This is a genomic window from Rhodococcus rhodnii NBRC 100604 (genome assembly GCF_001894925.1).
In the GTDB taxonomy this organism is placed as follows: domain Bacteria; phylum Actinomycetota; class Actinomycetes; order Mycobacteriales; family Mycobacteriaceae; genus Rhodococcus_F; species Rhodococcus_F rhodnii.
This window is the reverse complement of the sequence record NZ_BCXD01000012.1, coordinates 1-55,631: the sequence shown is the minus strand read 5'-3', so window position 1 is coordinate 55,631 and position 55,631 is coordinate 1. Positions and strand designations below refer to the sequence as shown.

The 55,631-nt window shown below is 69.8% G+C and carries 59 protein-coding genes (1 of these 59 running past the window's edge); 22 read left to right on the top strand and 37 right to left on the bottom strand.

Going from position 1 to position 55,631, the window contains the following annotated elements; all coding sequences use genetic code 11:
- Positions 1–1,333: the 3' portion of a threonine/serine exporter family protein gene (locus tag RR1_RS10750; protein WP_010840281.1), read on the top strand. The gene continues 188 nt to the left of window position 1, outside the view; the window shows 1,333 of its 1,521 coding nt (coding positions 189–1,521); its start codon lies off the left edge, out of view; it ends in the stop codon at positions 1,331–1,333.
- A gap of 65 nt (positions 1,334–1,398) precedes the next feature.
- Here the strand turns inward: RR1_RS10750 and RR1_RS10745 are convergent, their stop codons facing one another.
- The 3 genes from RR1_RS10745 to RR1_RS10735 form a co-directional block, all read right to left on the bottom strand.
- Positions 1,399–1,644, bottom strand: coding sequence for an MbtH family protein (locus tag RR1_RS10745; protein ID WP_010840282.1), 246 nt, complete (start codon positions 1,642–1,644; stop codon positions 1,399–1,401).
- Positions 1,641–3,008, bottom strand: a complete 1,368-nt coding sequence (locus RR1_RS10740) for a lysine N(6)-hydroxylase/L-ornithine N(5)-oxygenase family protein (protein ID WP_010840283.1) — start codon at positions 3,006–3,008, stop codon at positions 1,641–1,643. The genes RR1_RS10745 and RR1_RS10740 overlap by 4 nt, the downstream gene beginning before the upstream one ends.
- Positions 3,009–3,190: 182 nt before the next feature.
- Positions 3,191–3,994: an alpha/beta fold hydrolase gene (locus RR1_RS10735; protein ID WP_010840284.1), complete on the bottom strand. Its 804-nt coding sequence runs from the start codon at positions 3,992–3,994 to the stop codon at positions 3,191–3,193.
- Between the two features lie 193 nt (positions 3,995–4,187).
- On the opposite strand from RR1_RS10735, the gene RR1_RS22305 reads away from it, so the two are divergent.
- The 6 genes from RR1_RS22305 to RR1_RS10710 all read left to right on the top strand — a co-directional run bounded on the left by RR1_RS22305 (position 4,188) and on the right by RR1_RS10710 (position 9,667).
- A complete protein-coding gene (locus RR1_RS22305) occupies positions 4,188–4,352 on the top strand; it encodes a hypothetical protein (RefSeq protein WP_010840285.1) in 165 nt (54 codons plus the stop codon).
- 169 nt (positions 4,353–4,521) lie between these two features.
- Positions 4,522–6,003 carry an alpha,alpha-trehalose-phosphate synthase (UDP-forming) gene (locus RR1_RS10730; protein ID WP_040775552.1) on the top strand — a complete coding sequence of 494 codons (1,482 nt, stop codon included), beginning with the start codon at positions 4,522–4,524 and terminating at the stop codon, positions 6,001–6,003.
- 103 nt (positions 6,004–6,106) lie between these two features.
- Positions 6,107–7,063, top strand: a complete 957-nt coding sequence (locus RR1_RS10725; RefSeq protein ID WP_040775460.1) for an ABC transporter ATP-binding protein — start codon at positions 6,107–6,109, stop codon at positions 7,061–7,063.
- On the top strand, positions 7,060–7,872 hold the full coding sequence (locus RR1_RS10720; RefSeq protein WP_010840288.1) for an ABC transporter permease: 813 nt from the start codon (positions 7,060–7,062) through the stop codon (positions 7,870–7,872). Before RR1_RS10725 ends, RR1_RS10720 begins: the two co-directional genes overlap by 4 nt.
- Complete coding sequence (locus tag RR1_RS10715; protein ID WP_051111338.1) at positions 7,869–9,050, top strand: sensor histidine kinase; 1,182 nt, start codon at positions 7,869–7,871, stop codon at positions 9,048–9,050. The genes RR1_RS10720 and RR1_RS10715 overlap by 4 nt, the downstream gene beginning before the upstream one ends.
- Positions 9,047–9,667: a response regulator transcription factor gene (locus RR1_RS10710; RefSeq protein ID WP_174555421.1), complete on the top strand. Its 621-nt coding sequence runs from the start codon at positions 9,047–9,049 to the stop codon at positions 9,665–9,667. Before RR1_RS10715 ends, RR1_RS10710 begins: the two co-directional genes overlap by 4 nt.
- 23 nt (positions 9,668–9,690) lie before the next feature.
- On the opposite strand, the gene RR1_RS10705 is transcribed toward RR1_RS10710, so the two are convergent.
- The 24 genes from RR1_RS10705 to RR1_RS10590 form a co-directional block, all read right to left on the bottom strand.
- Positions 9,691–11,292: an alkaline phosphatase D family protein gene (locus RR1_RS10705; RefSeq protein WP_040775462.1), complete on the bottom strand. Its 1,602-nt coding sequence runs from the start codon at positions 11,290–11,292 to the stop codon at positions 9,691–9,693.
- 13 nt (positions 11,293–11,305) lie between these two features.
- Positions 11,306–11,755: a RidA family protein gene (locus RR1_RS10700; RefSeq protein WP_010840292.1), complete on the bottom strand. Its 450-nt coding sequence runs from the start codon at positions 11,753–11,755 to the stop codon at positions 11,306–11,308.
- Positions 11,752–12,069: a hypothetical protein gene (locus RR1_RS10695; RefSeq protein ID WP_040775464.1), complete on the bottom strand. Its 318-nt coding sequence runs from the start codon at positions 12,067–12,069 to the stop codon at positions 11,752–11,754. The genes RR1_RS10700 and RR1_RS10695 overlap by 4 nt, the downstream gene beginning before the upstream one ends.
- Positions 12,070–12,101: 32 nt before the next feature.
- Positions 12,102–13,196, bottom strand: coding sequence for a Rieske 2Fe-2S domain-containing protein (locus RR1_RS10690; RefSeq protein WP_010840294.1), 1,095 nt, complete (start codon positions 13,194–13,196; stop codon positions 12,102–12,104).
- A 1-nt stretch (position 13,197) separates the two neighbouring features.
- The gene (locus RR1_RS10685; protein ID WP_010840295.1) at positions 13,198–13,419 is read right to left on the bottom strand and encodes a recombinase-like helix-turn-helix domain-containing protein; all 222 of its coding nucleotides are present in this window, start codon (positions 13,417–13,419) and stop codon (positions 13,198–13,200) included.
- Positions 13,412–13,999: a hypothetical protein gene (locus tag RR1_RS10680; protein ID WP_010840296.1), complete on the bottom strand. Its 588-nt coding sequence runs from the start codon at positions 13,997–13,999 to the stop codon at positions 13,412–13,414. The genes RR1_RS10685 and RR1_RS10680 overlap by 8 nt, the downstream gene beginning before the upstream one ends.
- A gap of 4 nt (positions 14,000–14,003) precedes the next feature.
- Positions 14,004–15,680, bottom strand: a complete 1,677-nt coding sequence (locus RR1_RS10675; protein ID WP_010840297.1) for a thiamine pyrophosphate-binding protein — start codon at positions 15,678–15,680, stop codon at positions 14,004–14,006.
- A gap of 66 nt (positions 15,681–15,746) precedes the next feature.
- Entirely contained in the window at positions 15,747–16,529 is a 783-nt protein-coding gene (locus RR1_RS10670; RefSeq protein WP_010840298.1) for an SDR family oxidoreductase, read from the bottom strand.
- A 13-nt stretch (positions 16,530–16,542) separates the two neighbouring features.
- Positions 16,543–17,283 (bottom strand): SDR family oxidoreductase, encoded by a 741-nt coding sequence (locus tag RR1_RS10665; RefSeq protein ID WP_010840299.1) that lies wholly within the window; start codon positions 17,281–17,283, stop codon positions 16,543–16,545.
- Positions 17,280–18,083 (bottom strand): alpha/beta fold hydrolase, encoded by an 804-nt coding sequence (locus tag RR1_RS10660; protein ID WP_010840300.1) that lies wholly within the window; start codon positions 18,081–18,083, stop codon positions 17,280–17,282. Before RR1_RS10660 ends, RR1_RS10665 begins: the two co-directional genes overlap by 4 nt.
- A complete protein-coding gene (locus RR1_RS10655; RefSeq protein WP_010840301.1) occupies positions 18,080–19,045 on the bottom strand; it encodes a VOC family protein in 966 nt (321 codons plus the stop codon). The genes RR1_RS10660 and RR1_RS10655 overlap by 4 nt, the downstream gene beginning before the upstream one ends.
- A 20-nt stretch (positions 19,046–19,065) precedes the next feature.
- The gene (locus tag RR1_RS10650; RefSeq protein WP_010840302.1) at positions 19,066–20,019 is read right to left on the bottom strand and encodes a PDR/VanB family oxidoreductase; all 954 of its coding nucleotides are present in this window, start codon (positions 20,017–20,019) and stop codon (positions 19,066–19,068) included.
- A gap of 72 nt (positions 20,020–20,091) precedes the next feature.
- Positions 20,092–20,628 (bottom strand): cupin domain-containing protein, encoded by a 537-nt coding sequence (locus RR1_RS10645; RefSeq protein WP_010840303.1) that lies wholly within the window; start codon positions 20,626–20,628, stop codon positions 20,092–20,094.
- Between the two features lie 5 nt (positions 20,629–20,633).
- Entirely contained in the window at positions 20,634–21,023 is a 390-nt protein-coding gene (locus RR1_RS10640; protein WP_040775467.1) for a RidA family protein, read from the bottom strand.
- Positions 21,023–22,555, bottom strand: a complete 1,533-nt coding sequence (locus tag RR1_RS10635; protein ID WP_051111340.1) for an aldehyde dehydrogenase — start codon at positions 22,553–22,555, stop codon at positions 21,023–21,025. Before RR1_RS10635 ends, RR1_RS10640 begins: the two co-directional genes overlap by 1 nt.
- A 140-nt stretch (positions 22,556–22,695) precedes the next feature.
- The gene (locus tag RR1_RS10630; RefSeq protein WP_051111341.1) at positions 22,696–23,562 is read right to left on the bottom strand and encodes an aspartate dehydrogenase domain-containing protein; all 867 of its coding nucleotides are present in this window, start codon (positions 23,560–23,562) and stop codon (positions 22,696–22,698) included.
- Positions 23,563–23,570: 8 nt separating this feature from the next.
- On the bottom strand, positions 23,571–25,955 hold the full coding sequence (locus RR1_RS10625) for a xanthine dehydrogenase family protein molybdopterin-binding subunit (protein ID WP_010840307.1): 2,385 nt from the start codon (positions 25,953–25,955) through the stop codon (positions 23,571–23,573).
- Positions 25,952–26,497, bottom strand: coding sequence for a (2Fe-2S)-binding protein (locus RR1_RS10620; protein ID WP_010840308.1), 546 nt, complete (start codon positions 26,495–26,497; stop codon positions 25,952–25,954). Before RR1_RS10620 ends, RR1_RS10625 begins: the two co-directional genes overlap by 4 nt.
- Positions 26,484–27,287 carry an FAD binding domain-containing protein gene (locus RR1_RS10615; protein ID WP_010840309.1) on the bottom strand — a complete coding sequence of 268 codons (804 nt, stop codon included), beginning with the start codon at positions 27,285–27,287 and terminating at the stop codon, positions 26,484–26,486. Before RR1_RS10615 ends, RR1_RS10620 begins: the two co-directional genes overlap by 14 nt.
- On the bottom strand, positions 27,287–28,072 hold the full coding sequence (locus tag RR1_RS10610) for an ABC transporter ATP-binding protein (protein WP_051111336.1): 786 nt from the start codon (positions 28,070–28,072) through the stop codon (positions 27,287–27,289). Before RR1_RS10610 ends, RR1_RS10615 begins: the two co-directional genes overlap by 1 nt.
- Positions 28,065–28,979 carry an ABC transporter permease gene (locus RR1_RS10605; RefSeq protein ID WP_143153794.1) on the bottom strand — a complete coding sequence of 305 codons (915 nt, stop codon included), beginning with the start codon at positions 28,977–28,979 and terminating at the stop codon, positions 28,065–28,067. Before RR1_RS10605 ends, RR1_RS10610 begins: the two co-directional genes overlap by 8 nt.
- Positions 28,955–29,746: an ABC transporter permease gene (locus RR1_RS10600; protein ID WP_010840312.1), complete on the bottom strand. Its 792-nt coding sequence runs from the start codon at positions 29,744–29,746 to the stop codon at positions 28,955–28,957. The genes RR1_RS10605 and RR1_RS10600 overlap by 25 nt, the downstream gene beginning before the upstream one ends.
- A gap of 4 nt (positions 29,747–29,750) precedes the next feature.
- The gene (locus RR1_RS10595) at positions 29,751–30,722 is read right to left on the bottom strand and encodes an ABC transporter substrate-binding protein (protein WP_010840313.1); all 972 of its coding nucleotides are present in this window, start codon (positions 30,720–30,722) and stop codon (positions 29,751–29,753) included.
- Positions 30,723–31,084: 362 nt separating this feature from the next.
- A complete protein-coding gene (locus tag RR1_RS10590) occupies positions 31,085–31,633 on the bottom strand; it encodes a MarR family winged helix-turn-helix transcriptional regulator (protein ID WP_010840314.1) in 549 nt (182 codons plus the stop codon).
- Positions 31,634–31,804: 171 nt separating this feature from the next.
- Here RR1_RS10590 and RR1_RS10585 point away from each other — a divergent pair, with 171 nt between their 5' ends.
- Both RR1_RS10585 and RR1_RS10580 read left to right on the top strand, forming a co-directional pair.
- A complete protein-coding gene (locus RR1_RS10585) occupies positions 31,805–32,806 on the top strand; it encodes an XdhC family protein (protein WP_010840315.1) in 1,002 nt (333 codons plus the stop codon).
- A gap of 39 nt (positions 32,807–32,845) precedes the next feature.
- Entirely contained in the window at positions 32,846–33,556 is a 711-nt protein-coding gene (locus tag RR1_RS10580) for a GNAT family N-acetyltransferase (RefSeq protein WP_051111342.1), read from the top strand.
- A gap of 25 nt (positions 33,557–33,581) precedes the next feature.
- Here RR1_RS10580 and RR1_RS10575 read toward each other — a convergent pair whose 3' ends face one another.
- From RR1_RS10575 to RR1_RS10565, 3 genes are all read right to left on the bottom strand, one after another.
- Positions 33,582–33,857 carry a DUF2277 domain-containing protein gene (locus RR1_RS10575; RefSeq protein WP_010840317.1) on the bottom strand — a complete coding sequence of 92 codons (276 nt, stop codon included), beginning with the start codon at positions 33,855–33,857 and terminating at the stop codon, positions 33,582–33,584.
- 89 nt (positions 33,858–33,946) lie between these two features.
- Positions 33,947–34,861: an SDR family oxidoreductase gene (locus RR1_RS10570; RefSeq protein WP_010840318.1), complete on the bottom strand. Its 915-nt coding sequence runs from the start codon at positions 34,859–34,861 to the stop codon at positions 33,947–33,949.
- A gap of 19 nt (positions 34,862–34,880) precedes the next feature.
- On the bottom strand, positions 34,881–35,684 hold the full coding sequence (locus RR1_RS10565; protein WP_040775578.1) for an SDR family oxidoreductase: 804 nt from the start codon (positions 35,682–35,684) through the stop codon (positions 34,881–34,883).
- Positions 35,685–35,821: 137 nt separating this feature from the next.
- Here RR1_RS10565 and echA20 point away from each other — a divergent pair, with 137 nt between their 5' ends.
- Genes echA20 through RR1_RS10545 form a run of 4 tightly spaced genes read left to right on the top strand, consistent with a single transcriptional unit; the run spans position 35,822 to position 39,366 of the window.
- Positions 35,822–36,622: a (7aS)-7a-methyl-1,5-dioxo-2,3,5,6,7,7a-hexahydro-1H-indene-carboxyl-CoA hydrolase gene (echA20, locus tag RR1_RS10560; protein WP_010840320.1), complete on the top strand. Its 801-nt coding sequence runs from the start codon at positions 35,822–35,824 to the stop codon at positions 36,620–36,622.
- A gap of 13 nt (positions 36,623–36,635) precedes the next feature.
- On the top strand, positions 36,636–37,502 hold the full coding sequence (locus RR1_RS10555) for a CoA transferase subunit A (RefSeq protein ID WP_010840321.1): 867 nt from the start codon (positions 36,636–36,638) through the stop codon (positions 37,500–37,502).
- Complete coding sequence (locus RR1_RS10550; RefSeq protein WP_010840322.1) at positions 37,499–38,272, top strand: CoA-transferase subunit beta; 774 nt, start codon at positions 37,499–37,501, stop codon at positions 38,270–38,272. Before RR1_RS10555 ends, RR1_RS10550 begins: the two co-directional genes overlap by 4 nt.
- The gene (locus RR1_RS10545; RefSeq protein ID WP_010840323.1) at positions 38,269–39,366 is read left to right on the top strand and encodes an NAD(P)H-dependent flavin oxidoreductase; all 1,098 of its coding nucleotides are present in this window, start codon (positions 38,269–38,271) and stop codon (positions 39,364–39,366) included. The genes RR1_RS10550 and RR1_RS10545 overlap by 4 nt, the downstream gene beginning before the upstream one ends.
- A gap of 43 nt (positions 39,367–39,409) precedes the next feature.
- Here RR1_RS10545 and RR1_RS10540 read toward each other — a convergent pair whose 3' ends face one another.
- From RR1_RS10540 to RR1_RS10520, 5 genes are read right to left on the bottom strand one after another with little or no spacing between them, the layout of a single operon-like run.
- The gene (locus RR1_RS10540) at positions 39,410–40,120 is read right to left on the bottom strand and encodes a VIT1/CCC1 transporter family protein (protein ID WP_010840324.1); all 711 of its coding nucleotides are present in this window, start codon (positions 40,118–40,120) and stop codon (positions 39,410–39,412) included.
- A 57-nt stretch (positions 40,121–40,177) separates the two neighbouring features.
- Positions 40,178–41,338: an acetyl-CoA C-acetyltransferase gene (locus tag RR1_RS10535; RefSeq protein ID WP_010840325.1), complete on the bottom strand. Its 1,161-nt coding sequence runs from the start codon at positions 41,336–41,338 to the stop codon at positions 40,178–40,180.
- A 1-nt stretch (position 41,339) separates the two neighbouring features.
- The gene (locus tag RR1_RS10530) at positions 41,340–41,993 is read right to left on the bottom strand and encodes a TetR/AcrR family transcriptional regulator (RefSeq protein WP_010840326.1); all 654 of its coding nucleotides are present in this window, start codon (positions 41,991–41,993) and stop codon (positions 41,340–41,342) included.
- Positions 41,994–42,027: 34 nt separating this feature from the next.
- Positions 42,028–42,846, bottom strand: coding sequence for an SDR family oxidoreductase (locus tag RR1_RS10525; protein WP_010840327.1), 819 nt, complete (start codon positions 42,844–42,846; stop codon positions 42,028–42,030).
- Complete coding sequence (locus RR1_RS10520; RefSeq protein ID WP_010840328.1) at positions 42,843–44,066, bottom strand: acyl-CoA dehydrogenase family protein; 1,224 nt, start codon at positions 44,064–44,066, stop codon at positions 42,843–42,845. Before RR1_RS10520 ends, RR1_RS10525 begins: the two co-directional genes overlap by 4 nt.
- Positions 44,067–44,114: 48 nt before the next feature.
- Here RR1_RS10520 and RR1_RS10515 point away from each other — a divergent pair, with 48 nt between their 5' ends.
- The 5 genes from RR1_RS10515 to RR1_RS10495 are packed head-to-tail and all read left to right on the top strand — an operon-like array spanning position 44,115 to position 49,699.
- Positions 44,115–45,662, top strand: coding sequence for a FadD3 family acyl-CoA ligase (locus RR1_RS10515; protein WP_010840329.1), 1,548 nt, complete (start codon positions 44,115–44,117; stop codon positions 45,660–45,662).
- The gene (locus RR1_RS10510; RefSeq protein WP_010840330.1) at positions 45,659–46,543 is read left to right on the top strand and encodes an enoyl-CoA hydratase; all 885 of its coding nucleotides are present in this window, start codon (positions 45,659–45,661) and stop codon (positions 46,541–46,543) included. Before RR1_RS10515 ends, RR1_RS10510 begins: the two co-directional genes overlap by 4 nt.
- Positions 46,534–47,694 carry an acyl-CoA dehydrogenase family protein gene (locus RR1_RS10505; RefSeq protein WP_010840331.1) on the top strand — a complete coding sequence of 387 codons (1,161 nt, stop codon included), beginning with the start codon at positions 46,534–46,536 and terminating at the stop codon, positions 47,692–47,694. The genes RR1_RS10510 and RR1_RS10505 overlap by 10 nt, the downstream gene beginning before the upstream one ends.
- Positions 47,691–48,650, top strand: coding sequence for an acyl-CoA dehydrogenase family protein (locus RR1_RS10500; protein WP_010840332.1), 960 nt, complete (start codon positions 47,691–47,693; stop codon positions 48,648–48,650). Before RR1_RS10505 ends, RR1_RS10500 begins: the two co-directional genes overlap by 4 nt.
- A gap of 5 nt (positions 48,651–48,655) precedes the next feature.
- Positions 48,656–49,699: an acyl-CoA dehydrogenase family protein gene (locus RR1_RS10495; RefSeq protein WP_010840333.1), complete on the top strand. Its 1,044-nt coding sequence runs from the start codon at positions 48,656–48,658 to the stop codon at positions 49,697–49,699.
- 54 nt (positions 49,700–49,753) lie between these two features.
- On the opposite strand, the gene RR1_RS10490 is transcribed toward RR1_RS10495, so the two are convergent.
- Positions 49,754–50,683 (bottom strand): hypothetical protein, encoded by a 930-nt coding sequence (locus RR1_RS10490; protein ID WP_010840334.1) that lies wholly within the window; start codon positions 50,681–50,683, stop codon positions 49,754–49,756.
- Positions 50,684–50,767: 84 nt separating this feature from the next.
- Positions 50,768–51,583 (bottom strand): HAD-IIB family hydrolase, encoded by an 816-nt coding sequence (locus RR1_RS10485; RefSeq protein ID WP_010840335.1) that lies wholly within the window; start codon positions 51,581–51,583, stop codon positions 50,768–50,770.
- A 61-nt stretch (positions 51,584–51,644) separates the two neighbouring features.
- Here RR1_RS10485 and RR1_RS10480 point away from each other — a divergent pair, with 61 nt between their 5' ends.
- From RR1_RS10480 to RR1_RS10465, 4 genes are all read left to right on the top strand, one after another.
- Positions 51,645–52,520 (top strand): aldo/keto reductase, encoded by an 876-nt coding sequence (locus RR1_RS10480; protein ID WP_010840336.1) that lies wholly within the window; start codon positions 51,645–51,647, stop codon positions 52,518–52,520.
- A 238-nt stretch (positions 52,521–52,758) separates the two neighbouring features.
- Positions 52,759–54,147 (top strand): MFS transporter, encoded by a 1,389-nt coding sequence (locus tag RR1_RS10475; RefSeq protein ID WP_051111337.1) that lies wholly within the window; start codon positions 52,759–52,761, stop codon positions 54,145–54,147.
- A complete protein-coding gene (locus RR1_RS10470; RefSeq protein WP_040775592.1) occupies positions 54,144–55,208 on the top strand; it encodes a phenylacetaldoxime dehydratase family protein in 1,065 nt (354 codons plus the stop codon). The genes RR1_RS10475 and RR1_RS10470 overlap by 4 nt, the downstream gene beginning before the upstream one ends.
- Positions 55,208–55,631, top strand: a 424-nt coding sequence (locus RR1_RS10465; RefSeq protein ID WP_010840339.1) for a LysR family transcriptional regulator, incomplete at its 3' end; no start/stop codon positions are given. The genes RR1_RS10470 and RR1_RS10465, both read left to right, overlap by 1 nt.

The window sequence follows — 55,631 nt, the reverse complement described above, 5'->3', positions numbered from 1 at the left end:
CACCGCCGAACAGGTGTCGTTCGTCGCCGCGACGTACGGTCTCGCGCAGACCGACGTCGACGTCACGTACAACTCGATCCGGCTGTCGGCCTATCGCGGCCCGACGCTGCCGCCCGCGTCGACGATGCGCACCGTCCACTACCGCTCGATGGACTTCACGCGACTGTCGGCCGTGGACAGGCTCACCCGGCGGATCCGTCGCGAGATGATCACGCCGAAGGAAGCGCACGAAGCGCTCACCGAGATCACGACGGCCCCGCACCCCTATCACCGGTGGATCGCGACGTTCGCGTGGTCGGCGATGGCGGCGTCGGTGTCGATCCTGCTCGGCGGCGATCTCCTCGTCGCCTCGGTCGCCTTCCTCACGACGGCGGTCATCGACCGGACGAACCGTGTCCTCAACCGCTGGGGTCTGCCCTTCTTCTTCCAGCAGGTGATGGGCGGCATCATCGCCGCGGCTCCCGCGGCGACCCTCTACACCTTCCAGGACCAGCTCGGCATCGAGATCAGACCGTCGCAGATCATCGCGGCGGGCGTCATCGTGCTGTTGTCGGGGCTGTCGCTCGTGGGTTCCGTCGAGGACGCGATCACGGGGGCCCCGGTGACGGCCGCCGCGAGATTCTTCGAGCTCGTCATGATGACGGGCGGCATCATCGCGGGTGTCGCGATCTCGCTGCGGATCATGGGGATGTTCGGTTCGACGCTGCCGCCGACGAACGTCGAGGTCGTCGGCCTGGCCCGGCTGCCGATCATGGTCGCCGCCGGTGCGTTCACCGCGCTCTTCTACGCCCTGGCGTGTTACGTCGAACGCCGCGCCCTGAGCGTGGCGTGGCTGGGCGGCGCACTCGGCGCACTCGTCTACTCCGTCGCCATCACGCTCGCCGCGGGTCCGGTGTTCGCGTCGGCGATGGCGGCGACGGTCGTCGGCCTCGTCGGCGGTCTGCTCGCGCGCCGCGCGCTGACCCCGCCGCTCATCGTCGCGGTCGCCGGCATCACGCCGCTGCTCCCGGGCCTGTCGCTGTATCGCGGGCTCTACGCGCTGCTGGACGACGAAGTCGTGGTGGGCCTGACCTCGATGCTCGCGGCGTTCGGTATGGGCTGCGCGCTCGCGGCCGGTGTCACCTTCGGCGAGTGGATCGCCCGCACGCTGCGTCGGCCGCGGATTCTGCGCCGCGTCGACGATCTGCGCCGACCCGTCCTCATCCGCCGCCGCAAGCCCACCGTCGTGCGCGAACCACGCTCGCGGCGCACCCGCGGCTCCGGTGCGACGCCGAAGGGCGAGGGCGATTCCTCGGCTGCCGCGCTCGATGCCGCACCCGATCCCGGCCCCTGAACGGGGCACGAACGAACGCGAACGGCCGGACCCCGTGTAGGGGTCCGGCCGTTCGGTGTGGTCGGTCAGGAGGCGTCGGCAGCGCGTCGCGCCGCTTCGTCCGCCTCCATCGCGTCACGCAGGCTCTTGGGCCGCATGTCGGTCCAGTTCTTCTCGACGTACTCGAGGCACGCGGCCCGGCTGTCCTCGCCGAACACGACTCGCCACCCCGTGGGGACCTCGGAGAACGTCGGCCACAGCGAATACTGCTCCTCGTCGTTGACCAGGACGTAGAAACGGCCGTCCTCGTCGTCGAACGGATTCGTGCTCATTTGGCCTCACTTGTCGCATACGTGTCGGACGAATTCACACTATCAAGTGTCGTTCCGGAGTCCCGGTTCGTTTCGCGAGCCCGGTCCGCCAGCAGGGATTCGAGGATATCTCCCGACCGCATCGCCACGTTCGACAGCAGCGACGAGGTCAGGCCGTGCGTCCGTTCGGTGCCGCCCTGCAGGTAGACGCCCGCATCGGTCGCCGGCCGCAGGTCGAGGCGGTAGTCGCGGCCGATGACGCCGCTGTGATCGGCGGGAACGAGATCGCCGAAGAGCGGGGCGAGCGGCGCGGGCGTGAATCCCGTGGCCAGGACCAGCGCGTCGCAGGTCAGCGAGTCGACGAGGCCGTCGACGGTGCTGCGGACCTCGACGTCGATCGCGGTGTCCGTCTCCCGCACTCCGACGATCTCGGACGCACGATGCATGAAGAGCCGCCGCTGCCCACGGACCCGTTCCTGGTACTCGGCGCGGTACAGCTCGTTGATGAGGTCGATGTCGACGCACGAGTAGTTGGTGAGCTTGTGGAGATCGAGGAGTCTGCGGCGCTCCGGATCGGGCGCGCCGTAGAAGTCGTCGACCGCCTCGGGATCGAAGATCCGGTTCGCGTACGGGCTGTCGTCGGCGGGGCTGTAGCCGTACCGCGCGAAGACGCTGTGGACCTCGGCCTCCGGGTACCGCGTGTGCAGGTACTGGACGATCTCCGCCGCACTCTGGCCGGCGCCGAGGACGGCGAACCTGCCGTGGACGGGCTCGGGCATCGATTCGACGTGGAACAGGAAGCGGTGGTTGTGGAAACAGCGACTGCTCGCCGTCGCCCACTCCGGAATGCGTTCGCGCAGCCCCGCTCCCACCGCGACGTTGCGGGCGAGCAACCGCTCGCCGTCGGCCGTCGTCACGGCGAAGGCGTCGCGACCCCCGATCCGGACGGGCGAGACCGCGACGACCTCGCGATTCCACCGCACGTCGGCACGGACGCGGCCCGCCGCCCACTGCAGGTAGTCGTTGAACTCGTGACGGCTCGGAAAGAACGTCTGATGGTTGACGAAGTCGACGAGCCGGCCGCGGTCGTGCAGGTACGAGAAGAAAGTGAACGCCGAACGCGGGTTCCGGAGTGTCACGAGGTCCTTGGGGAAGGCGATCTGCATCGTCGCGCCGTCGAGCAGCATGCCCGGGTGCCATTCGAACGACGGCTGACGCTCGAGGAACACCGCGGAGAGCCGTTCCGCCGGGTTCGCGTCGCCGTGCTCCTCGATCGCGATGGCGAGTGCGAGGTTCGCGGGACCGAATCCGATCCCGACGACATCCACGACGTGCGCGGTGTCGTCGTCGGTGAAATGCTCCGTCGTCGCGGGCGTTGCGGTCATGGAAGTTCCTGCCCCTCGCGGTCGTGTGGTCCCTCGACCGGCGACGCTGACGACCGAGGAGTGCCAAAGATAGCTCAGGCTATCCTTACTCATCGCGCACGATAGCAAGGGGCACCCCGTCGCACACGACCCTCGTCCTCTGCGCGCGTCGGGGCCACAACGTCATTCGCGAAGAAGAGGTGTCATTCGCGAAGAAAGTCCAGAATGATGCGGTTCACGACCTCGGGCCGCTCGAGATAGCCGTAGTGCCCGGCGTCGGGCACCTCGACGTAACGCCCGCCCGGCACCGCGTCGGCGACCTCGCGTGCCAGATACGGCGGAATCATGCGGTCGTCGGCGAACCCGACGGACAGGCACGGCGCCGTGATCCCGCGATACGCCTCGCGGCGGTCGTAGGTCCGGTCCATCTCGAGCTGGGCGCGCACCCCGGGCGAGGTCTTTCCGCCACCGAACTCGAACAGATCCAGCCAGTCCTGGGCGGCACGGTCGTCGCGCAACGACGCAGGCGAGAGGTTGAGTGCCGCCGTGACGGCGGCCTGATACTTCGGCGGCAGTGCCACGCCGCTGTCCGCGAGCTGCCGCTCCCCCTCGCTCAGCACGAGCTGGAACCGGTCCATGCGCGCGTGCGACGCGAGCAGCACGACCTTCGCGACGAGATCGGGCCAGGCGAGCGCGAGTTCCTGCGCCACGCGGGCACCCATCGACGTCCCGACGACGTGCGCGCGGCCGCCACCGAGGTGTTCGATCAACGCCGCGGTGTCGGCGACCATGTCCTCGATCGTGATGCCGCCCGCACCCTCGTCGGACGGAGCGATCCCCCGATTGTCGAACGTGCAGACGCGATACCCGGCGGCGGTCAGCGCCGGAGTCTGGTGCAGATCCCAGACACGCCCGGGACTCCCGGTGCCCATCACGAGCACCACCAGATCGCCGGTCCCCGACTCCTGATGGTTCAGGGAGATTCCGTTGATCGTCGAAATGGGCATCGGAAGGTCGTCCTTTCGGTGGATGCTGCAACGGGACGAAGCGTATGTCAGCTCGGGCATGGCGGCGGCGCCACCACGCTGACCTGCGCCGACCGCGAGTGGCGCGCCCCCCGCCGAGTCTCATAGAGTCGTGCAAGGGCTCGGATCCGACGAGACCCGTGAACAACCCGTTCGCCGGGGTGAGAGGAAGACCATGGCCGCCCAGACCGCCGACAACGAGATCTCCGACGTCGAACCCGTCACCGACGAGACCGCGACCCGCGCGCAGCGCGTCGTCGCGGCGTACGCCTCCGACGCGGACGACTGCAGGATGCTGCTGTCGATGCTCGGCATCGGTCCCGCCGCGAAGGCCGAATGATCGCCGCCGGCCCGGACACGCGTCCGGGCCGGTCTGCGCCGCGCTGCAGCGGCGCTCCCACGAACGAAGGAAAGCTGTGACGAAGAGCCGGGGCGACGAAGTGATCAGCGACGCAGGATCCGATTCACCGGACACCGGGACCGATTCGCGAGACGACGGGACCGCGGCGGTGACGGCGAACGCGCACTTCGTCGTCGTCGCCAATCGGCTTCCCGTCGATCTCGAACGGCTCCCGGACGGGTCGACGCGCTGGAAGCGCAGCCCGGGCGGCCTCGTCACCGCGCTGGAACCGTTGCTGCGCAACAACAAGGGCGCGTGGGTCGGCTGGGCGGGCGTCCCGGACGCCGATCTCGCACCCGAGGTCGACGACGGCCTCGAACTGTTTCCCGTCCCGCTCAGCGCCGACGAGGTCGAGCGCTACTACGAGGGCTTCTCCAACGCGACGCTGTGGCCGCTGTACCACGACGTCATCGTGCGCCCCGAGTACCACCGCGACTGGTGGAACGCGTACGTCGAGGTGAACCGGCGCTTCGCGGAGGCCACCGCCGCCGCGGCCGCCGAGGGCGCGACGGTCTGGGTGCAGGACTATCAGCTCCAGCTCGTCCCCAAGATGCTCCGGATGCTGCGTCCCGACCTCACGATCGGGTTCTTCCTGCACATTCCCTTCCCGCCGGTCGAGCTGTTCATGCAGTTGCCGTGGCGGACCGAGATCGTCGAGGGGCTGCTCGGCGCCGATCTCATCGGCTTCCATCTGCCCGGCGGCGCACAGAACTTCCTCTATCTCGCACGGCGGCTCGCGGGCCAGCAGACCTCTCGCGGCACCGTCGGCGTGCGATCGAAGCTCGGCGTCGTGCAGGTCGGCTTCCGCACCGTCCGGGTCGGCGCGTTCCCCATCTCGATCGCCTCGGGAGAACTCGACGAGCAGGCACGGAGCCGCAAGATCCGCGATCGCGCGAAGGCGATCCGCAAGGAACTCGGCAATCCGAAGCACATCCTGCTCGGCGTCGACCGGCTCGACTACACGAAGGGCATCGACGTCCGGCTCGAAGCGCTGTACGAGCTGCTGCAGGACGATCGCGTCGACCCGAGCGACACCGTCCTCGTCCAGCTCGCGACGCCGAGCCGCGAGCGCGTCGAAAGCTATGTGCGGCTTCGTGGTTCGATCGAGCAGACGGTCTCGCGCATCAACGGCGAGTACGGCGAGGTCGGTCACCCCGTCGTCCATTATCTCCATCGGCCGATCCCCCGCGACGAACTCATCGCGTTCTTCGTCGCCGCCGACGTCATGCTCGTGACGCCACTGCGCGACGGGATGAACCTCGTCGCGAAGGAGTACGTGGCCTGCCGCAGCGATCTGGGCGGGTCACTCGTGCTCAGCGAGTTCACCGGTGCCGCAGCGGAATTGCGTCAGGCCTACCTGTGCAATCCGCACGACCTCGACAACGTCAAGGACGCGATGACCTCGGCGATGGACCAGACGCGCGAGGACGGCCGCCGCCGGATGCGGGCGATGCGTCGCCAGGTGCTCACGCACGACGTCGACCGCTGGGCTCGCTCGTTCCTCGACGCGCTCGCGGACAAGGGTGCAGCCGGACGCGCTCTCGTCGCGCCGGACGAGACCGACGACCCGGAGCACGACTCGCGCGACTGAGCGATTCGGCCGGGCCCTCACGGCCCGGCCCATGACACATGTCAGTCGATCCGCTGACGCGGCACACTACTGCGGCGCCGCGAAAGCGACCAGAGTCGACGGCATGAACATTTCAGGCACGACATCCGACACCGTGATCTCCGCGCGGGATCTGCGCCGGGTCTACGGCAGCGGTTCGTCCGCGTTCGAGGCCGTGCGCGGAGTGGACTTCGACGTCGCCGAGGGCGAGGTCTTCGCGCTGCTCGGCACCAACGGCGCGGGCAAGACGTCGACCTTCGACATGCTCGAGGGTCTCGTCGCCCCCACCTCCGGCGAGGTGAGCGTCTTCGGCCGCGATCCGCTGCGCGACCGCAAGGAGGTGCGCCCCGACATCGGCATCGTCCTGCAGTCGGGTGGTCTCCCCGCCGAACTGACGGTCGAGGAGACCCTCGAGATGTGGCGCGGCACCTGCACGCACCCCACCACGACGGCGGACGTCCTCGACAAGGTCGCGATGACCGAGCGAGCCCACGTGCGCGTGGGGTCGCTCTCGGGCGGTGAGAAGCGGCGCGTCGACCTCGCGTGCGCGCTCGTCGGGCAGCCGCGGCTGCTGTTCCTCGACGAGCCGACGACCGGCCTGGACCCCGAGAATCGCCGTGGCACATGGCAACTGCTCGACGAGCTCAAGGCCGGCGGCGTCACCATGATCCTCACGACGCACTACCTGGACGAGGCCGAGACGCTCGCGGACCGCATCGCGATCATGCATCGCGGCGAGATCGCCCGCCGCGGCACCCTGACCGAGATCGTCGGAGATCATCCCGCGCGCATCGCGTTCGAGCATCCCGGCATCGCGCTCCCCCGTTTCGACGGCGCCGACGTCGACCCCGGCGCCCGCGTCGTCATCACGACACACGAACTGCGGAAGCACCTCTCGATCCTCCTCGACTGGGCCGATCACCACCGGGTCGCCCTGCCCGGTCTCGAAGCACGCTCGGCGACGCTCGAATCGGTGTTCCTCGACATCGCCGACAACTCCACGCCCGCATCCGTTCTCGAACCGATCGGAGACCCCCGATGACCCTCACCGACCAGACTCCCGCCACGCGCCGCCGTCCGCTGGCTTCGCTCGCGAAGGCCGAATACCTCCAGTTCCGGCGCAATTCGACGCTCATGGTCATGGGAACGACGTTCCCGATCGGCCTGCCGCTCATCATGCTGTTCATCGGCGGACGAGACGGCTCCCCGACAGCACAGCTCGCGATGACGACGATCGAGATGCTCGCCCTCATGGCACTGCTGTTCGTGCAGTACTACTCGATGCTGTCGATGATCACGACACGGCGCGGTGAAGGCGTCCTCAAGCGATTGCGCACCGGCGAGGCCACCGACTGGCAGATCCAGGCGGCGCCCGCCGTCCCCGGTGCGCTCCTCACGGCAGTGAGCACGGTTGTCGTCGTCGGCGTCGTCTACGCCCTCGGCGCACCCGCCCCCGTCAACCCGGTCCTGCCGATCCTCGCGATCGTCGGCGGCATCGTCGTCTTCTCGCTGCTCGCACTCGCGACGTCGGGATTCACCAAGAACGCCGAATCCGCACAGATCACGTCGCTGCCGATCATGGCCGTCTCGATGGTCGGACTGTCGTCGATCGTCGCGGTCCTGCCCGACCGGTTCGCGCAGATCGCCGAGTGGACGCCGTTCGCTGCGGTGTCGGAGCTGATCTCGCTCGGCGTCACCGGACGCTCGGCGGGCGTCGCGGAAACCGAGGCCGCACTCGACTTCGCGGCCACCTTCACCCACAGCCTGCAGCCGCTTGCGACACTGGGCGTATGGGCAGCCCTCGCTCTGGCAGCGACCACGACGCGGTTCCGGTGGGACGATCGCGGTTGAGTTCGCCCCTGACCTGGTGGGCCCGGCAATCCGGGCCCACCAGGTATCGCCTGTACAGCCTGTGGACGCTGCAGGTTTCGCTCATCGCCGTCGAGATCGTCCTGCTCGTGCAGGCCGACAGCTGGTGGGCGCGGGCAGGGATCGTCGTCGCCGGGCTGGCCGCGGCGCTCTCGTTGCACGTCCGTCCGGTACTCAGGGGACACCCGCCGACCCATCGCGCGCGCGTGATCACCACAGGCGCCGCCGTGGTCCTCGTCTCCGTCACCGCCGTCGCTGCGATCGTGTCGCGCATCGGCGAGGCTCCCGCTGCCGTCGGGACCTCGGACGCCGCCGTCACCGGGCGGGTCGCACTGATGCTCTTCGCGCTCGCGGTCGGCGCGTTCGCCGCGCACCCGTGGTGGTTGCTGGCGGCCGTCGCGGCGGCCTACGGGCTCGCCTTCGGTCGCGATCTGCCGACGATCCTGGCACTCGGTGTGAGCCAGCTCCTCGCGGGAGCCTTCATGACTGCGCTCATGCTGCTGACACTGTGGGGCCTGCGGATCCTCGACGAGCTCGAGCGGCGCGGCGACATCGAGGCGCGGCTGCGCGTCGCCGAGGAGCGGCTGCGGTTCTCACGCGATCTGCACGACGTCGTCGGCCGTAGTTTCTCCGCGATCTCGGTCAAGAGCGAGCTCGCACGTTCGTTGCTCTCACGCGGCGCGACCGAGCGCGCGGGTGCCGAACTCGACGAGATCGCCGCGCTCGCGGCCGAATCGATGGACCAGATGCGGACGCTCGTCCGCGGGTACCGCGACATCGACCTCGCGAACGAGGTGCGCGGCGCGCGATCGCTGCTCTCGTCGGCCGGGTGCACTCTCACCGTCGTGGGCGACGTGTCGGACGTTCCCGCCCACGCGCACGAGCCCGCGGCCTGGCTCGTGCGCGAAGGTACGACCAACATCGTCAAGCACTCGTCGGCGACCGCCGCCGTCCTCGAACTGCGGAACGACGGTATCCGGCTGAGCAACAACGGGGTTCACCGTCTCGGCGCACGTACCGGCGGCACGACGCCGTCGGGACTCGTCGGACTTGCGGAACGCCTCCAGGCGGTGGGCGCTACCGTGACGACCGAGGCCGACGGCGACGAGTTCGTCGTCACGGTGGAATGGCCGACCCCGGTCGATCGGAGGCAAGAGTGATTCCGGTGCTCCTCGCCGACGACGAGACGCTCGTCCGGGCCGCGCTGGCGACGATGCTCGACCTCGAGGACGACATCGAGGTCGTCGCGCACGTCGACAGCGGCGCCGAACTCACTCGGCTGTGGCAGCGGCGCATCGACGGCGGCGAGCCGCCCGCGGTGGCGCTCGTCGACCTGCAGATGCCCGGCCGCGACGGCATCGAGACCGCCACCGATCTGCTGGAGATCGACCGCGACGCCGCGATCCTCGTCGTCACGAGCCACGGTCGTCCCGGCTACCTCAAGCGCGCGCTCGAGGCGGGGGTACGCGGGTTCCTGCCGAAGACGACGCCGGCGACCACCCTCGCCGACGCGATTCGTACCGCCCACGACGGCGGGCGGTACGTCGACCCGCAGCTCGCGGCGGAGGCGATCAGTGCCGGCGATTCGCTCCTCACGCCTCGGGAGGCGGACGTCCTCGAGTACGCGCTCGATGGCGCGGGGATCGAGCAGATCGCGCGTCGTGCCCACCTGTCGCCGGGCACGACCCGCAACTACCTCTCGTCCGCGATGGCGAAGCTGGGTGCATCCAACCGCTACGAAGCAGCCCTCAAGGCCCGCAACCTCGGGTGGGTGTAGGGGTAGGCGCTCCGCGGAGCCGCCTACACCTGGATCTCGGGGCGTCCCGCCGGAACGGTGACCATCGCGCGCGTCGTCGTCGGATGCCCGGGCTCGGTGACGCGGTCGGTCACCCGCATCGTCGACTGCCACTGCTCCCGGGTGACGACGGTGTGCACGTACCCGCGCTGCTTGTTGCCGAACTTGATGCTCGGGTTGGCGGCCGCGAACTCACGGTGCGCGTCGTCGACGTCCTCGCCGTCCTTCGCCGACGCGATGGACGTTCCCGCGATCTCCACGCCGACGACCGGGCTCTGTGTCCGGTAGTCCTCCCGCAGCTCGGCGACGACCGTCCGGTGGATGTCGCCGACGATCGACATCAGGTTCGACACACCACGCTCGCGCGCACCGCCGAGCACACGGTGCCGCGAGGCCTCGTACCCGCTCCAGCCGTCCATGCCGACGGTGCGAACACCACCGTTCTCGCGCGCGAGATCGGTCATCACCGTCTGGTGGGCGAGCACGTTCCACGTCGCGCGCGACGCCGCGAGCCCGTCGAGAATCCACGATTCCTGCGCCTGCCCCGTGATCGTGCGCGCGGGATCGGCCGTCTGCTCGTTCTGCTCGTGCTCGCCGTCCCCGTTCGCCTGATCGCTGCGATACTGCCGCGTGTCGAGCACCGAGAACTCGGCGAGATCACCGAACCCGATACGCCGGTAGATCGTCATGTCCGGCCCGGTCGGTGCGGTGATGCGCGTCGGTGTGTGCTCCCACCACGCCCGGAACGCCTGTGCCCGACGCTGGAGGAACTGCACCGGATCATCGTCGTCCTGCGAGACGGACGCTGCCCAGTTGTTGTCGACCTCGTGGTCGTCCATCGTCACGACCCACGGCGCGACGGCGTGGGCAGCCTGCAGCGACGGATCGCTCTTGTACAGCGAGTAGCGGAGCCGATAGTCGTCGAGCGCCTCTGTCTCCTTGCGCACCTGGGGGCTCAACCTCGACACGTCGCGCACGCTCGTGTTCTTCAACTCGCCCTCGTAGATGTAGTCGCCGAGATGGAACACGACGTCGAGATCCTGTGCGGCCATGTCGTCGTACACCGTGTAGTAGCCGTCGTGCCACGCCTGGCAGGACGCCCAGGCGAAGGCGAGGTGTGCCATCGCGGGCAGCGTCGTGGTGCGCGCGACGGCGCTGGTGTGGCCGAGGGCATGGAAGCGGTAGAAGTAGGTGCGGCGCGGCGCGAGGCCTCGGACGTCGACGTGGACCGAGTGCGCGGATTCGGGGTGCGCCCATGCCTTTCCGCCGGCGACGACGACGGCGAACCGCTCGTCCTCGGCGACCTCCCACCGAACCGAGATCGGCAGTGCAGGCATGCCGCCACCGGGTTCGAGCGGATCCGGAGCGAGTCTGGTCCAGATCACCACGGCGTCGGGCAGGGGATCACCCGACGCCACGCCGAGGGTGAAGGGATAGGCGGAACCTCCGAGCGAACCGAAGCCCTGCGCGGACGCGACCGGTGCGCCCAGCAGGCTCGGAGTCGCGGCGGCGGCACCGACGAGCGCCGACCAGGTGAGGAATTGCCGACGCGTCGTTCCGAGTCGGATCGATCGGTCGGGTGCGATCACGGGCTGGGAAGCAGGCATGCACGTGAGCCGATCATCCCGAGGTGACATCGCTTCCCACACCGACCGACCTGTGCATGAACGGTAGGCGGCGAGCCGAAGCGCCTACGATTCCTTCGGCTTCGATCTCGACGGTGAGGCCGGGGTCGACCAGGGCACTCACCTCGACCAACGTCGAGCACGGGAAGTCGCCAGTGAACACCTCGCCGCGCGCCCGGCCGACGTCGCCCTTGTCGGCGATGTCGGTGAGGTAGAGCCGCAGCACGACGATGTCGTCGACGTGCGCACCGCACGCCTCGGTCAGCTCCCGCACGCGCCGAAACGCCTCCACCGCTTGCAGATACGTGTCGTCGCCACCCACGACGCCGTCGGGCGAACCGGCGTGCATCCCCGACAGGAAGAACCGATCGCCGACGACGCGCGCGTTGCTGAACATCCCGGGACGCGGCGGCTCCGGCACCGTCTCCGCACCGACCCGCGTCACGACGACACCGCCGCCCGCCGTGCGTCCGACTCGCGCGTGAGCCGCTCGCGCACCGGGACGAAGTCGTACGTCGGATAGAACTCCGTCGTGAAGACGCCCCACGCACGACGCTCGAGTTCGACGTTCACGGCGGCGAGCCGAGCGACGGGCAGCCGCAGCGTGACGATCTGCCCGACGCCCATCGCGACGACCCACGACACGACCTCGCACCCCTCCGGCGGGAAGCCGTGCCACCAGTCGGCGTCGTCGAGCCTGCCCTGGAGTTGCTCCATGTTCTGCGACTGGTCGTGCCGCAGAAACACCGTGAGCAACATGGTGTCCCGCTGTGTCCCGGTATCCGGTTCGCTCACACCATCTCTCCCGCGAGGACGGCGGCCTGCCGCCCGGCGTCGGCGCGGTAGATGCGGCGGATCCGCGTGACGCCGAGATCGTGCTGGTACAGATGCTCTTCGAGGTCGGCATCGGCGGCGAGCGCCTCGAGTACCTCGCGGTCCTGTTCGAGCACCTCCCAGTGCTTCGCTTCGAGCCGCGTGCGGTACAGGAACCGCCACACCTCGCGCTCCCATCCCTGGACGCGGCGGGTGCGCCAGTGGAAGATCGCCGAGTTGTTCTCGTCGATCGGCGTCGCCATGCCGACGATGCCGAAAACACCTCCGGGGCCGGCATTGTCGGCGTACGGGATCTCGAGATCGACGTAGTCCATCGAGCCGCGCACGTACTCGACCCAGTCGAAGTTGACGCCGCGCTGGTCGGTCTTCTCGAAGAAGAAGCCCCGATCGGTCTCACGGATCCGGAACCGTGCCGACGTGTCGCCGCCGAACATCGAATGCGAATTGCGGTGCAGGAACGCACCGTGCATCGGGTCGAGGACGTTGTCCATGTAGAACCGCCACGGCCCTGCCCACTCGGCGAAGTTCGGGAACCACGACACCTCGGGGTCCGCGAGCCGGTCGGGCAGAACGAACGGGGTCGGCTCCGAGTCCGCCGTGAGCGGGACGAACGCGAAGATCGTGTCCGCGGCCTCGACGACCTGCAGCGACACCGTCGCCTGCTTGCCTTCGAGCGCGCAGCCCGGCATGCCGGGCACGGACACGACGGTGCCGGTGCCGTCGACCTGCACACCGTGGTACTTGCACGCGAGCCGGTCGCCGAGGTGCTGGCCGACCGACAGCGGCGCGCTCCGGTGCGGGCAGCGATCCTCGAGCATCCGCAGCGTTCCCTGCGCGTCGCGGAACAGCACCCAGTCGATGTTCAGGCGCCGGACCTTCTTCAGCTCGCCGCGGCCGATCATGTGGGACGGCAGGATCGGGTACCAGCGGTCGCGCAGCCCGTTGGCGGCGAGGTCCTCTGCCGTCATGTCCTTGCGGACGCCGACGGCGCGCTTGCGCGAGCCGCCCGTCGCGGTGGGGCGGCCGGTGGTGGGGGGTGTCGTCGTGGTCATGTCAGTCTCCCAGTCGGCGCAGTTCGGCACGGAGGTTCTCCTCGGTCCAGTCGCCGCCGTCGGGCGCGTGGAGGCCGAGATCGCGCAGTCCGGCGACGAGGCCGGGCAGATCGTGGACGCCGGTCGCGAAGACCTCCATGATCGCCCCGGACAGATTCTCCTCGTACGGGCTGATCGGGTCCGGGTGGGTCTGGTTGGCGTCGAGGTACTGGACGTCAGGCATCCGCTTTCTCCTGTCGACGGGGTTCGAGTGCGCCGAGACCTTCGGCGATGACGGTGAACGACGTGGCCCATTCGTCGAAGGAACTTCCGCGTTCGCGGTGGGCCGGGACCGCGACGCCGTCGATGACGACGAAGACGCCGTTGTCGATTCCGCCCGCGATGCTCTGCGGGACTGCGAGTTCCCTGTCGGACGCCCCCTCGATGGCGGACGCGATCACGAGCGTGGGAGTCCGCACCGAGGCCAGCAGGTCGCGGTACTCCTCGGTGTCACCCGGAATCCGGGGGTCACCGAGCAGCAGGCTCCGTACGAGGTCGGGGTAGCGGGCGGCGAGCACGACGGCCGCGTAGGCAGCCGGCCCCGTCGCGAGGACGTGAACCGGTGCGTCCGAGCCGATCTCACCGACCACGTGGCGCAACCACCGCGCGAGCGAGGCGTCGTCGTCGATGTCGAGGACGTCCTCGACTTCGACGGGACGGGCCCCGAGCGTGTCGATCTGCTCGGCGAACCAGTGTGCGCCGCCGGGACGATCGTGCACGCACACGATGGGTTCGCTTCCCCGATCGGGGATCTCCCGCATCATCCGATCACCCCTTCCGCGTCGGGATGTGGACGGGCGGAGTGAACGGGCCGGGGGCGGGCGAGAGCGCGGTGACGTCGACCTCGATCAGGGCGGGTCCACGCCGCTCGACGGCCTCGCGCAACTGCTCCTCGAATCCGCCCGCGCCCTGCACGAGCGTGTACGGCATACCGAACGACGCCGCGAGCAGATCGAAGCGGGGCGTGAACAGATCGACGCCGGCGCGGTCGAAGCCGTTGGCCTCCTGCATGTTCCGGAGGACGCCGTAGCCGCCGTCGTTGAAGACGATCACGACGCACCACGCGCCGCTGCCGCCGAGCGAGGCGAGTTCGCCGAGATGCACCGCGAGCCCGCCGTCACCGGCGAGGACGACGGTCGGGACGTCGGGGCGCGCGAGCGAGGCTCCGATGCCCATCGCGAGTCCCTGGCCGATGCCACCGCCGAGCGGGAAGATGTTGGTCTCGCGCTCGTAGAACGGCAGCAGGCGGTTTCCCCACTGGCTCGACGGAATCGTGACGTCGCGGGCGACGACCGACTCGCGGGGCAGGACGGACCGGATGCCCTCGCAGATCTCGGCGTAGCCGCCGATGAACTCCGTCAGTTCGCCGCGGACCGCATGCCGCGTCTCGGTGACGCGCGCGCTCCAGCCTCCCTCCGTCGACACGCTCGTGACCGCCGCGGCGAGCGCACCGAGGGTGGCCGCGGCGTCGCCGATGAGGCCGACCGTCGCGGGGTACACACGGCCGACCGCAGCAGGGTCGACGTCGATCTGGATCTGCGTCTCGGGCAGCGTCAGGTGGTAGCTCTTGGTCTCGTTGGAGCGGAAGTGCGTGCCGACGGCGAGCAGCAGGTCGGCGTCCTCGAGCAGCGGCGCGACACCGGGATTCGCACCGAAGTTGCCGAGCACGAGGTCGTCGTCCTCGGGGACGATCGCGCGTCCCGAGTTGCTCGTGAGCAGCCCGGCGCCGAGCCTGTGCAGCAGGGAGGTGAGTTCGCTCCGCGCACCGGCGGCGCCGCCGCCGACCCAGATCAACGGGCGCTTCGCCGCCGCGAGCAGCGCCGCGGCCTCGGCGATCGCACCGGGATCCGCGACGGGCGCTGCGCTGGCCGCGAACTCGTACGGCCGCTGATCCTGCGGACGTGCGAGGTACTGGAGATCCGACGGCCACTCGACGCTCGCCGGGCCGCTCGGCGCGGTGAGGATGTGCGCGATCGCCTCTTCGAGATCGGCCTCGACGTCCTTCGCGTCGGTGATGGTCTTCGCGAAGGTCGAGACGGCGTCGAGCATCTGCAGCTGCTTGGGCACCTCGTGGATCACGCCGCGGCACGAACCGAGGTACTCGCTCTCGATCTGGCCCGTCACGTGCAGCACGCGGCTGCCCGCCGTGAGGGCCTCGACCATCGAGCCGGCAGCGTTGCCGGCGCCCGTCCCGGTGCTCGTGATGGCGACGCCGATCTTGCCCGACGCCCGGGCGTACCCGTCGGCGGCGTTGACGACGGCGGCCTCGTGCCGCATCTCGACGAAGTTCAGCTCGCGCGCCACGGCCTCCACGAGTGGAAGGTTGTGGATGCTGATGACGCCGAAGGCCGTGTCGATGCCGTGCCGGCGCATGACCTCGACCAGCACGTCGCCGCCGGTCGGCTCCTTCGCCGCGCCGGCCTTCGTGGTGTCGCTGGATGTCATGGTCGTCCTCCGTGGTGCTGATGCGTCATGCCTGATGCCTGATGCCTGATGCCTGATGCCCGGTTGTCAGATGTATCTGCCGACGCCGCCGCCGACGTCGATCGAGCTGCCGGTGGTGTAGCCCGCGAGCGGTGAGAGTAGCGTGAGGATGGGGAACGCGACCTCCTCGGCGGTTCCGAAGCGTCCCAGTGCGATTCCGCGATCGGCCGCGATCTCGGCGCTCCAGTCGTCGTAGTCGAGATCGGTTCCGGAACTCTCGAACCGGCGCCGCCACTGGCCGGTGTCGACGAGGCCGAGCAGCACCGAATTGACGCGGGTCCCGTCGGCCGCGAGTTCCTCGGCCATCGAGTGCGTGAGGTTGAGCAGCGCTGCCCTTGCCGCGGACGTCACCGCGAGCTTCGTCTCGGGCTGGCGCGAGAGGATCGCGTTCACGTTGACGACCGATCCCGACTCCGATTCGGCCAGTGCGGCTCTCGTCGCCCGGACGAGGTTCCACGAGCCGAAGATCTTGAGCTCGAACTCCTCCCGGATCTGGTCGTCCGTGGTGCCGGGGAGCGTCGCCATGAGCGACCGGCCCGCGTTGCACACGAGTCCGTCGACGCCGCCGAAACGCTCGACCACACCCGCGACGAACTGCTCGACCGACTCGCGGTCGGTCACGTCGCAGGTCGCGAGATGCAGCGCCGCGGGATCGCCGATTCCCTCGAACGCCGCGCGCAGCCGCCCGATCTCGCGCGCACACCCCGCGACGTGCGCGCCCTCCGCGAGGAGCATGCGCGCCGTCGCGAGGCCCACTCCCGAGCTCGCGCCCGTGACGATCACGGTGCGCCCGGCCAGCCTCAGATCCATGTCGGTCCCTTCCTCAGTTCATCACGAAGCCACCGTCGACCACGAGGGTCTGGCCGGTGATGTAGTCGGCGGCGCCGGACAGCAGGAACTGCACGACACCCGAGACGTCGTCCGGGGTCTGCTCCCGCCCCAGCACCTGATTGTCGGCGTAGAGCGCATACCTCGACGCGGGAACGGATTCGGTGGCCTCGACCCGCGTGAGGCCCGGCGCGACGGCGTTGACGCGGACACCGTGCGGTCCCGCGTCACGTGCCATCGACCGCGTCATCGCGACGACGGCGCCCTTCGACCCGACGTAGTGCACGAGCCGCGGCGAGCCGTACAGCGCGGCGTCCGAGGCGATGTTGACGATCGCCCCGCGCGAACGCTGCGCGAGCTGACCGAAGAGGTGCTTGCTCACGAGCCACGTGCCGTAGGTGTTCACCCGCATCACGCGCTCGAATCCCGCCTCGTCGAGCTCCCAGAAGGTGTCGCCGCCGACGCCGTCCGCGAGCGCGGCGTTGTTGACGAGAGCGTCGGCGCCGCCGAGTTCGGCGACGCGCTCCGCGAGCGCGACGACCGAGTCGCGATCGGCGATGTCGGTGACGACGGCGGTGACGTCGTGGCCCTCCGCGCGCAGCCGCTCCTCGGCCGCAGCGGCGTTCTCCGCTCGCAGTTCGGCGATCACGACGCGGTCCCCCGCCTCGGCGAGCCGCTGCGCGATCCCGTATCCCAGGCCACGGCCCGCGCCGGTGACGACGACGAGCCTGCTCACGACTCCACCCCCGCCAGCAGCGGCAGCACGTGCGCCGCCATCGCCTCGGGCCGCTCCTGCACCGCCGCGTGTCCCGCGGCGAGGATCGTCGCGAAACGCGCACCGGGAATCGTGTCCGCGAGCAGCCGCGATTCGGCGACGCCCGTGACGATGTCGTCCTCCCCCACGACGACCAGCGTCGGGGCGGTGATGCGGTGCAGCGCCGGCCCGAGATCCGTACGCGCCATGTATCCGGCGGCAGCGGCGTACCCGGGGATCCGGACACGCGCCATGTCGGTCTCGACCGCCGCTGCGACGACGCTGTCGCAGCGGGGCGAGACCAGCCGTGACGCCCGTGCCGCGGCGAACGCGGGTGCGCCGAGCCGGCCGAGTTCCTCGACACGGGAGAGCATCCCGGACGCCTTGTCGTCCGAGACGCCCGAGCCACGCGTGCTGTCGGCGAGGACGAGCGAACGGAGCCGTTCGGGTGCCGTGATCGCGGCCGCGGCCCCGATCACCCCGCCCCACGATGTCCCGACGACGTGCGCGCTGACGATGCCGAGTTCGTCGAACAGACCCAGCAGCGCGTCGGCGTGGTCGAGACCCGGTTCGGGGTCCAGAGAGTCGCCGTAGCCCGGCGCGTCCCAGCAGTACGTACGAAAGCCGTCGGCGGTGACCAGTTCCGCGAGCGCGGCGCACGAGCGCGCGCTCCCGCCGATCCCGTGCAGCAGCACGACGGGCACACCGTCGCCGCGCACGTCGACGGCGATCCCGTCGCGCGAGACCCACCGGGTCGCGGTCTCCGAGGCCGGGTCCGTCACGGCGCCGACCCGACGAAGTAGTCGTCGATGCCCGCGACCACCTCGCCGCGACGGCCGAGGTCGGCGACGCCGGCCATCGCGCCGCGCACCGCCGTGGTGGGCGGGCCCGCGGTCCCCCACTGGTCCGACAGTTCGGGGGTGCGCTTCCACGTCCGGCACAGCCACGCGTCCTCGTCGATCTGCGCGACCTCGGACGTGTACTCGCACACGAGCCCGGCGGGATCGGTGAAGTACGAGAAGGTGTTGTCGCCCGGACCGTGACGGCCGGGCCCCCACTGCGGGTCGATCCCGTGCCGCTTGAGGCTGCCGACGCCGCGCATGAAGTGGTCGAGGCTCTGCATCTCGTACGCGACGTGGTTGATCGACGGCCACTCCGCGCGGTTGAGCGCGATCACGTGATGATCGGAGTTGCAGCGCAGGAAGGCCATCTGATGCTCGGACCAGTCGGAGATCCGCATGCCGAGCACCTCGACGTAGAAGTCGGCGATCCGGTCGATTTCGGTGGTGTTGAGGACGACGTGTGCGATCTTGCGCGGAATCGCCCGTCGCCCTGCGGGTTCGGACTGCACGACGGCGTGCGTGTCCGCGGAGAGCTCGATGCAGCGGCCCTCCGGGTCGATCAGCTGAAGGCCGTAGCCACCGCCGGCGTCGTCGATCGGGCCGGGCGGGGTGAGCAGCGGGATGCCGAGCTTCTCGAGCCGCCTCGCGGCCTCGTCGACCTCGCGGGGCGTCGCGACGGCGAACGCGATGCGGTCGAGCGCATTGCTGTCGCGCGCGACGAGTCGCAGGACGTGATGCTCGGATCCGGTCGCCCGCAACCAGAATCGGTCGGTGTCCTCGTCGATCGTGGAGAGTCCCCACACCTCGTGGTAGAAGTCGCGGGACGCAGCGGGATCGGGGACGCCGAGCGACACCGACCGCAGCGAACGCAGGCGGACGACGGGTTCTTCGGAGTAACGCATTGTTCGTCTTCCGTTTCTGGTCAGAGGTCGAGCACGAGTTCGGCGGAACGGCACCGCGACACACACGGCATCATCGTCGCGCCGGCCTCGTGTTCGTCGTCGCTGAGCACGAAGTCGCGGTGGTCGACGTCGCCTTTGACGACTCCCACCTCGCAGGTGCCGCAGATGCCCTCGGTGCACGACGACGCCGTCGCGACGCCCGCAGCGGTGAGGGCGTCGAGGATCGAGACGTCGGCGGCGACCGGGACTCGCTGCCCGGTGGAGGACAGCACGACGTCGAATGCCGTGTCGCCGGCGTCGGACACGATCGGCTCGGGGGCCTTGAACCGCTCCACTCGCAACCGGCTCGGGTCCGCCAGGGCGTCGCCGCACGCCGTCATGAGCGACTCGGGGCCGCAGCAGTAGACGAGCGACTCCGGCCCGAGCCCGCCCAGCAGGGCGGTGAGGTCGGGCCGCGCGCCGTTCGCTTCGTCGTCGGCGTGGATGGTGACCCGATCTCCCTGCACCGCAGCGAGTTCGGGAAGGAACGCCATCGTCGCCCGCGAGCGCCCGGTGTAGAGCAGCCGCCAGTTCGCGCCCGCCGCGTCGAGCCTGCGGGCCATCGCGACGATCGGGGTGATTCCGATGCCGCCGGCGACGAGGACGTGCTCGGGTGCCGACTCGTCGAGCGAGAACGCATTGCGCGGCCCGTCGACCTCGACGAGCGCGCCGATCGGCAGGGCGTCGTGGATGTGACGCGACCCGCCCCGGGAGTCCGGCGTGCGCAGTACCGCGACCGTCCAGGCACTACGATTCGCCGGATCCGAGCACAGCGAGTACTCGCGCACCAGCCCGTTCGGAAGGTGCAGTGCGAGATGGGCACCGGGCTCCCATGCGGGGAGATCGGTCCCCGCCGGGTCGGCCAGCGTGACGCTCGTGACGCCCTCGGCCTCCCAGGTCTTCTGTACGACACGCAGTGTGCGACGGTCGTCCATGTCGTCACTCCCTCCAGTCGGGTGGTCTCGCAAGTCGGGTGGGTCTCGCCGAGGTCGGCTGCTCGCCGAGTGTCAGCGAGTGACGCCGTGCATCTCCGAGCTGGGCGGGTAGGTCGGGAGCTGCGGCTTGGGGGTTCCGATGATCACGCAGAACAGCGCGTCGGAGTCGCCGACGTTCTTCAGGCTGCGCGGCACACCGGCGGGGACACGGATCAGGTCGCGGTAGCCGAGCACGCGCGTCGCCTTCTTGTGACCGTCCTCGACGTCGTGGACGGCGACCTCGAGCTCGCCTTCGAGGACGTAGAAGACCTCTTCGACGTCGTGGTGGGTGTGCTCGGGGCCGACGGCTCCGACGGGAAGCCGCATGTTGGAGAACGTGAAGTGATCCGCCTGCAGCGTCCGCGAGTCGCCCTCGTGGTTACCGGTGGCGCCCGAGCCGATGTAGCGAATCTGGGCGCGCTTGAACCGATCTCCGCCCTTGGCGGCCTGGAAACCGAGCGTGTCCCAGTCCTCGTAGCGGGTCTCGGCGCTCGCGATGCACGAGTCGATCAGGGCGTCGAGGTCGACGCCCGCGTTGCTGTCGGCCGCGTTCTGTTCGGTGCTGGTCATGTGACTCACCTTTCTCGTGGAGCCGTGTGGGTGGTGCCGGCGGTCTCGTTCTCCCGCGCCTTGTGCGCGATCGCTTCGATCTCGACGGTCGCGCCGTAGGGCAACGCCGCGACCTGAACGAAGGACCGAGCCGGTCTCGGCTCGGCGAAGACCGTCTCGTAGTGCCGGTTCGCTTCATCGCGCAACGACACGTCGGTGACGAAGTACGTCGTCTTCACGACGTCCTCGAGTTTCATGTCGACGGTCGCGAGCCGCTCGCTCAGCCGCGACATCGCGGCCTCGAGTGCCTCCGTGCGACCGGCGACGGCATCGCCGTTCTCGTCGACGGACAGTGCGCCCGAGACGAATCCGAATCCGGCGATGTCGAAGGCCGGACTGTAGGGGTGCGGGTTCATCACGGCTGTCCTTCCTGTGTCGCGTCGCCGCCGGCCCACGGAAGGGGGTCGCCCGCGAGGTCGACGTAGATGCTCTTCTGGTTCATGTACGAGCGGATTCCGTCGCGACCCTTCTCGGTCCCGAGTCCGCTCTCCTCGAGCCCGCTGAAGGGCGTCGAGATCGAGAACTGCTTGTAGGTGTTGATCCAGACCGTTCCGGCGCGTACCGCTTTCGCGATCCGCCACGCGCGGCGGTAGTCGGAGGTCCAGATGCCGCATGCGAGTCCGAACACGCTGTGGTTGGCCTGCGCGACGAGGTCGTCCTCGTCGTCGAAGGGCAGGACGACCGCGACCGGCCCGAAGACCTCCTGCTGGCAGATGTCGGCGGAGTTGTCGACGCCCGCGAGGATCGTGGGCTCGTAGTACGCACCCGCCTCGAACTGCTCGCCCTCCGGAATCCTGCCGCCGCACAGGACCGTTGCTCCCGCGGCGCGGGCGTCCTCGACCATCGCGGCGACGCCGTCGCGGTGGGCACGGGCGACCATCGGCGCGACCTGCGTGCGGGGATCGGTACCGGGACCGACGCGCAGCGAGCGGGCACGGCTCACGAGTTCTTCCACGAAAGCCCCGTACACGTCGCGCTGGACGAACACCCGTGAGCCCGCGATGCAGCTCTGTCCCGACGACGAGAAGATCCCGTACAGGACACCGGCGAGAGCCTGCTCGACGTCGGCGTCGTCGAACACGATCGTCGGGGACTTGCCACCGAGTTCGAGGGTGATCGGCATGATCTTGTCGGCGGCGGCGTGCGCGAGGGCGCGGCCCGTCGTGGTTCCGCCCGTGAACGAGATCTTCGCGACGTCGGGGTGACGGACGAGGGCGTCGCCCACCGTGCGGCCCGGCCCCGGCAGCACCGAGAGCAGTCCTGCGGGCAGGCCAGCCTCCTCGCACAGCCGCGCGAGCAGCAGCGTCACCCACGGCGCCCACACCGGCGGCTTCGCGACGACGGCGTTGCCGGCCGCGAGCGCGGGAGCGATCTTCTGCGCGTCCGACGCGATGGGCGAGTTCCAGGGCGTGATCGCGCCGACGACACCCATCGGCTCGTGGGTCGCGAGGGTGAGGTAGGGCCCGCGCGAGGGAGTGACGGCGTCCTCCATCGTCTCCGCGGCGGCGGCCATGTAGCGAAACGTCCCGGCGGCGCTGCGCGCGAGCGCCCGCGTCTCCGAGAGGGTCTTGCCGGTGTCGGTGGTCTGCAGGATCGCGATCCGCTCGGCGTTGGCATCCACGAGATCACCGATCCGGTGCAGGACCGCGGCGCGCTCGTGCGGCATCCGGGCGGCCCAGCCGCCCTCGTGCACCGCGCGGAGGCCCGCCTGCACCGCGACGTCGACGTCGGCGGGGGTCGCGGCATGGAGCGTCGCGAAGACCCTGCCCGTCGCGGGATCGACCGACTCGATGACGTCGCCGCCACCCGTACGCCACGTGCCGCCGACGAAGATCCTGTCGGTCGTGTCACCACAGAGGATCGCGGGGACGGCATCGAGTTCGGTCATGTCGCCTCCGATCTCGAATGGTCGGCCGTGGTGGGCGCGGATGGTGTGGTTCATCGAATCTCCGTTTGTTTCGATACAAGAGTCTGAGTGATAAGATATTTACCGTCAAGAGGACAGGGTTAAATTGCGGTAACAGACCGCTACGCGATCAGATTCGGCCGTGGGGTCAGCCCCGCGAGCGTCCGCAGGATCGAGTACGGAACCACGGCACTCGTCCGCGGATTCGCCGCGCTCGGCAGGTTCTCGATGCGGATCGTGTAGTGCCCCACCGGCCCGGTCGCCTCGACCTCGTGCCGCGTGAGCTCGGCCGCGGGATCGGCGTACAGCTCGACCGACACCGGGCTCGCCGGTCCGACGGCGAAATCCACCGCGGCAGCGACGTTGAGCGATTTCGGGAACAGCCGCGCGGCGTCGGCGGGCGAGCCGCGGAAGACGAGAACGGGTTCGCTCGTGTCGCGGACGCGCCTCGCCTCCGCCTCGTCCATCCACTCCTGGACGAGCGCGGCGGGACGTTTCGTCGACCGCACCAGGACCGAATCGAACGGAGCGGCGTCCTGTGCGGCCGCGAGCAGGTCGAGCCCGCCGACGGCGCCGTTCGTGCACACGGCCCGACCGGGGCCACTCGCACGTAGCGCCGCCGCGAACTCCGCATCGCACAGCGCACCCACCGACGAGATCACCAGATCGCAGCCGGCTTCGAGGATCTTCCGGCCGTTCTCGCGCACCGCACCCTGCCCCGCACACTCGACCACGACGTCGGCGACGTCGAGCGCGTCGTCGAGGTCGAGGACGGGCGCGGGGGCGCCGTCGACCGGTGAGCGCGTCACGACGGCCGCCAGCTCGGCCCCCGCGAGCTCACCCGCCGCGAGCCGGCGGGCGACGACCGTCCCGATGCTGCCGTAACCGAGGACGGCGACCCGTACGCGCGGGCGGTGCTCGGGTGCGGGGGCCGTCGTCGTCACGGGGTTCGTCGTCACGTGGTTCGTCGTCACGTGGTTCGTCGTCATCGGGGCGATCACTCCAGCCCCCGTGACGACTGTTCGAGAGCCGTGAACACCCGTTCGGGCGTCATCGGCAGTGACGTGATCTGCGCACCGGTCGCATCGGCGACGGCCTGCGCGATCGCGGGAGCGACGGGCAGCATGCCGCCCTCGCCCATTCCCTTCGCGCCGAACGGACCCGCACCGTGGCCCTGTTCCTGCGTGATGGACACGAACTTCTCGGGGATGTCCTCGGCGAGCGGGACCCGGTAGAGCAGCGCTTCGGCGTTGAGCAGTTCGCCCGACTCGTCGTACCGCATCTCCTCGAACATCGCCTGCGCGAGCCCGAACACGGCCGCCCCCTCGTCCTGGCCGCGGCACGCGATCTTGTTGATCACCTTCCCGGCGTCGCCGGAAACGGCGAGCTGCAGCACCGTCACCTTTCCCGTCTCGGTGTCCACCTCGACTTCGGCTGCTGCCCAGCCGATCTCCCAGAACACGCACGGCGCCTCGAGCGGGGCGTTGTGGTCGTTGCGAGCCTTGTAGAAGCCGTCGGCGGAGAACTCGAAGCCGGTGTTGCCGAAGACCGCCATGATGCGCGGAAACAGCGGATGCTCGTCGCCGTCGGCGGACCGCACGGTCCAGTCGTCGAGCCGGGCGCTGTCGGCGTCGAAGCCGAACTGCTCACCGGCCCACGCCAGTACGGTGCGCCGCAGGTTCTCCGCGGCAGAACGGACCGCCTGCCCGGTCACCGCGACTCCGGACGACGCGTTGGTGCCCTGATCGAACGGAGTGTTGTCGGTGTCGATCGGCGAGTAGCGCACTCGCTCGGGCGGGCACGAGAGGACCTCGGCGACGATCTGGCACAGCGCCGAGTGGCCGCCCTGCCCCATCTCCGTGAGGGCGCAACTCAGCAGCACGTCGCCCTTGCTCGTCACCTTGACGCGCGCCATCGCGGGCTTGTAGATGCCGCCGCCGTCCTTGACGCCCACCGCAACACCCCGGCCGCGGCGCACGGTTCCGGTGTTCGCCTCTCGCGGCTCGTGATAGCCGATCGCATCGGCGACCACGCGCATCCCCTCGGCGAGGTCGGAATCGATGCCCGACTCCCCCGGCACGAACTCCTCGCCGAGTGCCTTGAGATTGGCGATCCGCAGGTCGTAGGGGCTCATGCCGAGCCGCTGCGCGATGAGGTCGACCTGCCGCTCGCTGGCCCAGGTCGCCTGGGTGCCACCGAATCCGCGCATCGCACCCGCGGGGACGGTGTTCGTCGTGACGACCCGGCACATCGAGTCGATGTGGCGCCAGCGGTACGCGCCGGGCATCCGGTACCCGGCCTTCTCGGCGACGGCCGGGCTGTGCTCGGAGTACGCGCCGCCGTCGAGCAGCACCGTCGACTGCCGCGCGACGAAGGTCCCGTCGTTCTTGACTCCCGACTTCACGACGATCGTCGCGGCATGCTGCGACACGGTGAGGAAGACCTCTTCGGTCGTCATCGCGAACCGCACGGGCCGTCCGCCCGCGAGCTGCGACAACCGGATCGCGACGGGATCGGCCTTCGGCCCGTTCTTCGCGCCGAACCCGCCGCCGAGCAGCGGTACGTGTACGCGAATCCGGTTCTCCGGCAGGCAGAAGACTCGTGAGAGCTCCTTGCGGAGGTTGAACGGTGCCTGCGTGGACGTCCAGATCTCGATCTCCTCGTCGGTCGCCTCGGCGACGGTGACGAAGGGCTCGAGATGCATGTGGTTCATCCGCGAGTAGTGGAAGGTGTCCTCGAAGATCCGATCGCACTCGTCCCAGACCGCGGGATCACCGGTGCTGTAGCGGAACTCGTAGGGGACGTTCTTCGCCGCGCGCAGCGTCGCCGAGGCTCCGGTCCCGTAGAGCGGCAGACCGCCGAACGGTGCATCGGGGAAGATCTCGGGCGCGTCGTCCGCGAGCGCGTTCTCGATGCCGAACACCGGCGGCAGGATCTCGTACCGGACGTCGATCAGATCGAGTGCGGCGAGAGCGGTGCGTTCGTCGGCGGCGGCCACGGCCGCGACGATGTCGCCGACGTAGCGCACGCGGTCGATCGCGATGGGGGGCTGGTCCTTGACCATCGTCCCGAAGCTCTGCAGTCCGGTCGCCTCGTCGCGGGTGAACACGGCGTGGACGCCCGCGAGCCGGCGGGCTGCGGACGCGTCGATCGACACGATCCGGGCGTGGGCGTGCGGCGAGCGCAGCACCTTCGCATGGAGCATCCCGGCCCGCGCGATGTCGGTGCCGTACACCGCGCGTCCGGTCACCTTCGCGGCCGCGTCTGCGCGCGGGGCGTCACGTCCGACGAGACGGTGCTCCGCGGGTGCCGTCGGAAGATCGTGGATCCGGTAGCCGCGCGGCTCCTCCACCTCGTGACGGAAGGATTCGACGACGCTCATCGTGCCACCTGCCGCTCGCACGTCCCGCAACCGCCGGAGCACGCGAGATCGGCTGCGCGTTCGACGGATTCGAGGATCATCTCGTAGCCGGTGCACCGGCACGTGTTCGACGAGATCCAGTCGCGGATCGTCGCGCGGTCCGGCTTGTGTTCGCGGCGCAACAGCCCCGTCGTCAGCATGAGCATTCCCGAGGTGCAGTACCCGCACTGGTAGCCGCCGCACTCGGCGAATGCCTGCTGCTGCGGCGACAGCGCGCCGCCCTCGCCCGCCAGTCCTTCGACGGTCTCGACAGCGGTGCCGTCGACGGCGAACGCGAACGTGGAGCACGAGGCGACGGGCACGCCGTCGACGAGCACCGTGCACGCGCCGCACACGCTGCGCTCGCACGAGGCGCGGGCGCCGCGGAGACCGAATTCACTGCGCAGGACGTCGAGCAACGTCGCGTTGGACTCGACCACGGCGGTGCGCTCGGAGCCGTTGAGCTCGAATCCCACCGGCGTCGCGAGTTCGCCCGCGTCGCTCGTGTCGTCACGGTCGGTCATCGGGATTCTCCTCTCGCGCGGCGGCTGCGAGCAGTCTGCCCGCCAGCACGGCCACCAGTTTTCTGCGGTACTGCGCCGATCCGGCGTAGTCCGCGCACTCGTCGGGCAACTGCGCCGCGAGCGCACCGGCAACCTCGCGGTCGCACCCGGGAGCCTCGAGCACGTAGCCGCCGCGGTACTCCGAGCCGACGACGGCGCGCGTGACGAATCCGTCCGCGCCGTCGCGACGGATGGCGAGCGCGACGGTCGTCGTCGGACGCATCGAACGCTCGTAGCCGAACCACACGAGATCGGACGTGTCGATCTCGATCGCCGTGAGCAGCCTGCCGGAGTCGTCGAGCACGTTCCGCGCGCCCAGTGCGCCGAGCATGAGCGGCATCTCGTACCGGTGCCGGCGGGCCATGACGTTTCCGCCGATCGTGCCCGTGTAGCGGATACGGACGGTCGCGATCTGCGACCACGCCCGCGCGAATCCCGGAATCGCCTCGACGACAGCCGGATCGGCGGAGCCGGCGTGATGGGTCAGGGTGGAGCCGATCCGCAGGGTCGAGCCGGTGAACGAGACGGCCTGCAGTTCCGGGATGCGCGCGATCGAGACGAGCCGGGCGATCTCCTCGCCCTCCCGCATCCGCGCGACGAGATCGGAACACCCTGCCGCGACGGTCGCCTCGCGGTACCGCGTCAGCAGCTCCGACGCCTCGGCCGTCGTCGTCGCGCGGTGCAGCCGGAACGGCGCGGTCGCGGACTGCGACTGCGCGACCCAGCCGCCGCCGAGCGCCTGCGTCCGCATCAGTCGCCGTCCGTCCGCCGCAGCAGCTTGGTGACGTGGGCGCGGATCGCGGTGAACCGCGGATCCTCCTTGGTCGTGATCTGATCCCGCGGCCGCTCGAGGTCCACGTCGATCGTCTCGGCGACGACGCTCGGGGGTGCGGAGAGCACGATGATGTGATCGGCGAGGTACACGCTCTCGTCGATATCGTGCGTGACGACGAGGACCGTGATGCCGAGTTCGGCCTGGATCTTCAGGAGCAGGTCCTCGAGGTCCGCTCGCGTCTGCGCGTCGACCGACGCGTACGGCTCGTCCATGAGCAGCAGCGACGGATGGCTCGCGAGGGCACGCGCGATCGCGACGCGCTGCTGCATGCCGCCCGACATCTGCCAGGGGTAGAGCTTCTCCTTGCCGCTCAGCCCGACGGCGTCGATGGCCTCCTGGACGCGGCGCACCCGCTCGTCCTTGGGCAGCTTCTTGAGCGGGAAGGCGATGTTCTTGTCGACGTGCATCCACGGGAACAGCGAGCGCGAGTAGTCCTGGAAGACCATCGCGAGACCGTCCGGAACCCCGTCCACGCGTTCGCCGTTGAAGGTCACCGCACCGTCGGTCGGGACGTCGAGACCGCTGATGATGCGCAACAGCGTCGACTTGCCACAACCCGACGGGCCGACGATGACGCTGACCTTGCCGGCGGGGACGTCGGCGGAGATGCTGCGCACGGCCATGTTGTCGCCGTAGCTCTTCGAGATCGAGTCGAGTCGCAGCTCGGCGGAGGTCACTGGGGTGAGTTCGGTGCTAGTCATCTTGTGCGGTCACTCCTCGATGCCATGCCAGGGCGCGCCGTTCGACGGCCTTGAAGACGATGTTGAGTACCACCCCGAGGGCGGCGAGGACGATGAGAACCGCCCAGAATCCGGTGTAGTCGAAGTTGCGTTGCGTCATCACGAGCTGATAGCCGAGGCCGTTCTCGGACTTCTGCAGCTCGGAGATGATCATGATGATGAGCGAGAGCGACATCGCCGTCCGCACGCCCGCGAAGATCTTCGGCGCCGCGCCCGGCAGGGCGATCCGCGTCAGGACGTCCCAGCGCGGGATCTTGAACACCTGCGCCGCCTGCATCCGGTTCGCGCCGACGCTCTGCACACCGTCGATCGTGTTGAACAGGATCGGCCACACGACGCTGAAGGCGATGAGGAAGATCTTGGGGCTGTCACCCGTACCGAACAGCAGGAAGAACACGCCGAGGAGCGCGGGGCTCGGCAGCGAACGGCCGAGGTGGATCAGCGGCGCGAACAACGCGGTGAGAACGCGGTTCATGCCCAGTGCGACACCGACTCCCACGCCGACGACGATCGCGAGCAGCAGGCCGGCGAGCGCGCGGTACACACTGGGGATCAGCTGCTCGAAGGTCGCGTCGCCGAGGAAGAAACGGCTCGCGTCGGTGCTGAAGTAGTCCTCGAAGACCCGGGCGAACGCGTTGGCAGGAGCCGCCACGAACAGCGAGCCGATCTCCGACTGCGACAACCCGTACCACGACACGAGAATCACGACCGGCACGACGAGCCGAAGCCCGAATCGGCCGGCGAGCCGGGTGATCCGCGATCCGCCCGTGCGCGATGTCGCCGGTCCCGCGGTGGCGTCCGCTGCGGGCGCCGTCGCGGCCGGGGAGCTGGTGGATGCGACCGTCACTGCGCCAGTCCCTTCTTCCATGCGAACACCTTGTTGTCGACGACGGCGAACACCCCCGAGACCGCGACGCCGAGGACGCCCGCCACGATCGTGGCCGCGTAGACGATGTCGAGGTTCGTCGCATTCGCGCTGTTGACGAGGATGTATCCGCCGATGCCCTCACCGCCACCGATGAGCAGCTCGGCACTGACCGCGACGATGAGGCCGATCGACGCCGAGACGCGGATTCCGGTGAACGCGAACGGGAGTGCGCTGGGAATCTTGATCCGGGTGAGGATGGCGAGGCTGCCGAGCCCGAGGGTGCGGGCCGTCTGGACGGCGGTCGCGTCCGTCCCGCGCACGCCGTAGAGCGTGTTGAGCAGGATCGGCCACACACACGCCAGGGCGACGGTGAGCGACAGTGGCAGCATCCCGGCACCGAGGAGGAGCACGAGGATCGGCCCGATCGCGACCGAGGGCAGGACGCGGAAGACCTCGACCGGCAACTCGAAGGCGACGAACACCTTGGTGAACGCGCCCATGAGGCCGCCGAGCACGACGCCTGCGACGGTCGCGATCGCGAGGCCGAGCATCCATTCCTGGAGCGTGAATGCGACCTCGCCCCAGAAGGTTCCGTCCCCCGCCAGCGAACCGACTCCCCCCAGTACCCGGGAGGGGATCGGCAGTCCGGGCTTGTCGATGACACCGCTGCGCAGCACGAGCTCGGCGACGAGGGCCGTACCCACCACGCCGGCGACGCCGTACGCGATCTGCTTGTTGCGCGGGAGCGGTTCGCTGTGGAGATTCACGGCATCAGTCCCGATCGAGAGTGAAGGTGTGTTCGGCGATGTCGAAGTCCTCGGGCACGAGTCCCTGCTCCTTCAGCATCGTCGCGACGGACTCGAGCTTGCTCATGTCCAGGTTCGACGCGAACACGGGCAGCACCATGGACTGCGCGACGGTCTCGGGGACCTTCGCGACGCCCGGCAGCCACGACCGGAACTCTGCCTCGTTCTGCGAGATGTCGTCGCCGGCGGCGTAGATCGCACGAGCGAATGCCGCAGTGGTGTCGGGGTTCTCGTCCACGAAGCGGTTGCCGGCGACGAAGACGGAGGCCGCGAGGTTCAGGTTCGGGCCCGTCGTGACGTCCGCGACCTCGCGCATCCCTGCCGCGCGTGCGGCAGAGGAGAACGGCTCGGGGGCGTAGCCGGCCTCGATCGAGCCGGCCTGGACGCCGGCGACCATCTCGGGGAACGGCACCTCGATGAAGTTCGGTGCGACGTCCTTGCCCTCACTGCTCGCGAGATTGTTGAACGTGACGTCGCCGATGTTGCGGGTCGTGTTTGTACCCAGCGTCTTTCCGTCCAGATCGTCGATGGTCCGGATGGGCGAGTCGGGGTTCACGAACACGATGCCGCTCCCCTCGCCCAGCGACGCCGTGTGCGCGACGTTGGTGACGGGCGCACCCTGCGCCTGGGTGATCGAGCTCGAGATGGTGTTGGCGATCGCGAAATCGAGTTCGCCCGCCGCTACCTTCTGAATGCCGATCGGCCCGCCCTGGATGGGTTCGAGCGTGACGTTCAGGCCCTCCTTCTCGAAGAGGCCCTTCTCGTCGGCCCAGTACACGGCCGCGTAGTCGGCGAGGGGAAGGACTCCGATCGTGAGGTCGGTCTTCTCGAGCTGACCGTCGGCAGTGCTCGCTTCGGTGCTGCCGCTACTGCACGAGCTCAGGATCAGCGCGCTGCCGGCTGCGAGTGCAGCGGCAGCGAGGCGGATCTTCTTCATGTGAATCTCCGTTCAGGGAGGTCCGAGAGCACCGGGGCTGCGGTGCCGTCGCGCTGTGAGTTTGAGCGCCAAACATCTTGGCTAAAAGAGATTCTTACTGCCTGCTCGCCGAAGGGTCAACAGCTCAGCGCCCTTTTCCGCATCGTTAACGTCGAGGTTACGAGCGCGGAATGTCGAGGAATCGACAGAGACGCAGGTCACAGCGTTACGGAGGCGAGACTCACACACCGGCGCGAGAGACGTCCCGATTCGGACACGCTTCGGCGACGCGCCGAGACGCCGCCGAGCGCGCGCCGCATCCGGACGCGAACGCACAGCGCCCCCGGAGCCGTGCTCCGGGGGCGCTGCGGGGAGTGCTGGGGTCAAGCGGACTCGGCGCCGGGCAGTGTCTCCTCGTCGGTCGCGGCGTGGAGGGAGCCCTCGAGCGCCGACAGCAGCCGCGCGAGCGTCGCGCGATCGCGGACGCCGACACCCGCGAGCATCCGGTCGAGCTCGGCGAAGTGCGCGTCCGCGACGCTGTCGATCAGTTCGTGCCCCGCGTCGGTGAGCGTCACGTAGACGACGCGCGCATCGGTCTCGTCGCGTTCACGGGTGACGAGGCCGGCGTCCTCGAGGCGGTTCACGCGCAGCGTGAGGCCCCCGGTCGTGACGAGGGTCTGCTTGGCGAGTTCACCTGCGGTGCGCCGGTGGTCGGGCTCCGCGCGGCGCAGCGACGCGAGCACGTCGAAGCCCGCCTCGTTCGTCCCGAACCGCTCGAAGTTGGCGTTGATCGACGATCGGTAGAGCAGATAGCTGCGGTGCAGCCGCCCGAAGATCTCGAGTGCGGACACGTCGAGTTCGGGTCGGGTCTGCGCCCAGCCGCGAATGATCTCGCCGACCGCATCGCTGTACTCGGTTCCGGATTCGGCCACGATGCTCCCCGCTGTCTGTCCCACTGATGTCTCGACGGCGCCCGCGCGGCGGGTTCGCCCTCGACTTGCCGATCGCTTACTTTAGCGCAAAAGTACCTTAGAACACCGACTGTCCACGCGCACTGTGAACGACGACATGTCCTCACCGTCGCCGCGATGTGGAGGAACCCCATGACCCACGCGTTCGCACGCGGATTTCCGCTTCTCGCCAGCGTATTCGACGAATGGGCCGCGCACCGGCCGGTCGCGCTCGCGACCGTGATCGCGACTCACGGGTCCTCACCGCGCGGCCCCGGCGCGATGCTCGCCGTGCGATCCGACGGCACCGTGATCGGCAGCATCTCGGGCGGCTGCGTCGAGAGCGCGCTCTACGAGACGGCCCTCGACGTCCTCGGCACCGGCGGCACCCGCGTCGAGACGTACGGACCGGACGGGGACGTCTTCACGCCGGGAACGACGTGCGGCGGTTCGCTGACCGTCCTCGTCGAACGCATCGACAACGAGTCGTTCCCCGACTTCGACGCGCTGGCCGCCGCGATCGACGCGCAGCAACCGGTCTCGCTCGAGTTCGAGTTCGGCCCACGGCCGCAGCGTCATCACGTCCACGTCGGCGACGCACGACCCGGCGGGGCTCTCGGCGACGGCCGGGCCCTCGTCCGCTTCGACCCCCGGCCGCGCATGATCGTCGTGGGGTCCACCGACTTCGCAGCCGAGATGGCCGCCACGGCAACGCGAATCGGCTACCACGTGACGGTGTGCGACGCTCGCGAGACGTTCACGACACGCGAACGGCTGCCCGACGCGGACGAGATCGTGTGCCGCTGGCCGTCGGACCATCTCGCCGCCGAACGCGATGCGGGACGACTCGACGGGCGCACCGCCGTCGTCGTCCTCACCCACGACCCGAAGGTCGACGTCCCCGTGTTGCTCGAATGCCTCGACAGGAGCCTGTGGCCGGCGCCGCCGGCGTACGTCGGCGCGATGGGATCGCGCCTCGCCGACGAGCGACGCCGTGCCGCGCTGCGCGACGCCGGTCTCTCCGACGACGCGCTCGCGTCGCTGCACAGCCCGATCGGCCTGCCCATCGGCAATCGCGGTCCGGCCGAGACCGCGATCGCGATCGCCGCGCAGATCGTCGAGCTCACCCGTGCCCGGCAAACTACTGCCGGGTAGCGGTTGTAATCACCTGCAACCCACAGCAGCATGGCTGTCATGACTTCCTCCCCCGTCGGTACAGCGCACGACCGCGACACAGCACACGACAGCGCCACCTCCCACGATCGCGTGCAGGATCGCCGTGAGCTCACCGCCGCCCTCGTTCGCGCACTCGAGCGCCGCCACGAGGTGCTCGACGCGATCGTCGACGCGGAGGACCGCGCGACCGCGATCTCGGCGATCGCACAACTCCTGGACACCGACGACGCGAACGCCGAGGCCGTTCTCGGGCTCACCTTCGGCAGGCTCACGAAGGACGAGCGCCGCAGGACCCAGGCCGAACTCGACGACCTCGACGCCTCGCTCGAATGGACGGCGTCGGAGCGGCCCGCGAGCACCGGCCGCACGCTGCGGCTGCGGACCTTCACCGAGGCCGGCGCCGCGATCTACCGGCGCCGGTGCGCGGATCAGCGCGCCGACTGGGAGGCCGACCGCGTCGACACCGAGCGCGCGGCGGGACTCGGCCGCATCGACGACGAGTCGGCGGCGTGGTTCGTCGCGGAGGACACGACCGGGGGCAGCGCCGTCGGTCTCGTGTTCGGCGAGCTGAGCAGCGGCGACGGCGGCAGCACCGACGTCGACGTCGCGATCTGGATCGACCCGGCGGAACGCAAGAAGGGCTACGGGACTGCAGCGCTCAAGCACGCCCGGCGCGAACTCGCACGCGAGTTCCCGGGCACGGTGCTCGTCGTGCGCGCACCCGCCTGATCCCCGCTCGCGAGGCCCGGTCGGCTCAGCCCGCCGCCCGGGCCTCGATGCGCGCGCGCACCTCGGGCCGGCGCAGCGGCGGCACCGTCCTCGGTGGCGTCCGCCGGTCGGGCAGTGCGTCGAGCAGGCGCGTCGTCGTTGCCGTGACCTCGGCGACCGCCTGCTCGAACGCATCGCGGTTGGCATCCGAGAGTTTCTGGATGCCGCTGACCTTGCGCACGTACTGCCGCGACGCCGCCTCGATCTCCTCGTCGGTGGCCGCCGGTTCGAGTCCACGCAGTTCGGTGATGTTTCGGCACATGCGTCCACGGTAGGCCCGGCGCACTCGTCGCGACACCCCTCGGCAGGAGACGGCACGTCGCGACGAGCGCGGAAGCGCCCGGTGCGGGCTCAGGCTCCGTACACGGGCTCCGGCGGCAGCGCCTTCGCGAGCAGCTCGTCGACGACGGTGCCGACCTCGGCGACCTCCCAGCGCGCACCCTTGTCGTGCGACGGCCCGTGCCGCCAGCCCTCGGCGACCGTGATCCTGCCGCCCTCGACCTCGAAGACACGGCCCGTCACGTGCGCGGCCTCGGCGCTCGCGAGCCACACGACCAGCGGCGAGATGTTCTCGGGGGCCATCGCGTCGAAGCCGTCCTCGGGCGCGGCCATCGCCTCGGCCATCGCACCACCGGCGCCGAGCGTCATCCGGGTCCGCGCGGCGGGCGCGATCGCGTTGACGGCGACGCCGTAGTTCTTCAGCTCGGCCGCGGCCTGGACAGTGAGCTCGGCGATCCCGGCCTTCGCCGCGGCATAGTTGCCCTGGCCGATCGAACCCTGCAGTCCCGCACCCGAACTCGTGTTGATGATGCGCGCGTCGACCGGGTTGCCGGCCTTGGCACGGCCACGCCAGTACTCGGCCGCGTGCCGGAGCGTCGCGAAGTGCCCCTTGAGGTGCACGCGCACGACGGCGTCCCACTCCGCCTCGCTCATCCCGACGAGCATCCGGTCACGCAGAAAGCCCGCGTTGTTGACGAGGACGTCGAGCTGCCCGAAGGTGTCGATCGCGGTGCGGACCAGGTTGGCGGCGCCGTCCCAGTCGGCGACGTCGTCGCCGTTGACCACGGCCTGCCCGCCTGCGGCCACGATCTCGGCAACGACCTGCTCGGCCGGATGCTCCTCGGTGCTCTCGCCGTCGAGACCGGCGCCGATGTCGTTGACGACGACGCGGGCACCCTCGGCGGCGAACGCGAGCGCGTGCGCCCGGCCGATTCCGCGTCCGGCACCGGTGACGACGACGACACGGCCGTCGACGATTCCACTCATGAGAACTCCTCCGCCCTGCTCAGGGCTGTCGTGTTGCTGTTGTCGGGGTGCCGACGGCCGGGACGTCGGCGTTCGCTGCGGCGAGGAAGGCGGGCCGCTCGCCGCCGCCGTGCACCGTGAGCGTCGAGCCGCTCACGTAGGCGGCCTGCGGCGAGGCGAGGAACACGGCGCAGTTGCCGATGTCCTCGGGTACGGCCATGCGGCCGAGCGGGACGGTCGCACCGACTGCGGCGACGCCGTCGTCGTCGCCGTAGTGCAGGTGCGCGAGTTCGGTCTGCACGAGACCGACGACGACCGCGTTGACCCTGACCTTCGGTGCCCACTCGACGGCGAGCGACGTGCTGAGCGAATCGATTCCGGCCTTCGCGGCGCCGTACGCCGCCGTACCCGGTGACGGACGCGAGCCACTCACGCTCGAGATGTTCACGATCGCTCCGCCCGACTCCTGCTGCTGCATCACGGCATTGGCAGCCTGTGCGACGAGCAGCGGTGCGAGCAGATTGAGTTCGACGATCTTCGAGTGCAGTCGCGGGCTCGCCTCGGCGGCGAGCGCGAACGGCGCGCCGCCCGCGTTGTTGACGAGAACGTCGAGCCGGCCGTGCCGCGCGAGCACCTCGTCGATCATCGCCTGGACCCGTTCGGGGTCGCGCACGTCGCATTCGACGAACTCGATCTCGCGCCCGCCGGCCCGGACCGGCTCGTCCGGGGCTCTGCGCGCGCAGGCCACGACGGTCGCGCCCGCGGCGAGAAAGGCGCGGCAGATGCCGGCGCCCACGCCCCGAACTCCGCCGGTGACCAGCACAACCTGGCCTGCAGATGCCATGTCTTCCACCTCCACGTCTCGTGCTCCCCTCGTCTCGTCGGTGACTCCGGCGGGGTGCGCGTGCTAACTTACCAAGCAATCGCTTGGTTTGGGCAATCGCTTGGTTCGGTATAGGCAGCAGACGACAGGAAGGTGCCATGGGCATCAGCGCCACCACCGACGACTCCGACATCACGACCGTGACCGTCGACTACCCCCCGGTCAACGCGATCCCGTCGCGAGGATGGTTCGAACTCGCCGACGTGATCACCGCCGCGGGACGAGATCCCGCCACGCACGTCGTGATCCTGTGTGCCGAAGGACGCGGCTTCAACGCCGGCGTGGACATCAAGGAAATGCAGGTCACGACCGGCTACGACGCCCTGATCGACGCCAACCGCGGGTGCGCCGCCGCCTTCGCGGCCGTGTACGACTGCGCCGTCCCCGTCGTCGTTGCAGTGAACGGATTCTGCGTCGGCGGCGGTGTCGGCCTCGTCGGCAACGCCGACGTCGTCGTCGCCTCCGAAGGCGCGTACTTCGGCTTGCCCGAGGTCGACCGCGGTGCGCTCGGCGCCGCGACGCATCTCGCCCGGCTCGTCCCGCAGCACATGATGCGCACCCTCTACTACACGGCGCGCAACGTCGATGCACGCACGCTCGAACACTTCGGCTCGGTGTACCGCGTCGTGCCGCGAGCCGAACTCGACAGCGCCGCACGCGAGGTCGCGGCAGCGATCGCAGCGAAGGATCCGCGCGTCATCCGGTGCGCGAAGGAAGCGATCAACGGGATCGACCCCGTCGACGTCAAGACCAGCTACCGCCTCGAACAGGGGTACACCTTCGAGCTCAATCTCGCGGGCGTGTCGGACGCGCACCGCGACGAATTCGCCCGCAGCGGTGAGGCACTGACCAACGAGAGCCGGCGCAACGGAAAAAGGAGTGGGACCGGTGTCCACTGAACGCGACAAGACCATGACGCTCGACGACGTGATCGGCGAGCTGCGCAGCGGGATGACGATCGGCATCGGCGGCTGGGGATCGCGGCGCAAGCCGATGGTACTCGTGCGAGCGCTGGTGCGTTCGGACATCACCGATCTCACCGTCGTCAGCTACGGCGGCCCGGATCTCGGCCTGCTGTGCTCGGCCGGGAAGGTGCGCAAGGCGTACTACGGCTTCGTCTCGCTCGACTCGCCGCCGTTCTACGATCCGTGGTTCGCGCACGCCCGCACGACCGGGGCGATCGTCGCGCGCGAGATGGACGAGGGAATGGTCAAGTGCGGGCTCGAAGCCGCAGCCGCACGGTTGCCCTTCCTGCCGACGCGCGCGGGGCTCGGCTCGGACGTCCTGACGTTCTGGGAGGGCGAGCTGAAGACGATCGCCTCGCCCTACCCCGCAGCCGACGGCCGCACCGAGACGCTCGTCGCGATGCCCGCCCTCGACCTCGACGCGGCGCTCGTGCACCTCGATCTCGGTGACCGACGCGGCAACGCAGCCTACACGGGCGTCGACCCGTACTTCGACGACCTGTTCTGCGCCGCGGCGCAGCGCCGGTACGTCACCGTCGATCGCCTCGTCGACACCGAGGAACTGGTGAAAACGGTTCCGCTCCAGAATCTTCTGCTCAACCGCATGATGGTCGACGGCGTCGTCGAGGCCCCGGACGGCGCGCACTTCACGTTCGCCGGCGAGTACGGCCGCGACGAGGCCTTCCAGCGTCACTACGCCGAATCCGCGAAGGACCCGCAGGCGTGGCAGCAGTTCGTCGACACCTATCTCTCGGGGACCGAGGACGACTACCGCGCCGCGGTCCGCGCGTTCGCGAAGGAGAAGCAGGCATGAGCGCACCGGCAACGACCGACACCGCCACCGTCACCCGCGCCGAGTACTGCGCGATCGCGTGCGCCGAGATCTTCACCGGTGCAGGCGAGATCATGGCGAGCCCGATGGCGACGCTGCCTCTCATCGGGGCGCGGCTCGCGCGACTCACGACCGAACCCGATCTGCTCGTCACCGACGGTGAGGCACTGCTCCTCGACGAGACTCCCGCGCTCGGCAGCGTCGGCTCGATCGAGGGCTGGATGCCGTTCCGGCGCGTGTTCGACGTCGTCGCCTCGGGCCGCCGCCACGTCGTGATGGGCGCGAATCAGCTCGACCGGTACGGCAACCAGAACCTCTCGGCCTTCGGGCCGCTGCAGCAGCCCAAGCGTCAGATGTTCGGTGTCCGCGGCGCACCCGGGAACACGATCAACCACGCGACGAGCTACTGGGTCGGCAAGCACACCGCCCGGGTCTTCTGCGACGAGGTCGACGTGGTGTGCGGAATCGGCTACGACAAGGTCGATCCCGGCAATCCGGCGTTCCGCTACTTCGCGTTGCCCCGCGTCGTCACGAACCTCGGCGTCTTCGACTTCGAGGGCCCCGATCACACGATGCGTGCCCGCACGCTGCACCCGGGCGTGACGGCGGCAGACGTCGCCGAGAACACGTCCTTCGAGATCGCCGAACTCGAATCCGCCGGCGTCACGCGCGAACCCACGGAGCACGAATTGCACCTGATCCGTGACGTTCTCGATCCGAAGAACCGCCGCGACCGGGAGGTCGCGCTGTGACCGCCTCGCTGCGCACCCCGCTCACCGAGCTCGTCGGCATCGAGCATCCTGTCGTCCAGACCGGCATGGGCTGGGTCGCGGGGCCCCGCCTCGTCGCCGGCACCTCCAACGCCGGTGGCCTCGGAATCCTCGCCTCGGCCACGATGACGTACGACGAGCTCGAGGCCGCGATCACCAAGACGGCCTCGTTGACCGACAAGCCGTTCGGCGTGAACATCCGCGCCGACGCGACCGACGCTCCCGAGCGGATCGACCTGCTCGTCCGCGAGGGCGTGCGCGTCGCGTCGTTCGCGCTGGCACCGAAGCAGGAGCTCATCGCGAAGCTCAAGGACGCGGGCGTCGTGGTGATTCCGTCGGTCGGCGCCGCCAAGCACGCGGTCAAGGTCGCGTCGTGGGGCGCCGACGCCGTCGTCGTCCAGGGCGGTGAGGGCGGCGGGCACACCGGTGCGGTGGCGACCACGCTCCTGCTGCCCTCGGTCCTCGACGCCGTCGACATCCCCGTCGTCGCGGCGGGCGGCTTCTACGACGGCCGCGGCCTCGCGGCGGCGCTCGCGTACGGCGCCGCCGGGGTCGCGATGGGAACGCGCTTCCTGCTCACCCAGGAGTCGCAGGTTCCCGATGCCGTGAAGCAGCAGTACCTTTCGCGTGGCCTGCAGGAGACCGTCGTGTCGCGCAAGGTCGACGGGATGCCGCACCGCGTCCTCACCACCGAGCTGGTCGAGACGCTCGAGAACTCCGGGCCGATGCGCGGTTTCGTGGCCGCGGCCCGCAATGCGATGAAGTTCCGTGCGATGACGGGCATGTCGTGGACGACCTTGGTGCGCGACGGGCTCGCGATGAAACGCTCGGGCGAGCGGACGTGGCAGCAGATCGTCATGGCCGCCAACACACCGATGCTGTTGCGTGCGGGACTCGTCGAGGGCGACACCGAGGCCGGTGTCCTCGCGTCGGGACAGGTCGTCGGCGTGCTCGACGATCTGCCCACGTGTGCCGAGGTGATCGAGCGGGTCGTCACCGACGCCGCGGCCCGGCTCGATGCGCTGGCGACCCTGCGCAGCGATGCGCAGGTGGCGCAGCCCGCCGCCACCCCCTGAGCCCCGCCTCTCGAACCCGCCCCCCGACCCTTGTGCCGCAACGTCACGGCGCACCGGTAACCCCCAGCACCTGTCCGATCGTGTAGGTCACCACCATCGCCGCCGCACCACCCGCCACGACCCTCGCCATCGCACGGTTCGGATCCGCGCCGCCCAGGTGCGCGCTCACCCGGCCTGTGACGGCGAGCGCGACGAGCACGGCGGCAAAGGTCACGGGGACGCGGATCGACGCCGGGAGCAGCATGATCGCCAGCAGGGGCAGGAGCGCACCGATCGTGAACGACAGGGCCGACGACCCCGCGGCCTGCCACGGGTTCGTCAGCTCGTCGGGGTCGAGGTGGAGCTCGGCCTCGGCGTGCGCGGCGAAGGCGTCGTGTTCGGTGAGTTCCCGCGCCACCTGCCGGGCCGTCGAGGCGGACAGCCCCTTCTGCCGGTAGATCTCCGCGAGCTCCTCGACTTCCTCACGGGGATGCTCGGCGAGCTCGCGGCGTTCCTCGTCCAGCACCGCACGCTCGGTGTCGCGTTGCGTACTCACCGAGACGTATTCGCCGACCGCCATCGAGATCGCGCCGGCGATCAGGCCCGCGGTTCCGGCCACGAGAATCGGCTGCCGATCGACCGTGGCCGCCGCGACACCGACGACGAGCCCCGCCGTGGAGACGATTCCGTCGTTCGCCCCCAGGACGCCCGCCCGCAGCCAGTTCAGACGGGACGCGAGCGACCCCGCGTGAGGCTCGCCCGCGTGCCGTGTCACGATGCTCCCTCCCGTGCGGCTGCCCGATCGGTGGCAGCGACACGGACCGAGACTACGTCAGACGCGTTCGAGGATCGTGACGTTCGCGGTGCCGCCGCCCTCGCAGATCGTCTGCAGTCCCCAGCGGCCGCCGGTCCGCTCGAGTTCGTGCAGCAACGTCGTCATGAGCTTGGTTCCGGTCGCACCGAGCGGGTGACCGAGCGCGATGGCCCCGCCGTTGACGTTGACCTTCCCCGGGTCGACACCCAGCTCGTCGATCCACGCGAGGACGACCGGAGCGAAGGCCTCGTTGATCTCGACGAGATCGATGTCGTCGATGGACATTCCGGTCTTCTCCAGGGCGTACCGGGTCGCCGGGATCGGCGCGGTGAGCATGAGCAGCGGATCGTCGCCGCGCGCGCTGATGTGGTGGACGCGGGCGCGCGGCGTGAGCCCGTAGCGCTCCACCGCCTCGGCCGACGCGAGCGTCACGGCGCTGGCGCCGTCGGAGATCTGGCTGGCGACCGCGGCGGTGAGACGTCCGCCCTCGACGAGCGGCTGCAACGACGCCATCTTCTCGAGGCTCGTCTCGCGCGGTCCCTGATCGACTCGTACGTCGCCGTAGGGCGCGATCTCCCGCTCGAAGCGACCCTCGGCGATCGCCGCCGCGGCACGCTCGTGGCTGCGCAGTGCCCACCGCTCGAGTTCCTCGCGCGAGAGGCCCCACTTCTCGGCGATCATCTCGGCGCCGCGGAACTGCGAGACCTCCTCGTCACCGTACCGCTGGGTCCAGCCCTCCGAGCCCGACGTCGGTGTGTCGAAACCGAACTCGCGGCCGACGGTCATCGCCGACGAGATCGGGATGCGGCTCATGTTCTGGACGCCGCCGGTGACGACGACGTCCGCCGTCCCCGACTTGATCGCCTGCACGCCGAAGTGGACGGCCTGCTGGCTCGACCCGCACTGACGGTCGACGGTGACACCCGGAACCGCCTCCGGATATCCGGCGGCGAGCCACGCGAGGCGCGCGATGTTCCCGGCCTGTCCGCCGATCGCGTCGACGCAACCGAAGATCACGTCGTCGACGACCGACGGGTCGAGCCCGGTGCGACGGATCGACTCGCGGATCACGTGCGCGCCCAGGTCGATCGGGTGCTCGGCAGCGAGCGCGCCGTTCTTCTTGCCGATCGGAGTGCGAAGGGCGTCGACGATGTACGCCTCCGTGGTGCCACCGCTCATGTCAGGTCTCCTGTGTGGTGCGAGACGGGTCGGACAACCCGTCGAGAACGATTCCGAGGTACTGGCGGGCAACGGCGTCGGCGGTCAGCGGACCACCGGGCCGGTACCAGCGCACCGCGACCCAGACGGTGTCGCGGAGGAAGCGAAAGGTGAGCTCGACGTCGACGTCCGCGCGGAAGGTGCCGTCGGAGATCCCGCGGGTGAGGACGCCCTCCCACAGCGTGCGAAACTCCCGGCTGTACTCGCGGACGTAGCCGAAGCGCTCGTTGTCGACGAGGTGCTTGACCTCGTCCTGATAGATCGCGACGGCGGCGTGCGAGCGGTCGATCGCGGTGAACGACGCCGTCACGAGATCCGACAGCGTCGTGCGGGTGTCGCGCCCGGAAGCCACGATCTCGCGGTAGCGCGTGAAGAGACCGTCCAGGAAGGTCCGGAGGATCTCGTCGACCATCGACTCCTTCGAGTCGAAGTGGTGGTACAGGCTCCCCGAGAGGATGCCCGCGGCGTCGGCGATGTCGCGGACCGTCGTGGCCCGCACGCCGCGGTCGGCGAACAGCCCGGCCGCGATGTCGAGCAGTTCGGCACGGCGTCCGCCTCGCGCGGACTCGCCGGGCTCGGGCGTGGTGGACGGCGTCGTGCCGGAGGAAGCAGTCATGCGGCCATCCTATTTTCGTGCCGTCGCCGTGCCGTCATGCGCGCTGCGACGAGATCGAGACGACCTCGCCGGTGAGGTACGTGGAGTAGTCGCTCGCCAGCATCGCGATCGTCGCGGCGATCTCCCACACCTCGGCCGCACGGCCGAACGCCTCGCGGGACGCGAGCTCGTCGAGCAACTCGTCGCTCGTGACCTTCGCGAGGAAGGCGTGCCGCGCGATCGACGGCGCGACCGCGTTGATCCGGACGCCGTACTCGGCGGCCTCGATCGCACTGCACCGCGTGAGCGCCATGACACCGGCCTTCGCGGCCGCGTAGTGCGCCTGCGAGTGCTGCGCGCGCCAGCCGAGAACGGACGCGTTGTTGACGAGCACGCCGCCGTGATCCGCCTCGCGGAAGTACCGCAGCGCCGCGCGCGTGGCCCGGAAGGTCCCGGTCAGCGTGATGTCGAGGACGCGATCCCACTGCTCGTCGGTCATGTCGACGATCGGCGTCTCGCCGCCGAGGCCGGCGTTGTTCACCAGGACGTCGATCCTGCCCAGCGTCGAGGCCGCGTGCTCGATCAGTGCGTCGACCTGCGCGGTGTCGGAGACGTCGCATGCAGTGGCGGCGATCTCGCGGTCCGGGAACTCCGCCGCCAGCTGCTCACGGGTCTGCTCGAGCCGCCGCTCGTGCCAGTCGGAGACGAGGACGTCGGCGCCTTCGAGCAGCGCGCGGCGCGCCGTCGCGAAGCCGATCCCCGTCCCGGCGGCGGCGGTGACGACGACCTTCCTGCCGAGGAGCAGGTCGTGCCCGGGGGTCTCGTCGGGTGCGGTCGCCAGCGGTGATCGCGTGTCCACGGTGTCGGTGCTCATGCTCTGGCCTCTCGCGGTAGTCCGAGCACACGCTCGGAGATGATGTTGCGCTGGATCTCGTCGGATCCGCCGTAGATCGTGTCGGCGCGGGTGAAGAGGAACAGCCGCTGTGCCTCGCCCAGTTCCAGGTGTTCCGGATCGGTCGGTTCCGACGGCGCACCGGTGTGGTCGTGGTCCGGCGCGACGAGCCCGGCCGGGCCGCGGACGTCGACCGCGAGCCTGCCGAGATCGCGGTGCCAGCCCGCCCACAGCAGTTTCGCGACGGAGGCGTCGCCCGGCGACGGCGCGCCCCCGAGCGTGCGCAGCGCGTGCGCGCGGATCACCCGCAGGCCGACGTGGGCCCGCGCGATCCGGTCGCGGATCTCGGGGTCGCGGTCGGTGCCGCTGCGCCGGGCCTGCTCCACCACGCCCGCGAGTTCGCGGGCGAAGCCGATCTGCTGACCGAGCGTCGAGACGCCGCGCTCGAAGGTCAGCAGCGCCATCGCGACCTTCCAGCCGTCGCCCGGTTCGCCGACGACGAGGTCGGCGTCGGTCACGGCGTCGTCGAAGAACACTTCGTTGAACTCCGACGTCCCGGTGAGCTGCTGGATGGGCCGGACGGTGACGCCGGGCTGATCGAGCGGCACGAGCAGGAAGCTCAGGCCGTGGTGGCGGCGCGATCCGGGCTCGGTGCGGGCGACGACGAACGCCCAGTCCGCGACGTGCGCGAGCGAGGTCCAGATCTTCTGCCCGTTGACGACCCACGTGCCGTTCTCGAGCCTCGCGGTCGTCGCGACGTCGGCGAGATCGGAGCCGGCACCGGGCTCGGAGTATCCCTGCGCCCACAGTTCGGTGACGTTCCGGATGCCGGGCAGGAAGCGCTGCTTCTGCTCCTCGGTTCCGAACGCGATGAGCGTCGGGCCCAGCAGTTCCTCGCCCACGTGGCTGACGCGGGCGGGCGCCGCCGCTCTCGCGTACTCCTCGTGGAAGGCGACGTGCTGCGCGATGCTCACGCCCCGGCCGCCGTACTGCTCGGGCCAGCCGAGACAGGTCCAGCCCGCGGCCGCGAGGTGGCGGTCCCATTCGAGGCGTTCGTCGAAGTACTCGTGTTCGCTGCCCGGGCCGCCCGTTCCCCGCAGCGACGCGAAGCGGCCGGTGAGATTCTCGTCCAGCCATGCTCGAACGTCCTGCGCGAACGCCTCGTCGGTGATCGGCCCGTCCCGGCTCTCGCTCTGATGCACGTTCGTACGATAACCTACCAAGCACTTGCTAGGTAGTGAGGGAGCGAAGTGACCGAGAACCCGAGAACGACACCCGCGGCGCTGGACAACGCCGCCGACGTCTTCGCCGACCGGATCGCGGTGGCCGACGGAGACACTCGCCTGACGTTCGCACGACTGCGTGACGCCGCGCACGACTTCGCGGCCGCCGCGATCGGCCACGGCGTCCGTCCCGGCGACCGGATCGCGATCTGGTCGCCCAACACGTACCACTGGATCGTCGCGTTGCTGGGCGCCCACTGCGCAGGCGCCGCGGTCGTGCCCGTCAACACGCGCTACACCGGCGTGGAGGCCGCCGACATCGTCGAACGCGTGGACGCGCGCATGCTGGTCGTCGCCGGGCACTTCCTCGGCACCGACCGCCACGCCGCGCTGCGTGAGGCCGCCCCCGGCCTCACGATCCCCATCGTCGTGCGCATTCCCGTCGACGGCGGCGACGAACCGGCCGCCGGCGTGATCGACTACGCCGACTTCGTCGCGAGCGCCACCGACGAGTCGCGGGCGCTCGCGCGCGAGACCGCCGCCGCCGTCGGGCCCGAGGACGTCGCCGACATCCTCTTCACGTCCGGCACGACGGGCCGCAGCAAGGGAGTGCTCTCGGCGCAGCGGCAGACCGTCGACATCGCCGACTCGTGGGCCGACTGCGCCGCCGTCACCGCCGACGACAACTACCTGATCATCAATCCGTTCTTCCACACCTTCGGCTACAAGGCCGGCATCGTCGTGTGCCTGCTTCGCGGCGCCACCGTCGTCCCGATGCGGGTGTTCGACGTGCCCGCGCTCATGGCTGCCACCGACGCGGAGCGGATCAGCATCCTCGCGGGCGCACCGACGATCTTCCAGTCGATCCTCGACCATCCCGATCGCCCGAACCACGACCTCGCGAGCCTGCGGGTCGCGATCACCGGTGCCCCGATCGTCCCGGTCCGGCTCGTCGAACGAATGCAGGCCGAACTCGGCTTCGACGCCGTCATCACGGCGTACGGACAGACCGAGGCCGTCGTCGTGACGATGTGCCGCACCGACGACGATCCCGTGACCGTCGCGACCACGTCGGGACGCCCGACCGGCGGCTTCGAGGTGCGCATCGGCGACGACGGCGAGATCCTCGTCCGCGGCCCGAACGTGATGCTCGGCTACCTCGACGACCCCGACGCCACCGCCGCCGCGATCGACGCCGACGGCTGGCTCCACACGGGAGACGTCGGAACCCTCGACGAGGCAGGGTATCTCGCGATCACCGACCGGCTGAAGGACATGTACATCTCGGGTGGATTCAACGTCTACCCGGCCGAGGTCGAGAACGCCCTCGCCCGCTACGACGCGATCGCCGAGTCCGCCGTCGTCGGCGTCCCCGACGACCGGATGGGTGAGCTCGGGCTCGCCTACGTCGTGCTGCGGTCCGGCGAGCACGCGACAGAGGACGACGTCCTCTCGTTCGCACGCGAGCGGCTCGCCAAGTTCAAGGTGCCGCACTCGGTGCGGTTCGTCCCGTCGCTACCCCGGAACCCGTCCGGGAAGGTACTCAAGAACGTTCTGCGTGAGGAGAAGTCGTGACAGTCCCCTACGAGCCCGACGTCGTCACCTACGAGGTGCGCGATCACGTCGCCGTCGTGACGCTCAACCGCCCCGACTACCGCAACGCGCAGAACTCGGTGATGACGTACGCACTCGACGCCGCGTTCGAGCGTGCGATCGAGGACGACGACGTCAAGGTGATCGTGCTCGCGGGCAACGGAAAACACTTCAGCGCCGGCCACGACATCGGAACGCCGGGCCGCGATCATCACGTGCGCTACGACAACAAGGCGACGCTGTGGTGGGATCACGTCGACAAGCCCGGCGGCGACCAGCGATTCGCACGTGAGACCGAGGTCTACCTCGGAATGTGCCGTCGCTGGCGCGAGATGCCGAAGCCGACCATCGCGATGGTGCAGGGCGCGTGCATCGCGGGCGGGCTCATGCTCGCGTGGTCGTGCGACATGATCGTCGCGTCCGACGACGCGTTCTTCTCCGATCCGGTCGTACGTATGGGCATTCCCGGTGTCGAGTACTTCGCACATCCGTGGATGGTCGGACCCCGGTTCGCGAAGGAGATGCTCTTCACCGGCGACCGGTTCGGGGCGCAGCGCGCGTACGAGGTCGGCATGGTCAACCGCGTCGTCCCGCGCGACGACCTCGAGACCGAGACTTTCGCGATCGCCGCGCGCATCGCGGCGATGCCGCGCTTCGGGCTCGCGCTCACGAAGAAGGCAGTCAACCAGTGCGAGGACCAGATGGGGATGCGGAACGGCATGGACTCCGTCTTCGGTCTGCATCACTTCGCGCACGCCCACAACGCCGAGATCGACACCGACCCGCTCGGCGGTCAGGACGCGAAGTCGATGGCCGCGAGCGGACGCACCGCCGCCTCCGAAGGAGCGAAACAGTGGATCTGACACTCGACGACGCGACGCTCGCGTTCCGTGACGAGGTGCGAGCGTTCTTGCGGGAGAACATTCCCGCCTCGCCGCTGCCCTCGATGGACACCGCCGAGGGCTTCGAGGCCCACCGCGAATGGGAGCGCACCCTCGCCGACGCGAAGCTCTCGGTCGTCTCGTGGCCCGGCGAGCTCGGCGGGCGCGATGCCTCGCTGCTGCAGTGGGTCGTCTTCGAAGAGGAGTACCACCGCAGCGGCGCACCGGGACGCGTGAGCCAGAACGGCATCTTCCTGCTCGCCCCGACGCTCTTCGAACACGCTCACCCCGAACAACTCTCGCGCATCATGCCGCGTATGGCCCGCGCCGACGACATCTGGGCGCAGGCGTGGTCGGAGCCGGAGTCCGGCAGCGACCTCGCGAGCCTGCGCTCGACGGCACGCCGCGTCGACGGCGGCTGGGTACTCGACGGACAGAAGACGTGGAGCTCGCGAGCGAGCTTCGCCGACTGGGGATTCGGGCTGTTCCGCTCCGACCCGGACGCGCCGCGGCACAAGGGCATCACGTACTTCATGTTCGATCTGCGGTCGCCCGGCGTCACGATCCGCCCGATCGCCCAGCTCGACGGCGAGCCCGGATTCGCCGAGATCTTCCTCGAGGACGTCTTCGTCCCCGACGATCCCGACCGGCCCGGCGAGTCCGCCGTCATCGGCACTCCCGGCGAGGGCTGGCGCGTCGCGATGAGCACCGCGAGCAACGAGCGCGGCCTCTCGCTGCGCGCCCCGGGCCGCTTCCTCGCGACCGTCGACCGGCTGATCGAGCTCTACCGGACGCACGCCGACCCGGCCGACACACGGCTGCGGGAGAAGGTCGCCGATGCCTGGATCGGCGCTCGCGCGTATCAGCTCAGCACGTTCGCGACCGTCACGCGGCTCGCCGACGGCGGCAGTCTCGGCGCCGAATCGTCGATCAACAAGGTCTTCTGGTCCGACTGGGACATCGCGACGCACGAGACCGCGCTCGACCTCCTCGGCCCCGAGGCCGAACTCGCAGGGCCGTGGACCGACGGCTTCCTGTTCTCGCTCTCGGGACCGATCTACGCCGGTACCAACGAGATCCAGAAGAACGTCATCGCCGAGCGGCTGCTCGGCCTACCGAAGGCGGCCCGATGAGATTCACGCCCTCACCCGACCATCGCGACTTCGCCGCCAGCATCGGCGCGCTGCTCGCGAAGTCCGACGTCCCCGCAGCGGCGCGATCGTGGGCCGACGGTGACACCGCGCCGGGTCTGGCCGTGTGGGACAAGCTCGCCGCGACCGGCGTCACGGCGCTGCTCGTCGACGACGATCACGGCGGCATGGGCGCCGACGCCGTCGACATGGTGATCGCCGTCGAGCACCTCGGCCGTCACGCCGTGCCGGGCCCGGTCGCCGACACGATCGCCGCCGCGCCGGTGCTGCTCGCGGGAGCACCCGACCGGCTCGGCGCCGTGGCGTCGGGCTCGCTGGTGTCGGTCGCCGCCCCTCCGGTCGTGCCGTTCGCGCTCGACGCCGACGCCGCGAGCCTCGTCCTGCTCGCGTCCGGCGACGGCGTCGCACTCGCCGCGCCCGGCGATCCACAGCCCTCGGTCGATCCCGCGCGCCGCCTCTTCCGAGTCACGGCGGAGCAGGAACTCGGCGGCGCCGACGTCGCGTCCGCGATCGATCACGGCGCACTCGCTACGGCGGCCCAATTGCTCGGTCTCGGTGGACATCTGCTCGAGACGAGCACCGAGTACGCGACGTCGCGCAAGCAGTTCGGTACGGCGATCGGTACGTTCCAGGCGATCAAACATCACCTCGCCGAGGTCGCCGTCGGGATCGAGATGGCACGGCCGCTGCTGCACGGCGCCGCCGTCGCACTGCGCGACCGCGACCCGGAGTCGGGCCGCGACATCTCCGCCGCGAAGGTCGCGTGCGGCGACGCCGCGTATCGGGCGGCGCGGATCGCGCTGCAGGTCCACGGCGCGATCGGCTACACCCAGGAATACGACCTCTCGTTGTGGCTCACCAAGGTTCGCGCCCTCGTGACCGCATGGGGAACGCCCGCATGGCACCGCGAGCGCGTCGCACTGGCGGTGGCGTCGTGAGCACCATGGGCGACGAGCACGACGCGCTGCGGTCCGCCGTCCGTGATCTGCTGACGAAGCACTCCGACTCGGCGGCGGTGCGCAAGGCGATCGCCGCCGAGCACGGCTTCGACCCCGCCGTGTGGTCGCTGCTGTGCGGGCAGATCGGCGTCGCCGCCCTCGCCGTTCCCGAGAACCACGACGGCGTCGGCGCCGGAATGGCCGAGATCGCGCTGGTCCAGGAGGAGCTGGGCCGGCGGCTCACGCCGTCGCCGATGCTCGGGTCCGCGGTGCTCGGCGTCCGCACCCTGGTGCACTCGGATGACGACGACGCGTGCACCCGGCTGCTGCCCGCGGTCGCGGCAGGCGAGCGCACCCTCGCCGTGTGCTGGGCCGACGAGAGCGGCTGGGACGGGTACGGCGTCACGGCGTCGGACGACGTGCTGGACGGAACGGCGCACTACGTGCTGGGCGGCGATATCGCCGACACGCTCCTCGTCCTCACCGACGGCGGACTGTACGAGGTGGACCCGGCGGCCGCCGGCGTGACGCGGCGCCGCGTCGCGACGATGGATCCGACGCGGTCGCTGTCCGAGGTGACGCTGTCCGGGGTGCGGGGCCGGCCGCTCGCGTCGCCCGGCGACCTCGCCGAACGGGTGCGCACCGACGCCGTCGTCGCCCTAGCCGCCGAACAGGTCGGTGCCGCGGCAGGCATCCTGGAGCAGACCGTCGAGTACACCAAGGCGCGCAAACAGTTCGGGCGTGCCATCGGTTCGTTCCAGGCGCTCAAGCACCGGATGGCGGACATGTACGCGCTCGTCGAGACGGCGCGGTCGATGGCGTACGCGGCGGCGGAGTCCGGAACCGCAGAGGACGCCGCGATCGCGAAGGTGTACTGCTCGGAGGCGTTCGAGCACGTCGCCGCCGAGGCCGTGCAGCTGCACGGCGGCATCGCGATCACGTGGGAGCACGACGCCCAGCTGTACTTCAAGCGTGCCCACGGCAGCGCCCACCTGTTCGGTGCACCGAGCACCTACCTCCCGGCCCTCGCCACCGCCGCCGGTCTCTGAGGCAAGTAGGTCCGCTGACGCTCCCCGATTCGCGTTCGCGCTCCCTCACCAGGGTCAGCGTGAGGGTGAATCGGGGAGCGTCCGGCGGCCGGACGCGGCAGCGACGGCATAGCGGATCCGCTGCGCCACCGCGTCGGGACGGTCCAGGTGCTCCCACGTCCACCGTGCGACGACCCACCCCGCCGCGCGCAGTGCGTCCTCACGGTGTTTCTCACGACGCAGCGCCTCGAACGCATCCCTGCCCTCGCCGTACTTCGCGAACCCGTCGAACTCACCGACGACACCGAACTCTTCCCACGCGAAGTCCACACGACCGATGAACTCTCCTTGCACCGTGTGGATTCTGTGCTGCAGCTCGGGCGGTGGAAAGCCCGCGCGGTGCAGGAGAACCCGGCTGCGTGATTCGCCCACGCTCTCGCTACGCCCGTCGAGGAATGCGAGGGCCCGGCGAGCAGCCGGTGCCCCGCGTCGTCCCGTCCGGCGCTCGGTCGCGTCCGACAGTTCGTGCGCACTGATTCGCGCCAGCGCGGCGTCACCGGTCACGACCGCCTGCTCGAAGCCGACGGTGTGGGCCAGGTCCACGACGGTTCGGGCCACCGACGTCACCCGGACGCCGGTGATCGTGACGACGTCGGACTCGTCGAGCGGCGCCGCGTGGACGACCCGCCTCGCCGTTGCCTTTCCGTGCGATCCACCGCCGACGGTCACGTGAAGTCTCTTCAGCGGGAGGTCCCACACCGCGAGTCCGTGCAGGACAGCGGCCGTCACATGGCTGAAGACGCCCTCGCTCTCGTCGCTCGCGGCCAGGGCGGCGAGGCGGTGGTGTTCGATCTCGTCCGTGGCGTCGTGCACCTCGCGCGGAACGAACACTCCCCGTCGGAGCGCCACGAGTTCGCCGCGGCCCAGCGCGGTCCGGAGCTCGTGGTCGGTGAAACCTGCGGCGAGGGCCTGCGACCGCCGCAGGAAAGGTGAAGGCACGTCCATACCCACATCGTGACGAATTCCGGTGAGCCGCGACCACGGACGACGGCGCCGCTGTGGAGGAGGCTTCGCCTGTGGAGCAACACGTCAGCGGGCAGCGAGTTCCTCGAGATACTGTGCGACGCCGTCGTCGTCGTTGCCGGGCAGGATGCGGTCGGCCAGCGCACGGACCTCGGGCATCGCGGTGGCGGGGCACAGCGCCGTCCCCGCCCATTCGAGCATCGGGACGTCGTTGATCGCGTCACCGATCGCCGCGACGTTCGCGGCGGTGAGGCCGCGACGGTGCACGAGTTCGGCGAGTGCGGCGGCCTTGGAGACGCCGGCCGCCGCCATCTCGATGTACGGCGCGCCCGAATGCGTGACGGCGACGCCGGTCGGTGCGGAGGCGAGCACCAGCCGATACAGCTCCGACGCGGGGACGTCGGGGTGGCGCGCGACGATCTTCACCATCGGCTCGGCGATCGACGGCAGCGTCTCGGCGAGATCCATCTCGTGCGGGTGACGGTAGTGGTCGACGAACTCGCACAGCCCGGCGTAGCTGGGTTCGGCGACGAACGTCGTCGGCCCGACGTTCGCGAAGACGACACCCGGCAGCAGCTCGCGCACCGCCGCCATCGCCGCGGCTGCCGCCTCGATCTCGATGTCGATCGTGTTCGTGATCACCGGCGTCCCGTCGGCGAGATCGAGGGCGACGGCACCGTTCGCGCACACCGCGAGGCCGCGGAATCCGGCCTCGGCCGCGAGCGCGCCCACCGAGTGCCGCGCCCGGGCGGTCGCCCACACGATCTCGATTCCGGCCCCCTCGGCGGCGGCGAGGGCCGCGGCGGTACGGGCCGAGACGGAGTGATCGGAGCGCAGGAGGGTCTCGTCGAGGTCGGTGGCGACCAGCCGGATGTCGTTCACGCCTGCATGCTGCCACGACGACTCGTCCCGGTGTACGGCGTGTCCTCGTTAGCCTGGAGACATGAGCATCCCCACGATCACGCTGAACTCAGGACACACGATCCCGCAGCTGGGCCTGGGAGTCTGGCAGGCCGGCAACGAGGAGACCGAGACCGCGGTGCGCTTCGCGATCGACGAGGCGGGCTACCGCCACATCGACACCGCCGCGGCGTACGGCAACGAGGAGGGTGTCGGACGCGGACTCGCGGCGGCGTCGGTCCCTCGCGAGGACATCTTCGTCACGACCAAACTGTGGAACGCCGACCAGGGCCACGACGCCGCGCTCGCGGCGTTCGACACGAGCCTGAACAAGCTCGGACTCGACTACGTCGACCTCTATCTGATCCACTGGCCGCTCCAGGATTCCGAGCGAATCCTGCGGACGTGGGACGCGCTCGAGGAGATCGCGGCGTCGGGCCGCGCGCGATCGATCGGCGTGTGCAACTTCGAGCCGCATCACCTGCGGCTGCTCGTCGAGGCCGGCAAGACGCTGCCCGCCGTCGATCAGGTCGAACTGCACCCGCACCTGACGCAGCCCGCGGTGCGCTCGTTCGCCGGCGATCACGGCATCGCGGTCGAGTCGTGGAGCCCGCTCGGCGGGACGAGCAACTCCGGCTGGGGCAAGGACTCCAAGCCGAACACTCTGCTCGGCGACCCGATCATCGCGCGGATCGCCGACCGGCACAGCAAGACTCCCGCGCAGATCCTCATCCGCTGGCACCTGCAGAACGGCCTGATCGTGATCCCGAAGTCGGTGCACACCGAGCGCATCGCACAGAACATCGACGTCTTCGACTTCGAACTCGACGACCTCGATCTGAGCGAGATCGCGACACTCGACGACGGCACGCGCCTCGGCGCACATCCGGACGAGATGAATCTCGCCGCGCCGGAGTAGGCGCGGCCACACCGCCCCACCACCCCGAAGAGCGCTCCCGTCACGACGGGGGCGCTCTTCGTTCGTGCAGGCCGGACGGCTCCGGGAACATCGACGTCGTCGATAATCACCATCACCACTATTTGTTTTTCTGAAACAAGTTGCCTCACTATGTTCAGGTTCCACTGGACCCGACGACGCGTCCGGCACACCCACCGCCCGCACGACGCGCCGCCTCGGCGCGAGGAGGCCGACGAACGTGTCATCCACTTCCGAATCCGCGCCCACGGCGAGCACGGCTCGCGCCGGCTCGGTCACCGCCCCGATGAGCGGGCAGTCGCGGTTCCGCTCGCTCCGCGCCGCCGTCGCGGGCAACATCCTCGAATGGTTCGACTGGACGCTGTACGCGATCTTCTCGACGTACATCGCAGCCCACTTCTTCGACAAGAGCAATCCGTCGTCGGCGCTGCTGTCGACGCTCGCGGTGTTCGCCGTCGGCTTCCTCGCCCGGCCGCTGGGCGGCCTCTTCTTCGGCAAGATCGCCGATCGCCACGGCCGCAAGACCGTGCTCGTCGCGACGATCAGCACGATGGCACTCGCGAGCCTCATGATCGCGCTCGTCCCCGGCTACGAGACGATCGGCGTCTGGGCCTCGGTCCTGCTGCTGATCGCCCGCCTGCTGCAGGGCTTCGCGCACGGCGGCGAATCCGGTGTCTCGTACACCTACGTCTCCGAGATCGCGCCGCCGCAGCGCCGTGGCCTGTGGTCGAGTTCGGTGTTCTTCGCCGTCACGCTCGGCGTGATGCTCGCGACCGCACTCGGCGCGGTGTTCACGGCCGTCTTCGGCGAGGACGGCACGGCGGACTACGGCTGGCGCGTCGCTTTCGTCATCGGCGGCCTGCTCGGCCTGTTCGTGCTCGTGCTGCGCCGCACCGCGGAGGAGACCGACAACTTCCACGGCGAGATCGCCGCCGGCCCCGACGAGGCGCCGCTGCCGGCGTCATCGAATCTCAAGCTCGGCATCCTCGTGATCCTGCTCGCGTGCGGCCACAACTGCGCCTACTACATCTGGGCGACGTACGCGTCGTCGTTCGCGATCTCCACGCACGACATGGACCCGAACGGCGCGTTCGTCGCGAGCCTGCTGGCACAGGCGGTCGCGCTCGGCGCCCTCGTGTTCTGGGGAGCGACCTCCGACCGGATCGGCCGTCGCCCCATGGTCATCGCGTACGGCGTCGTGTCGCTGCTCGTCTACTACCCGCTCTCGCTGCTCATCAGCGATCAGCCGTGGACGCTCTTCGTCGCACAGGCCGTGGGCATGAGTATCTGGGCGATGGGCGCCGGCATGTACCCGGCGCTGATCTCCGAGCTGTTCCCGACCAAGTCGCGTGCCACGAGCGTCGCCTTCGCGACGTCGGTGTCGGTCGCCCTGTTCGGCGGAACGACGCCGTACCTGCTGACGTGGTTCACGGGCAACGACATCGGGTGGGCGTTCTGGCTCTGGGTCGGCGTGCTCTCGACGCTCGCGATCATCGGCGGCCTGCTCGTCCGCGAGACGAAGGGCAGCGATCTCGGTGCGGTCGGATGGCCGTTCCGCAGGACCTCGGTCCGCAGCAACCCGACGCGAAAGGACTCCGTCTCGGCATGACGTGGCACAGCGAGTACCCCCGATCCGTTCCCGCGAGGCGCCCGGAAGGGCACACTCCCCGGGCCCCGCGATGGACGCTGTCCTTCGGGAACCCGACGTCGCTCGTGACGTCGGACTACCTGGCGGTGCAGTGTTCCGTCCCGGATTCCGCAGGCGCACAGCAGTTCCTGTCGCTCGTCGCGGCGGATCGGGGTGACTCGCCGTGGGCTCCCGAGGCCTGGGAGCTGTTGTCGTTCATCGACGACGCTGGCTTCTACAACCTCGTCCACCTCGCCTACTGGAAGGACTCGACGGCGCACGCGCGGTGGCTCGCCGAGGATCCCCTCCCCCGCTGGTTCGCCGGGCTCGACGCCGAGAGCATCGATTTCGGGGCGTGGCACGAGGTGATCCAGGTGCCGACGGATCGCGTCGAGACCGTCTACTCGGACCCGCGCCGCCCGTTCGGTCTCGCGGCGTGCGCCGGCACCGAGATGATGTCGATGACGACGAACGGCTATTTCGGCGCCGCACGCGACCGGATGCCGGTGACGGCGATCGACCGGCTCGAGCCCGCAGGGCCACTCACCGCGCGGGAGAATCCCGTCGACACACGCCGGATGCGGGTGCGTGCCGAGTGCGGCCACAACACGACGGTGATCCGGTCGGGCCAGTACTGGCAGGGCGCCGAGGGCGAGCAGCGCTCGGACTACGAGGACGCCCTGCAGCCCAAGCTCATGGCCGGAATGCGCTATCTCGCGGACAATCCCACCGAGACGGGAACGCTCTCGCTCCGCGTCATGACGAGCCTCGACCCGGACACCCTCGAACCGCTGCGCGAGACGTCGGTGCTCGGCCACTTCCACGATTTCGAGAGCCTCGAGACGTGGTCGGCGAGTCACCCCACCCATCTCGCGATCTACCGGCACGCCATCGAGAAGAACCGCGAGTACGGCGACGCGCGGACCGTCGTGACGTGGCACGAGGTCTTCGCGTTGCCACGCAGCACCGGCTTCGAGTACGTGAACTGCCACCCCCGTACCGGAATCCTCCCGTACGCGATCGACGTCATGGCCGTGCTCTGATGCGCTCGTTCGACGACGATCCGATCGCCGAACTCCGCGGGGTCGACCTCAACCTGCTCGTGGTGTTCGCGGTCCTCTTCGAGGAGGGCAGCGTCACGAGAACCGCTGCGCGCCTGCACATGAGCCAGGCGGCGGTGAGCGCGTCGCTCGCGCGGTTGCGCAAGCTCTTCGGCGATCAGCTCTTCGTGCGTGCGCCCGGCGGCGTCGCTCCGACCGCCAAGGCGAAGAACCTCGAATCGGTCGTGCGGTCGGGGCTCGATCGCGTCCACGCGGCGGTCGTCGGTGAGCGCACCTTCGACCCCGCGCGCGACGCCGCCGTCTTCCGGCTCGCGATGTCGGACGATCTCGAAGCGCTGCTCCTCCCCCCGCTCATCGGTCACCTCACCCGAACGAGCCCCCGGTCGTCGGCGTTCTGCATTCACT

Bases quoted from the DNA above. Each gene is read 5' to 3' on its own strand.
- RR1_RS10565 (WP_040775578.1), bottom strand. From the start codon at position 35,684: ATGGCATCTGCAGGCCAGGTTGTGCTGGTCACCGGCGGAGTTCGGGGC.
- echA20 (WP_010840320.1), top strand. From the start codon at position 35,822: ATGGGCATCAGCGCCACCACCGACGACTCCGACATCACGACCGTGACC.
- RR1_RS22305 (WP_010840285.1), top strand. From the start codon at position 4,188: ATGGCCGCCCAGACCGCCGACAACGAGATCTCCGACGTCGAACCCGTC.
- RR1_RS10555 (WP_010840321.1), top strand. From the start codon at position 36,636: ATGACGCTCGACGACGTGATCGGCGAGCTGCGCAGCGGGATGACGATC.
- RR1_RS10745 (WP_010840282.1), bottom strand. From the start codon at position 1,644: ATGAGCACGAATCCGTTCGACGACGAGGACGGCCGTTTCTACGTCCTG.
- RR1_RS10575 (WP_010840317.1), bottom strand. From the start codon at position 33,857: ATGTGCCGAAACATCACCGAACTGCGTGGACTCGAACCGGCGGCCACC.
- RR1_RS10495 (WP_010840333.1), top strand. From the start codon at position 48,656: ATGGGCGACGAGCACGACGCGCTGCGGTCCGCCGTCCGTGATCTGCTG.
- RR1_RS10690 (WP_010840294.1), bottom strand. From the start codon at position 13,196: ATGACCACGACGACACCCCCCACCACCGGCCGCCCCACCGCGACGGGC.
- RR1_RS10535 (WP_010840325.1), bottom strand. From the start codon at position 41,338: ATGAGCGGTGGCACCACGGAGGCGTACATCGTCGACGCCCTTCGCACT.
- RR1_RS10630 (WP_051111341.1), bottom strand. From the start codon at position 23,562: ATGACGACGAACCACGTGACGACGAACCACGTGACGACGAACCCCGTG.
- RR1_RS10740 (WP_010840283.1), bottom strand. From the start codon at position 3,008: ATGACCGCAACGCCCGCGACGACGGAGCATTTCACCGACGACGACACC.
- RR1_RS10530 (WP_010840326.1), bottom strand. From the start codon at position 41,993: ATGACTGCTTCCTCCGGCACGACGCCGTCCACCACGCCCGAGCCCGGC.
- RR1_RS10550 (WP_010840322.1), top strand. From the start codon at position 37,499: ATGAGCGCACCGGCAACGACCGACACCGCCACCGTCACCCGCGCCGAG.
- RR1_RS10595 (WP_010840313.1), bottom strand. From the start codon at position 30,722: ATGAAGAAGATCCGCCTCGCTGCCGCTGCACTCGCAGCCGGCAGCGCG.
- RR1_RS10670 (WP_010840298.1), bottom strand. From the start codon at position 16,529: ATGGATCTGAGGCTGGCCGGGCGCACCGTGATCGTCACGGGCGCGAGC.
- RR1_RS10650 (WP_010840302.1), bottom strand. From the start codon at position 20,019: ATGGACGACCGTCGCACACTGCGTGTCGTACAGAAGACCTGGGAGGCC.
- RR1_RS10605 (WP_143153794.1), bottom strand. From the start codon at position 28,979: ATGGAAGAAGGGACTGGCGCAGTGACGGTCGCATCCACCAGCTCCCCG.
- RR1_RS10675 (WP_010840297.1), bottom strand. From the start codon at position 15,680: ATGACATCCAGCGACACCACGAAGGCCGGCGCGGCGAAGGAGCCGACC.
- RR1_RS10580 (WP_051111342.1), top strand. From the start codon at position 32,846: ATGACTTCCTCCCCCGTCGGTACAGCGCACGACCGCGACACAGCACAC.
- RR1_RS10490 (WP_010840334.1), bottom strand. From the start codon at position 50,683: ATGGACGTGCCTTCACCTTTCCTGCGGCGGTCGCAGGCCCTCGCCGCA.
- RR1_RS10480 (WP_010840336.1), top strand. From the start codon at position 51,645: ATGAGCATCCCCACGATCACGCTGAACTCAGGACACACGATCCCGCAG.
- RR1_RS10570 (WP_010840318.1), bottom strand. From the start codon at position 34,861: ATGAGTGGAATCGTCGACGGCCGTGTCGTCGTCGTCACCGGTGCCGGA.
- RR1_RS10645 (WP_010840303.1), bottom strand. From the start codon at position 20,628: ATGACCAGCACCGAACAGAACGCGGCCGACAGCAACGCGGGCGTCGAC.
- RR1_RS10695 (WP_040775464.1), bottom strand. From the start codon at position 12,069: ATGTTGCTCACGGTGTTTCTGCGGCACGACCAGTCGCAGAACATGGAG.
- RR1_RS10720 (WP_010840288.1), top strand. From the start codon at position 7,060: ATGACCCTCACCGACCAGACTCCCGCCACGCGCCGCCGTCCGCTGGCT.
- RR1_RS10470 (WP_040775592.1), top strand. From the start codon at position 54,144: ATGACGTGGCACAGCGAGTACCCCCGATCCGTTCCCGCGAGGCGCCCG.
- RR1_RS10585 (WP_010840315.1), top strand. From the start codon at position 31,805: ATGACCCACGCGTTCGCACGCGGATTTCCGCTTCTCGCCAGCGTATTC.
- RR1_RS10635 (WP_051111340.1), bottom strand. From the start codon at position 22,555: ATGACCGAACTCGATGCCGTCCCCGCGATCCTCTGTGGTGACACGACC.
- RR1_RS10640 (WP_040775467.1), bottom strand. From the start codon at position 21,023: ATGAACCCGCACCCCTACAGTCCGGCCTTCGACATCGCCGGATTCGGA.
- RR1_RS10735 (WP_010840284.1), bottom strand. From the start codon at position 3,994: ATGCCCATTTCGACGATCAACGGAATCTCCCTGAACCATCAGGAGTCG.
- RR1_RS10725 (WP_040775460.1), top strand. From the start codon at position 6,107: ATGAACATTTCAGGCACGACATCCGACACCGTGATCTCCGCGCGGGAT.
- RR1_RS10625 (WP_010840307.1), bottom strand. From the start codon at position 25,955: ATGAGCGTCGTCGAATCCTTCCGTCACGAGGTGGAGGAGCCGCGCGGC.
- RR1_RS10500 (WP_010840332.1), top strand. From the start codon at position 47,691: ATGAGATTCACGCCCTCACCCGACCATCGCGACTTCGCCGCCAGCATC.
- RR1_RS10610 (WP_051111336.1), bottom strand. From the start codon at position 28,072: ATGACTAGCACCGAACTCACCCCAGTGACCTCCGCCGAGCTGCGACTC.
- RR1_RS10705 (WP_040775462.1), bottom strand. From the start codon at position 11,292: ATGCCTGCTTCCCAGCCCGTGATCGCACCCGACCGATCGATCCGACTC.
- RR1_RS10620 (WP_010840308.1), bottom strand. From the start codon at position 26,497: ATGACCGACCGTGACGACACGAGCGACGCGGGCGAACTCGCGACGCCG.
- RR1_RS10680 (WP_010840296.1), bottom strand. From the start codon at position 13,999: ATGATGCGGGAGATCCCCGATCGGGGAAGCGAACCCATCGTGTGCGTG.
- RR1_RS10525 (WP_010840327.1), bottom strand. From the start codon at position 42,846: ATGAGCACCGACACCGTGGACACGCGATCACCGCTGGCGACCGCACCC.
- RR1_RS10615 (WP_010840309.1), bottom strand. From the start codon at position 27,287: ATGCGGACGCAGGCGCTCGGCGGCGGCTGGGTCGCGCAGTCGCAGTCC.
- RR1_RS10685 (WP_010840295.1), bottom strand. From the start codon at position 13,419: ATGCCTGACGTCCAGTACCTCGACGCCAACCAGACCCACCCGGACCCG.
- RR1_RS10655 (WP_010840301.1), bottom strand. From the start codon at position 19,045: ATGCGTTACTCCGAAGAACCCGTCGTCCGCCTGCGTTCGCTGCGGTCG.